Annotated in this window: 51 protein-coding genes (1 of these 51 running past the window's edge); 21 read left to right on the forward strand and 30 right to left on the reverse strand. The window is 59.2% G+C overall.

Translation table 11 applies throughout. The annotated features are described in order from the left end of the window. Positions 1–153: 153 nt before the first annotated feature. From AC3WK5_RS06695 to AC3WK5_RS06715, 5 genes are all read right to left on the reverse strand, one after another. Positions 154–525, reverse strand: a complete 372-nt coding sequence (locus tag AC3WK5_RS06695) for a DUF6124 family protein (protein ID WP_103315426.1) — start codon at positions 523–525, stop codon at positions 154–156. A 516-nt stretch (positions 526–1,041) separates the two neighbouring features. Continuing rightward, entirely contained in the window at positions 1,042–3,036 is a 1,995-nt protein-coding gene (locus AC3WK5_RS06700; RefSeq protein WP_103315427.1) for a multinuclear nonheme iron-dependent oxidase, read from the reverse strand. A gap of 16 nt (positions 3,037–3,052) precedes the next feature. Next, complete coding sequence (locus AC3WK5_RS06705; RefSeq protein WP_103315428.1) at positions 3,053–4,213, reverse strand: aKG-HExxH-type peptide beta-hydroxylase; 1,161 nt, start codon at positions 4,211–4,213, stop codon at positions 3,053–3,055. Positions 4,214–4,227: 14 nt separating this feature from the next. Continuing rightward, positions 4,228–4,704: a GNAT family N-acetyltransferase gene (locus tag AC3WK5_RS06710; RefSeq protein WP_103315429.1), complete on the reverse strand. Its 477-nt coding sequence runs from the start codon at positions 4,702–4,704 to the stop codon at positions 4,228–4,230. A 113-nt stretch (positions 4,705–4,817) separates the two neighbouring features. Then, a complete protein-coding gene (locus AC3WK5_RS06715) occupies positions 4,818–5,075 on the reverse strand; it encodes an Os1348 family RiPP precursor (RefSeq protein ID WP_054596042.1) in 258 nt (85 codons plus the stop codon). 618 nt (positions 5,076–5,693) lie between these two features. Between AC3WK5_RS06715 and AC3WK5_RS06720 the strand changes: the two genes are divergently transcribed. Next, positions 5,694–6,956, forward strand: coding sequence for an OprD family porin (locus AC3WK5_RS06720; protein WP_103315430.1), 1,263 nt, complete (start codon positions 5,694–5,696; stop codon positions 6,954–6,956). Between the two features lie 149 nt (positions 6,957–7,105). Beyond that, positions 7,106–8,005 carry a polysaccharide deacetylase family protein gene (locus AC3WK5_RS06725; protein WP_103315431.1) on the forward strand — a complete coding sequence of 300 codons (900 nt, stop codon included), beginning with the start codon at positions 7,106–7,108 and terminating at the stop codon, positions 8,003–8,005. Positions 8,006–8,043: 38 nt separating this feature from the next. On the opposite strand, the gene pcaC is transcribed toward AC3WK5_RS06725, so the two are convergent. The 11 genes from pcaC to pcaR all read right to left on the reverse strand — a co-directional run bounded on the left by pcaC (position 8,044) and on the right by pcaR (position 19,060). Continuing rightward, positions 8,044–8,436 (reverse strand): 4-carboxymuconolactone decarboxylase, encoded by a 393-nt coding sequence (gene pcaC, locus AC3WK5_RS06730; RefSeq protein WP_054596039.1) that lies wholly within the window; start codon positions 8,434–8,436, stop codon positions 8,044–8,046. A 10-nt stretch (positions 8,437–8,446) separates the two neighbouring features. After that, positions 8,447–9,247, reverse strand: coding sequence for a 3-oxoadipate enol-lactonase (gene pcaD / locus AC3WK5_RS06735; protein WP_103315432.1), 801 nt, complete (start codon positions 9,245–9,247; stop codon positions 8,447–8,449). 12 nt (positions 9,248–9,259) lie between these two features. Next, the gene (locus AC3WK5_RS06740) at positions 9,260–10,621 is read right to left on the reverse strand and encodes a 3-carboxy-cis,cis-muconate cycloisomerase (protein ID WP_103315433.1); all 1,362 of its coding nucleotides are present in this window, start codon (positions 10,619–10,621) and stop codon (positions 9,260–9,262) included. A gap of 49 nt (positions 10,622–10,670) precedes the next feature. Further along, entirely contained in the window at positions 10,671–11,966 is a 1,296-nt protein-coding gene (locus AC3WK5_RS06745; protein ID WP_103315434.1) for an MFS family transporter, read from the reverse strand. 270 nt (positions 11,967–12,236) lie between these two features. Further along, positions 12,237–12,803 carry a protocatechuate 3,4-dioxygenase subunit alpha gene (gene pcaG / locus AC3WK5_RS06750; protein ID WP_103315435.1) on the reverse strand — a complete coding sequence of 189 codons (567 nt, stop codon included), beginning with the start codon at positions 12,801–12,803 and terminating at the stop codon, positions 12,237–12,239. 1 nt (position 12,804) lies between these two features. After that, on the reverse strand, positions 12,805–13,509 hold the full coding sequence (gene pcaH, locus AC3WK5_RS06755) for a protocatechuate 3,4-dioxygenase subunit beta (RefSeq protein WP_103315436.1): 705 nt from the start codon (positions 13,507–13,509) through the stop codon (positions 12,805–12,807). Positions 13,510–13,548: 39 nt separating this feature from the next. Then, positions 13,549–14,754, reverse strand: a complete 1,206-nt coding sequence (pcaF, locus tag AC3WK5_RS06760) for a 3-oxoadipyl-CoA thiolase (protein WP_177474780.1) — start codon at positions 14,752–14,754, stop codon at positions 13,549–13,551. Then, positions 14,751–15,533, reverse strand: a complete 783-nt coding sequence (locus AC3WK5_RS06765) for a CoA-transferase subunit beta (protein ID WP_177474782.1) — start codon at positions 15,531–15,533, stop codon at positions 14,751–14,753. Before AC3WK5_RS06765 ends, pcaF begins: the two co-directional genes overlap by 4 nt. Further along, entirely contained in the window at positions 15,530–16,387 is an 858-nt protein-coding gene (locus AC3WK5_RS06770) for a CoA transferase subunit A (protein ID WP_054596031.1), read from the reverse strand. Before AC3WK5_RS06770 ends, AC3WK5_RS06765 begins: the two co-directional genes overlap by 4 nt. Before the next feature lie 297 nt (positions 16,388–16,684). Beyond that, positions 16,685–18,031, reverse strand: coding sequence for a 4-hydroxybenzoate transporter PcaK (gene pcaK, locus AC3WK5_RS06775; protein WP_103315439.1), 1,347 nt, complete (start codon positions 18,029–18,031; stop codon positions 16,685–16,687). Between the two features lie 186 nt (positions 18,032–18,217). Beyond that, a complete protein-coding gene (pcaR, locus tag AC3WK5_RS06780) occupies positions 18,218–19,060 on the reverse strand; it encodes a pca regulon transcriptional regulator PcaR (protein WP_103315440.1) in 843 nt (280 codons plus the stop codon). Positions 19,061–19,772: 712 nt separating this feature from the next. Between pcaR and AC3WK5_RS06785 the strand changes: the two genes are divergently transcribed. Together AC3WK5_RS06785 and AC3WK5_RS06790 are read left to right on the forward strand one after the other, a co-directional pair. Beyond that, on the forward strand, positions 19,773–19,973 hold the full coding sequence (locus AC3WK5_RS06785) for a hypothetical protein (RefSeq protein ID WP_019692194.1): 201 nt from the start codon (positions 19,773–19,775) through the stop codon (positions 19,971–19,973). A 376-nt stretch (positions 19,974–20,349) separates the two neighbouring features. Beyond that, positions 20,350–21,825, forward strand: a complete 1,476-nt coding sequence (locus tag AC3WK5_RS06790; RefSeq protein WP_054596027.1) for an inorganic phosphate transporter — start codon at positions 20,350–20,352, stop codon at positions 21,823–21,825. Between the two features lie 589 nt (positions 21,826–22,414). On the opposite strand, the gene ccoM is transcribed toward AC3WK5_RS06790, so the two are convergent. The 3 genes from ccoM to AC3WK5_RS06805 all read right to left on the reverse strand — a co-directional run bounded on the left by ccoM (position 22,415) and on the right by AC3WK5_RS06805 (position 23,327). After that, entirely contained in the window at positions 22,415–22,531 is a 117-nt protein-coding gene (gene ccoM, locus AC3WK5_RS06795) for a cytochrome c oxidase subunit CcoM (protein ID WP_007926603.1), read from the reverse strand. 145 nt (positions 22,532–22,676) lie between these two features. Beyond that, positions 22,677–22,838: a hypothetical protein gene (locus AC3WK5_RS06800; protein WP_007906621.1), complete on the reverse strand. Its 162-nt coding sequence runs from the start codon at positions 22,836–22,838 to the stop codon at positions 22,677–22,679. A gap of 147 nt (positions 22,839–22,985) precedes the next feature. After that, positions 22,986–23,327 (reverse strand): aspartate-semialdehyde dehydrogenase, encoded by a 342-nt coding sequence (locus tag AC3WK5_RS06805; RefSeq protein ID WP_103315441.1) that lies wholly within the window; start codon positions 23,325–23,327, stop codon positions 22,986–22,988. Between the two features lie 179 nt (positions 23,328–23,506). Between AC3WK5_RS06805 and rapA the strand changes: the two genes are divergently transcribed. Further along, complete coding sequence (gene rapA, locus AC3WK5_RS06810) at positions 23,507–26,353, forward strand: RNA polymerase-associated protein RapA (RefSeq protein ID WP_054596025.1); 2,847 nt, start codon at positions 23,507–23,509, stop codon at positions 26,351–26,353. A gap of 76 nt (positions 26,354–26,429) precedes the next feature. Here the strand turns inward: rapA and AC3WK5_RS06815 are convergent, their stop codons facing one another. Beyond that, positions 26,430–27,779: a spinster family MFS transporter gene (locus AC3WK5_RS06815; protein WP_103315442.1), complete on the reverse strand. Its 1,350-nt coding sequence runs from the start codon at positions 27,777–27,779 to the stop codon at positions 26,430–26,432. A 295-nt stretch (positions 27,780–28,074) separates the two neighbouring features. On the opposite strand from AC3WK5_RS06815, the gene AC3WK5_RS06820 reads away from it, so the two are divergent. Continuing rightward, complete coding sequence (locus AC3WK5_RS06820; protein ID WP_103315443.1) at positions 28,075–30,360, forward strand: putative bifunctional diguanylate cyclase/phosphodiesterase; 2,286 nt, start codon at positions 28,075–28,077, stop codon at positions 30,358–30,360. Here the strand turns inward: AC3WK5_RS06820 and AC3WK5_RS06825 are convergent. After that, a complete protein-coding gene (locus tag AC3WK5_RS06825) occupies positions 30,251–31,147 on the reverse strand; it encodes an NAD(P)-dependent oxidoreductase (RefSeq protein WP_103315444.1) in 897 nt (298 codons plus the stop codon). The two genes, AC3WK5_RS06820 and AC3WK5_RS06825, sit on opposite strands and share 110 nt — an antisense overlap. Before the next feature lie 195 nt (positions 31,148–31,342). On the opposite strand from AC3WK5_RS06825, the gene AC3WK5_RS06830 reads away from it, so the two are divergent. Beyond that, the gene (locus AC3WK5_RS06830) at positions 31,343–33,520 is read left to right on the forward strand and encodes a hypothetical protein (RefSeq protein WP_054596021.1); all 2,178 of its coding nucleotides are present in this window, start codon (positions 31,343–31,345) and stop codon (positions 33,518–33,520) included. A gap of 320 nt (positions 33,521–33,840) precedes the next feature. On the opposite strand, the gene AC3WK5_RS06835 is transcribed toward AC3WK5_RS06830, so the two are convergent. Beyond that, positions 33,841–34,146, reverse strand: coding sequence for a DUF2288 domain-containing protein (locus AC3WK5_RS06835; protein WP_103315445.1), 306 nt, complete (start codon positions 34,144–34,146; stop codon positions 33,841–33,843). 347 nt (positions 34,147–34,493) lie between these two features. On the opposite strand from AC3WK5_RS06835, the gene AC3WK5_RS06840 reads away from it, so the two are divergent. The 9 genes from AC3WK5_RS06840 to AC3WK5_RS06880 all read left to right on the forward strand — a co-directional run bounded on the left by AC3WK5_RS06840 (position 34,494) and on the right by AC3WK5_RS06880 (position 42,219). Beyond that, positions 34,494–35,621: a branched-chain amino acid ABC transporter substrate-binding protein gene (locus AC3WK5_RS06840; protein WP_054596019.1), complete on the forward strand. Its 1,128-nt coding sequence runs from the start codon at positions 34,494–34,496 to the stop codon at positions 35,619–35,621. A 231-nt stretch (positions 35,622–35,852) separates the two neighbouring features. After that, positions 35,853–36,776, forward strand: coding sequence for a high-affinity branched-chain amino acid ABC transporter permease LivH (gene livH, locus AC3WK5_RS06845; RefSeq protein WP_019692183.1), 924 nt, complete (start codon positions 35,853–35,855; stop codon positions 36,774–36,776). Then, on the forward strand, positions 36,773–38,029 hold the full coding sequence (locus AC3WK5_RS06850) for a high-affinity branched-chain amino acid ABC transporter permease LivM (RefSeq protein ID WP_054596018.1): 1,257 nt from the start codon (positions 36,773–36,775) through the stop codon (positions 38,027–38,029). The genes livH and AC3WK5_RS06850 overlap by 4 nt, the downstream gene beginning before the upstream one ends. Beyond that, positions 38,026–38,793: a high-affinity branched-chain amino acid ABC transporter ATP-binding protein LivG gene (livG, locus tag AC3WK5_RS06855; RefSeq protein WP_054596017.1), complete on the forward strand. Its 768-nt coding sequence runs from the start codon at positions 38,026–38,028 to the stop codon at positions 38,791–38,793. Before AC3WK5_RS06850 ends, livG begins: the two co-directional genes overlap by 4 nt. After that, entirely contained in the window at positions 38,794–39,495 is a 702-nt protein-coding gene (locus tag AC3WK5_RS06860) for an ABC transporter ATP-binding protein (RefSeq protein ID WP_054596016.1), read from the forward strand. 235 nt (positions 39,496–39,730) lie between these two features. Continuing rightward, positions 39,731–40,039 carry a BufA1 family periplasmic bufferin-type metallophore gene (locus AC3WK5_RS06865; protein WP_054596015.1) on the forward strand — a complete coding sequence of 103 codons (309 nt, stop codon included), beginning with the start codon at positions 39,731–39,733 and terminating at the stop codon, positions 40,037–40,039. A 22-nt stretch (positions 40,040–40,061) separates the two neighbouring features. After that, the gene (bufB, locus tag AC3WK5_RS06870; protein ID WP_371919119.1) at positions 40,062–40,955 is read left to right on the forward strand and encodes an MNIO family bufferin maturase; all 894 of its coding nucleotides are present in this window, start codon (positions 40,062–40,064) and stop codon (positions 40,953–40,955) included. Next, positions 40,952–41,725 carry an HvfC/BufC N-terminal domain-containing protein gene (locus tag AC3WK5_RS06875; RefSeq protein ID WP_103315446.1) on the forward strand — a complete coding sequence of 258 codons (774 nt, stop codon included), beginning with the start codon at positions 40,952–40,954 and terminating at the stop codon, positions 41,723–41,725. Before bufB ends, AC3WK5_RS06875 begins: the two co-directional genes overlap by 4 nt. Beyond that, positions 41,722–42,219, forward strand: a complete 498-nt coding sequence (locus AC3WK5_RS06880) for a DoxX family protein (protein ID WP_103315447.1) — start codon at positions 41,722–41,724, stop codon at positions 42,217–42,219. The genes AC3WK5_RS06875 and AC3WK5_RS06880 overlap by 4 nt, the downstream gene beginning before the upstream one ends. Before the next feature lie 139 nt (positions 42,220–42,358). Here the strand turns inward: AC3WK5_RS06880 and AC3WK5_RS06885 are convergent, their stop codons facing one another. Next, the gene (locus AC3WK5_RS06885) at positions 42,359–43,267 is read right to left on the reverse strand and encodes a LysR family transcriptional regulator (RefSeq protein WP_054596011.1); all 909 of its coding nucleotides are present in this window, start codon (positions 43,265–43,267) and stop codon (positions 42,359–42,361) included. 104 nt (positions 43,268–43,371) lie between these two features. Between AC3WK5_RS06885 and AC3WK5_RS06890 the strand changes: the two genes are divergently transcribed. From AC3WK5_RS06890 to AC3WK5_RS06900, 3 genes are all read left to right on the forward strand, one after another. Further along, positions 43,372–43,971 (forward strand): short chain dehydrogenase, encoded by a 600-nt coding sequence (locus AC3WK5_RS06890; protein WP_054596010.1) that lies wholly within the window; start codon positions 43,372–43,374, stop codon positions 43,969–43,971. A 94-nt stretch (positions 43,972–44,065) separates the two neighbouring features. After that, positions 44,066–44,740, forward strand: a complete 675-nt coding sequence (locus tag AC3WK5_RS06895) for a COG3650 family protein (protein WP_103315448.1) — start codon at positions 44,066–44,068, stop codon at positions 44,738–44,740. Between the two features lie 111 nt (positions 44,741–44,851). Then, the gene (locus AC3WK5_RS06900) at positions 44,852–46,465 is read left to right on the forward strand and encodes an NAD(P)/FAD-dependent oxidoreductase (RefSeq protein WP_103315449.1); all 1,614 of its coding nucleotides are present in this window, start codon (positions 44,852–44,854) and stop codon (positions 46,463–46,465) included. Positions 46,466–46,580: 115 nt separating this feature from the next. Here the strand turns inward: AC3WK5_RS06900 and AC3WK5_RS06905 are convergent, their stop codons facing one another. Beyond that, positions 46,581–47,675, reverse strand: a complete 1,095-nt coding sequence (locus AC3WK5_RS06905; RefSeq protein ID WP_103315450.1) for a PLP-dependent cysteine synthase family protein — start codon at positions 47,673–47,675, stop codon at positions 46,581–46,583. A gap of 283 nt (positions 47,676–47,958) precedes the next feature. On the opposite strand from AC3WK5_RS06905, the gene nhaA reads away from it, so the two are divergent. Continuing rightward, positions 47,959–49,146 (forward strand): Na+/H+ antiporter NhaA, encoded by a 1,188-nt coding sequence (gene nhaA, locus AC3WK5_RS06910; RefSeq protein ID WP_054596006.1) that lies wholly within the window; start codon positions 47,959–47,961, stop codon positions 49,144–49,146. A 126-nt stretch (positions 49,147–49,272) separates the two neighbouring features. Here the strand turns inward: nhaA and AC3WK5_RS06915 are convergent, their stop codons facing one another. Beyond that, positions 49,273–49,737: an outer membrane lipoprotein gene (locus AC3WK5_RS06915; protein WP_054596005.1), complete on the reverse strand. Its 465-nt coding sequence runs from the start codon at positions 49,735–49,737 to the stop codon at positions 49,273–49,275. Positions 49,738–49,905: 168 nt separating this feature from the next. Between AC3WK5_RS06915 and AC3WK5_RS06920 the strand changes: the two genes are divergently transcribed. Continuing rightward, positions 49,906–50,142 carry a hypothetical protein gene (locus tag AC3WK5_RS06920; protein ID WP_054596004.1) on the forward strand — a complete coding sequence of 79 codons (237 nt, stop codon included), beginning with the start codon at positions 49,906–49,908 and terminating at the stop codon, positions 50,140–50,142. Between the two features lie 5 nt (positions 50,143–50,147). Here AC3WK5_RS06920 and pdxH read toward each other — a convergent pair whose 3' ends face one another. The 5 genes from pdxH to dinG all read right to left on the reverse strand — a co-directional run. Beyond that, positions 50,148–50,795, reverse strand: a complete 648-nt coding sequence (pdxH, locus tag AC3WK5_RS06925) for a pyridoxamine 5'-phosphate oxidase (RefSeq protein ID WP_054596003.1) — start codon at positions 50,793–50,795, stop codon at positions 50,148–50,150. Between the two features lie 39 nt (positions 50,796–50,834). Continuing rightward, on the reverse strand, positions 50,835–51,872 hold the full coding sequence (locus AC3WK5_RS06930; RefSeq protein ID WP_103315451.1) for an OmpA family protein: 1,038 nt from the start codon (positions 51,870–51,872) through the stop codon (positions 50,835–50,837). A gap of 143 nt (positions 51,873–52,015) precedes the next feature. Further along, positions 52,016–53,161, reverse strand: coding sequence for a serine hydrolase domain-containing protein (locus tag AC3WK5_RS06935; protein ID WP_103315549.1), 1,146 nt, complete (start codon positions 53,159–53,161; stop codon positions 52,016–52,018). A 103-nt stretch (positions 53,162–53,264) separates the two neighbouring features. Beyond that, complete coding sequence (locus AC3WK5_RS06940; RefSeq protein WP_103315452.1) at positions 53,265–55,652, reverse strand: beta-galactosidase; 2,388 nt, start codon at positions 55,650–55,652, stop codon at positions 53,265–53,267. Between the two features lie 95 nt (positions 55,653–55,747). Further along, positions 55,748–57,671: the 3' portion of an ATP-dependent DNA helicase DinG gene (dinG, locus tag AC3WK5_RS06945; protein WP_103315453.1), read on the reverse strand. 221 nt of this gene lie beyond the right edge of the window; the window shows 1,924 of its 2,145 coding nt (coding positions 222–2,145); its start codon lies off the right edge, out of view — the gene reads right to left on this strand; its stop codon occupies positions 55,748–55,750.

Raw genomic sequence — 57,671 nt, forward strand, 5'->3', positions numbered from 1 at the left:
GTAGCAGGCCCAATTCAGGGCCGCTTCGCGCCCCAGCGGGAGCAAGCTCCCTCGCCACAACTGCGGATATGCCTGAAACATCGGTTTAAGTGAACAGCATTGCACCATTTGGTGGGCTTTTTTGTGGGCTGTGTCCCGCGTAGGAGCCTGCGCCTACGTCGGTTCAGGTGGATCGAGGTGGTCCAGTGCGCGATTCACCGCCAGCTCGGCCAGCGAGATCATCTGTTGAATCGCCAGTGCGGTATTGCGTTTGGGGCCTTCGAGGTCGAACGCCAGATCGCTGGCCATGACATTGGCCGAGGCGAGGGTTTCGCAGGCGTGGGCCAGCAGGGTTTCGCTGTCGACGTCGGGGGCAATGACAAAAATGCAGCCGGGGCGTCGGTCGGTTAACAATGCCTTGGTCTCGGGCAGCACCAGGTAATGATCGAGCGCACGGTGCGCGGCGGCGTGGAGTTCTTTTGAGTCGAGGGAGGCGTAGGGAGAGGTGCTTTCGGTATCAGGGGGATTGGGAGTGGCTTTGAACATTGGCTTAGCTCTCTTTGAGTGAGGCTGCAACCTGTTCGCGACTAAACGAATGGGTGGCGGCTGTACGCAGGTTAGTCGACCGACGAGCTAAGAAATCGGCGCGCCCGAGGGCGCCCTGCGCACAGCCACCATCAAGTGCAGGGATGGGATACCTGACTGATTGGCACTGATGCGACTTAGCTACGACGGGCGACTAAACCCGATCACTGATGGGCAGTGACACGGAAACAATAGAGGCGACGACCAAGGCGCACAAGCCGGCGGATTCTGGCGCAGGTGTAGGCCGTGACGCAAGGCGCTGTAGCCTCTGATGGACACTGCGTGACCAAGCTTAAACACCCGTCGTAGCAGCTGCCGAGCCCGCGAGGCTGCGTTCGGCTGCGAAGCAGTCGTAAAATCATGCAACACGTTTTTTCAGACGTACCGCGTATACAGGATTTGCGAGGACTGCGTCCTCGAACGCAGCCTCGCGGGCTCGGCAGCTGCTACGGATGCGTTAGGCTGAATCACCGGTTTTTAGGGGGAGGCAATTTCAAATGCCCCCCCAACCCCATTGACCAGAAACACCGGCTCTTCCAGATAATTGAGTCCCAGCCGGTTTTCGAACAGTTCATCGCGTAACGCTGCCGTAGTGAAACAACCCAGCCCCAGGGCGGTGGCCACCAGTGAAAAGGTCTGACTCAGATGCCCGGCATCCATCAACGCCACTCGCAGTGCCCGGCTGAACTCGTACTTCCAGGCCATTCGCTCGACCCGCGCCGTGGACACAAACACTGCCGCTGCATCCTTGATCCACGGCTGTTCGCCACAGGCTTCGCTGATCCAGACTCGCGGGTCTTCCCGTGACAGCAGCTCGAGCCCGTGGCGGCGCACCGAATAGTGGTAAAGACCGCGTTCGAAGCCTTGCACATTCATCAGCACCGCATACACCTCGGTGCCCTGCAGCGAACCACCGGCCGGTGAGGTTTTCTTCAGGAAATAATCGCCCATGCGGTTCTGTTCCATGACCGTCGCGCCCCACGTGTAGTAGAGCAACAGGGACAATTGCTGCGCGCTCAGCGGCTGGTCGCTGAAGGTTCGCGACGTGCGGCGCTCGCACAGTGAATCGAGCAATGTCGATTGAGCGATCACGCTGGAAGGCGCCAGCAGCGGGTTTTCCAGGGCAACGAAAGGATGGGAGAAATAATCCTTGAACGCCGACGGCTGACGTCGCGCCGAGGCCTTTTGCTCAAGCTGCATTTCCAGATCGCTGACACTGATGTAGGGCGTGTGCGACCCAGTCCGAGTGCTCAGGTAAAACTCCAGCGCCGCGTCCCAATGGGCCCAAAGGCTGGCCGGGTGGCTACGTTCAACGCAAGCGCCAGTGTCGGATGGCGTCTCGACCGGCTGCAGGACACCCTGGCTGATCAGTTCCCGCAGGAACGCCAGGTTGTCGTCCTGCTCGGGGCTCTGCAAAACACCCGGCAGCAACAAGGCACTGCCCAGTGTCTGGGGAGTCAGGAAGTGGCGCAGCAACGGCAGAAACATCACAGCGAATTCCAGACTCAGGTCCCACTGCCGATCGCGGATAAAAAACGATGCCGAGCCGACGCTGAGCCAGGTGCTTTCCCTGAGTTTCAACAGGGTTTGCGCCCCCTGCTCGAGTTGCGTTTGCGGCTCTTGCCGGGCAAAACCCCGCCAGAACAGGGCTTTGGGCTGAAGGGACTTGATGGCCGTGATCAAGGTCAACAATTCCGCATCATCGGTTTTGCGGGAAATATCCCACTCAAGGGTGATCGCTTTCACCGGCGATGAATCAAACAAATGACGCAAGATGTCCCAATCCCGCCGTGGATGGCCGGTATGTATTTCAATCAGCCGGTCCAGCGGCAACGAACGCAAATAGTTGTTCAGGTCATAACCCAGGGTTCTGGCGGTCGCGATCGCGCTGTCGAGGTCCAGCAGAAAGCCCGAGTCACTGCGCTCCACCACCCGAGAGATGAACGCGCCTTCAGATTGCTCTTGTGTATCGTGCAACGAAAACAACCGCGGCGCGTTTTCCAGTACCAGCAGCGTTGCCGTGAGGTCACGCAATTCAATGGCGTTGGCCACCACCGTGTCAGCCACCTCTTGGGCCAGGGTCGGCAAAATGAAATGCTGAGTGTCGCCTCCGTGAAACCGCGACCAGGAAATATGCTCGGCCAACCAGGGCGAGCGGGTTTTCTCGCACAGCCGCCGAGTCATTTTCAGAAACTCGCGGTCCATCGCGATGCCCACACTGCCCAAGGACAAACTGGAAGAATGCAGCAAGCTCGGTACTTGCGCACCGAGCTCAAGCAGACGCGGTTCCAGAATGCAGTGCGTCGGCTGAAACTCGACGTAATCGAAATGCGGCAAGCCCTCGGCGAGAATCCGTTCGACGGTCGGGTCGAGCCCCTCCTCCGATAACTCATCCTGAGGCGTGTGCCGTGGCAAATGGTATTCCAGCCCGACGCCGGCCTCCGGAAATTGCGAAGCATCAAACATCGCCATGTCCGCCTCCCTGGCGTCAACCGGTCAGGCCCAGCATGCGTTTAGCCCCCGCCGCAGCGCCCGATATCGCCAACAACGCGGCGTGTTGAGTTTCCAGCGCCCTGACTTCTTTGATCAGGTTTTCCAGCAGTTGGCGGCCTTGAGGGGTGAAATCCGCGCACGCTTCGAAATCGGGCGACGCCTTGATCAAGCCTTGCAGGATGAACACCAGGCGTTTTTGTGCCCGCTGCAGTTCATGAGACGAGCGCGAACGAACCCGCTCCAGGTATTTGACCAACGCGACGTACACGAAAAACGCATGGAAATAGCCATAGAGGTCGCGCTTCTGCCCCGACCACGGCAAGGTGAACAATGCCTCCCGCGAGGTCTCATCCCTGACGACCGGGCACACTTCGACAATGTTGTAGAGCAACTGATGAGTGGCCTCATGCACCAGCGACTCTTCCAGGTCGAGAATCGAATCATCCCGGTTCGAGATGAGGATGATCCCGGTGAAGCGCGAAGCCGAGCAGCTTCGAAATGAACCATCGGGCAAATAACATATGGACTTGACCAGTTTTCTAAACTGCTCGCGACAGGCGGGCCACGAGTGTTCTATCCGCAACAGCGCAATATTCACCACATCGCAAAAGAAACTCACGGAATGACCATGACGCTCCAATTGCTTACGGGTCGCTTCATCTTCCGGAAATTCATAACTGGGAGGCGCTACTTTCGTCACCAACGGATCAACATTAAAACGATACACGGGCGGGCAGTAATCATTCATGTGAACACTGTCGTTCTGTTTCACCCGCGCCAGCATCAGTGGGAACTCGATCAACATGCGCTCTAACTCATCGGTATTCGCCGCCTTTTTCGTGATAACCAGGTTGGCATAATGAGCCGTCAATACACTCCACACTTGAAACACCGGATCATTAATAATCACGCGCTGCTCGCGGGTCGGCGGCACAATAAGATTGAATGCCTGCTCGAAAAACTCCGCCAACTGCGGAGCATTGGGAAACAGTTGAAAAAGTTCGGTGTACAGCGCCACAAAACTTGTGTAGCGATTTCGACTGACACGTTCCAGCAATACGTCAAATCGTGAAGGATCCGTGTCCGGCAGGAATGTCGTGCCCTGAAACAACTCGTCATCGGATAGCTCACGCAGACCACTGTTCCCGATTTCCATTTTTCAACCTTCCCTTAGGTAGGCGGCAACGGCTTCGCCATCGTCAGACTGGCGATGCCATACCCTGATTGTTCATAAAGACGACGCGCCGCATCGTTGCGACCAAAGACATGCAGTCGCACTTCTTCGCATCCCGCCTGGCGTGCCCATGACTCGAGGGCCAACAGTGATTGTTTCGCATAACCCTGGCGGCGCTCTCCAGGGTCAATGTAAATATCCAGGATGAAGGCACTCTTGCCGGCACCGGTGTGTCGCTCGGCGACCCACAACTCGCCAATACGACGCTCCTGATCCTTGAGCACCCAGAGTTGGTTTTTTTCAGTCAGTCGCCCTTGCGGCAACAACTGCTCGAAGACACTGCGTGCCCTTTGCGAGGCCTCCTCATGGGCCCACTCACCCGAGACGACCATACCGTCACCATATTCAGCAACGGCTCTTTCGGCGAACGTTGCAAAGTCCGCGTTATCCATTGGAGCCAAGGTGACAGGCATGAGTCATTCACTCCGCGCTCGACCGCTGTGCCTCATGACACTTCATAAAGCCATTCGGCGTACCTGCATGAAAGACCCACCTTTCGGGGTACGCCAAATGGCATCACCGGCCGTTAATCCATGCGCGCTTGCTGTTGCTGGGTATCAAATATGGCACGCGTCCCCAGATTACTTCGAATACCGGCAGAGGCAGCCGACAGTTTCGCAGCATCAATGCCTTTAACCGCTGCAATTTCATCAGCACTTAGATGCACACCAATATTTTTAGCTGCCGAGGCAGGATCATTGTGAAGTGCATCGGCAAACCCCGGATCCAGCACCGCACGTCCAACAACCGTGGCCAAGGTTTGCTGATTGACTTTATTGCTCATGGTACTTCTCCTTGTTATTTCGGCACGACGAAAAATGCACCCCTGACGAAGCATGTAACTTTCCCTCGCCCGTCCTGGGGACTTTGAATATAGCAAGACCACTGCTCTTTTCCAGCCATCCCCACGGCTCCCTTTAAACCGTTTCACGATAATCGATAACACCGTTTCTTAAGGTTAACTGGCGATTATCGATAGTCGTTTAATGACAACAAGAACTGTAGGAAAGCGCTTACAACCAAAGTAATAGGCCCTTCTATTTAATAGCCACTGGACAGCAATGCGTCATTAATAGAACACACAGGCAGACACCCATTATTGCCCCGAATAACTATGGGATTTAATTAACAATGCTTCATACCGCTGGTGATCCGACAGACGTCGATTTGTGTTCGATTATCGCCCAAAACCCGGTACGCCCGATTGAATCCCGCCCTTGATCCCCCGCACCATTCCCCACCTACAAGAACCAATAACAACAGGTCCGGCACCATGACTGCACACCCTACCCGCTCCGGCTGATCTCTCCCGTTCGTTGACCCGAATTCGAATTTTTGTCTGCAACCCCTTGGTTGCGGCTGCGTCCTGCTTCATCCCTAACAATTAGAGAGACCCGACCTCATGAAGCCTTCCACCTGTGCAAAACAGCTTTTGCCGACTCTATTGACCACCGCACTGGTCAGCGCAGCCCTCCCGGCGCTAGCCGAAGAGTCAGGCTTTCTAGACGGCGCCCAGGCCAACCTGAACCTGCGCAACTTCTACTTCAACCGCAACTTCACCAATCCGACCCATGCGCAGGGCACAGCGGCAGAATGGACGCAAAGCTTCATCCTCGATGCCAAATCCGGGTTCACCCAGGGCACTGTCGGTTTCGGCATGGACGTATTGGGCCTGTACTCGGTGAAACTCGATGGTGGACGCGGCACTGGCGGGACGCAGTTGCTGCCGCTGGACCACGATGGTCGCCCCGCCGATGATTTCGGACGTCTGGGCGTGGCGTTCAAGGCGAAGCTTTCCAAGACCGAGTTGAAAGTCGGTGAGTGGATGCCGGTGTTGCCGATCCTGCGTTCGGACGATGGGCGTTCGTTGCCGCAAACGTTTCGCGGTGGCCAGATCACCTCGAAGGAAATCGACGGCCTGACGCTCTACGGCGGTCAGATGCGCGCTAACAGCCCGCGTGACGACAGCAGCATGAGTGACATGTCGATGACCGGCAAACCCGCCTTCACCTCCGACCGTTTCAACTTTGAAGGCGCCGAATACAGCTTCAACGACAAGCGCACGCAAATCGCGGTGTGGAATGCCCAGCTCAAGGACATCTACAGCCAGCAATTTATCAACCTGGTCCACACCCAGCCACTGGGCGACTGGACGCTGGGCGCCAACCTTGGCTTCTTCTATGGCAAGGAAGATGGCAGCGCACGGGCCGGCGACCTCGATAACAAAACCTGGTCCGGGCTGTTCTCGGCCAAATATGGCGGCAACACCTTCTATGTCGGCTTGCAGAAACTCACCGGCGACAATGCCTGGATGCGGGTCAACGGCACCAGCGGCGGAACGTTGGCCAACGACAGTTACAACTCAAGCTATGACAACGCCCGGGAAAAATCCTGGCAACTGCGCCACGACTACAACTTCGCTGCCCTCGGCATTCCTGGTCTGACCCTGATGAACCGCTACATCAGCGGTTCTAATGTGCACACCGGGACCGTCACCGACGGCAAGGAATGGGGCCGCGAGAGCGAAGTCGGCTACACCGTGCAAAGCGGCAGCCTGAAAAACCTCAACGTCCGGTGGCGCAACTCGACCATGCGCCGGGACTACAGCAACAATGAGTTCGACGAAAACCGCCTGATCGTCAGCTATCCGATCAGCCTGCTCTGAAGCGATAAAAATACCGCGAGGACATGAACCGTTCAGCACCGTTATGCTCCTATGGAGACTTCCATGGGAGCGACGGTTGGCGGCGTGGTGAATAACCGCGCACCGACAGTCTGCATTCGTCCTGATCTGTCGTAGGCCAAAGCAAACACATGAAACTGATCGCTGCTGTCTTATCCGTCCTTGCCGTAACGGTCGGCCTCAGCGGCTGTATCGGCCCGCCGATCGAACTGACCCCGAAGACCGAGCAGATTCTGCGCTCGACCCCGCCGATCCGCTTTTTGCTGACCTTCGACGATGGTCCAAGCGCGTCCAGTTTTTTCAATCCGACCAGTGCCGTTCTCGACGTGCTTGCCAACAACCCGATTGAGCCGGGTATCAAGGCGGTGTTCTTCGTGCAGACACAAGCCCCCCGGGCCGGTGGCAGCGAACTGGGCAAAACAATCATGCGGCGTGAACATGCCGAGGGCCAGACCCTGGGCTTCCACACCGCCACGCAGTGGCATACCAATCACCGCTCGCTCTCCCCGGAAGAACTCGAACAGTCGCTCACCCAAGGCTCTGCGGACATTGCGGCGATCACCGGCAGCACGCCGGTGCTGTTGCGGCCGCCGTTCTGGAATTACGACAAACGCACCTTCGCCGCGTATCAACACCATGGCTTGCATGTATTGCTGACCGACCTGAGCGCCAATGACGGCAAGATATGGGGCTTCAATGGCAGCCCGCGCCGGCGCTCCAACATGCTCAGGCAAATGTCCGAGGTGCGCGAACGGATTGCGGCTGGTGAACTGCCGACAGTCGACGGTGTTATTCCAGTGGTGGTGACGTTTCACGACCTCAATCGCTACACGTCCTGGCATATGGGGGAGTATCTACAGATTCTGCTCGACAGCGCCCGCGAGACCGGTGTGACAACCGCCGCCAAACCGTTTTACGACGACCAGGCAGCCGTGCAACGGGCCGCCATGGCCCGCACCGTGCGCGATGCCAACCAACCGGTGCATTTGCCTGGCGTGTGGAGCTGGTTCTGGGACAGCAACTCTCATTGAGGCATTGCGGCCCTGACAGTCGTGTCAGGGCCTGATTACTACTCGCGCGATTCGACGCCCAACTCATCCCACACCGACTCGGCCAGGTGGAAGGTTGCATTGGCCGCCGGGATGCCGCAGTAGATCGCGCTCTGCATCAGCACTTCCTTGATCTCGGCGCGGGTGACGCCATTGTTCGCCGCGCTACGCAGGTGCAGTTTCAGCTCTTCGTTGCGGTTCATACCGATCAGCATGGCGATGGTGATCAGGCTGCGGGTGTGGCGTGGCAAGCCTGGGCGGGTCCAGATGTCACCCCAGGCGTGGCGGGTGATCATGTCCTGAAACTCCGAATTGAACTCGGTCAGGGTCGCCAGGCTGCGATCGACATGAGCATCGCCGAGCACCGCGCGACGCACTTGCATGCCGTCGGCGTAACGTTGTTTCTCGTCCACAAATCGCTCCTCAAATAGACTTTTCAGCCAACAAAAAACTCAGCACCCGGTCACTGAACGCGCAGCCGGCCTGAACGTTGGACAAATGGGCGGCGTAGAACTCAGCGTACTCGGCGCCTCTCACCCGCTCTTGAATAAAGTGCCCGCCGGAAGGTGGCGTGACCGCGTCTTCGGTGCCAGCGATGACCAGGGTCGGTACCGTGATCGATGCCAGTTGCTCGCGGAAATCGGCATCGCGTACCGCCGCGCAATTGGCGGCATAACCTTGCGGTGAAGTGGCAGCGAGCATGTCGGTGATCTGCTTCGCCACCGCCGGATTGGCTTGGGCAAAGTCCGGGGTAAACCAACGGGCAATCGATGCATCGCGCAGTGCGACCATCGCTGCCGGACCGTCGCGCAGCACGGTTTCGATCCGCGGGTTCCACACAGAAGGATCACCGATCTTTGCCGCGGTATTGCACACCACCAGTTTGTGCAGACGCTCGCCAGCGTTGATCCCCAACCACTGACCGATCAACCCGCCCATGGACAGACCGCAAAAATGAGCGCGCTCGATGTTCAGGGCATCCAACAATGCCAGCACGTCACGACCCAACTGCTCGATGCTGTAAGGCCCCGGCGTCACCAGCGAACGGCCATGACCGCGAGTATCGAAACGCAGCACCCGAAAGTGTTGGGTGAACGCCGGAATCTGCGCGTCCCACATGTGCAGGTCGGTGCCCAGCGAGTTGGACAGCACCAGCACCGGAGCGTGTTCCGGACCGTCGAGTTGGTAGTTCAGTTCGCCATCGGCGAGTTGTACGAATCCCACAGAAATTCTCCTTCAGGCAGTCAGGGCAACATGTTCGGCCAGCGCACGCTCAACCCAGGTTTGAGCCTGACCAAGGTAGTGCGCAGGGTTCATCAATTGATCGAGTTCAGCGCTCGAGAGCTCGGCAGTCACCTGTGGCTCATCACCGAGCACCGCACGTAAATGCCGCTGCTCGGCCACCGCGCGTTTGCAGCACAGCTCCAGCAGATGGTGGGCTTTGTCGCGACCGATCCGTTGGGCGAGGACGATGCTCACGGCTTCGGCCAGCACCAGGCCTTGGGTCAAATCGAGGTTCTGCGCCATGCGCTCGGCGTCGACCTCCAGCCCTTCTGTAATTAACAGCGCTTGCTGCAAGGCACCGGACACCAGGCAGCAGATTTCCGGCAGGGTTTCCCACTCGGCATGCCACAACCCCAAGCTGCGTTCGTGCTCTTGCGGCATGGCGCTGAACAGTGTCGACAGTAATCCGGGAACACGCGTCGCAGCACCAATCAGCACCGCCGCGCCCACCGGGTTGCGTTTGTGCGGCATGGTCGAGGAGCCGCCCTTGCCTGGTGCCGAAGGTTCGAAGACTTCCGCCGCTTCGGTCTGCATCAGCAGGCTGATGTCGCGGCCCAGCTTGCCGAGGCTGCCGGCGATCAGGCCCAGCGCTGCGCCGAACTCCACCAGCCGGTCGCGTTGGGTGTGCCAGGGTTGTTCCGGCAACGTGAGGTGCAGCTCCTGCGCCAGCGCTTCGGCAATCGGCATGGCCTGCTCGCCGAGGGCTGCGAGGGTTCCGCTGGCACCACCAAATTGCAGCACCAGCAGGCGCGGCTTGAGTGCGTGCAGACGCTGCCGACTGCGCGTCACCGCCCCCAGCCAACCGGCGATTTTCATCCCCAGCGTGACCGGCGTCGCATGTTGCAACCAAGTACGTCCGGCCAGTGGCGTGACCACATGCCGTCGGGCCTGGATCGCCAATGCTTCGCCGAGTCGCGCCAGATCGCTGTCGATCAAGTGCAGCGCCTGGCGCAATTGCAGCACCAGCCCGGTGTCCATCACATCCTGACTGGTTGCGCCCAAATGCACGTAACGTTCGGCGTCCTGATCATATGCGGCGATCTGCTTGCCCAACGCCTTGACCAACGGAATCGCCGAGTTACCGGCAATCGCAATCGCCTCGCCAAGGGCCGTAAAGTCGTAGTGCTCGGCCCGGCAAGCCGCCTCGATCGGGGCAACGGCAGATGCCGGAATCAGCCCGACTCGCGCCTCGGCCCGAGCCAATGCGGCTTCAAAATCGAGCATGGCCTGAACCCGGCCCTGATCGCTGAACACCTCGCGCATATTTCGAGCGGTGAAATAGGCATCGAACAATTGATTGCCCGGTCGTTGCATAGGGAATTCCTTACGCGGCGCACACCTGCTTCAGGCGCGCGCCGACAAGTCAAAGATCGTGTTCCAGATACGCTGCCTCTCTCGGCAAACGCAGGCTGAAGAGGAAAGCGACCGCCATCATCGCCGTCACGTACCAGTAGAAGGAGTTTTCGATACCCACCGATTTCAGGCTCAAGGCCACGTACTCGGCCGAACCGCCGAAGATCGCATTGGCCACCGCGTAGGCCAGGCCCACCCCCAGCGCACGGACTTGCGGCGGAAACATTTCGGCTTTCACCAGACCGCTGATCGAGGTGTAGAAACTGACGATGGCCAGTGCCACGGTGATCAGCCCAAACGCCAGGAACGGGTTGGTCACCGACTTCAAGGTCAACAGAATCGGCACGGTGAACAGTGTTCCCAGGGCACCGAACCAAAGCATCGAGTTACGCCGGCCGATCTTGTCGGCGAGCGTGCCGAACAACGGCTGCATGCACATATAAAGGAACAGTGCGCCGGTCATGATGTAACTGGCGGTCTTGGCGGGCATCCCGGCGGTGTTCACCAGGTACTTCTGCATATAGGTGGTGAAGGTGTAGAAAATCAGCGAACCGCCGGCGGTGAAGCCGAGCACGGTAATAAAGGCAGCGGTGTTGTTCCTGAACAACGCGGCCATGCTGCCGGCATCCTTGTCTTCGCGCATTTCCTTGCTGGTGGTTTCTTTCAGCGAACGACGCAGGAACAACGAAATCAATGCCGCTGCCGCACCGACCACGAACGGAATCCGCCAGCCCCAGGCACGCAGGTCGTCCTCAGTCAGGAACTGTTGCAGGATCACCACCAACGACACGGCCAACAGTTGGCCGCCGATCAAGGTCACGTACTGGAACGAGGCGAAGAAACCGCGCTGGCCCTTGAGCGCGACTTCACTCATGTAGGTCGCGGTGGTGCCATATTCACCGCCCACCGACACGCCCTGGATCAGGCGAGCCACCAACAGCAGGAGCGGTGCCCAGACACCGATGTCCTTGTAGGTCGGCAGGCAGGCGATCAGCAATGAGCCGGCGCACATCATCAGCACCGAAATCATCATGGAGTTCTTGCGCCCGTGCTTGTCGGCCACCCGGCCAAACAGCCAGCCGCCGATGGGACGCATCAAAAACCCTGCGGCGAACACTCCGGCGGTATTAACCAGTTGCACCGTGGGGTTGTCGGAGGGGAAAAACGCCGGGGCAAAATAGATCGCGCAGAAGGCGTAAACATAGAAGTCGAACCACTCGACCAGGTTGCCGGAAGACGCCCCGACAATTGCAAAGATCCTTTTGCCACGCTCTTCAGCGGTGTAGAGACTGGTTATTGTTGTCATGGTTTTTCACTCGATGGGGACAGAGAGAGTCTAGACATACTTTGCAACAGCCCCGCTCCACAGAACAAACCCCGAAGGATCAACAATCACCGTGGCGAGGGGGCTTGCCCCCGCTGGCTTGCGAAGCGAGCCCAAATCCTGCGAACGAGATCTGTCGGATAGAACGCGTTCGCAGGTTTTACGACTGCTTCGCAGCCGAACGGGGCGGTACGGCGTTCCGACAAGCCCCCTCGCCACAGCAAGCTCCCTCGCCACAAAAGTGCGGTGAACTCAATAATCGAAAAACACCGTCTCGGCATCGGTGCCCTGCAGGATCACGTTCCACTGCAACGCGCCCGTACCATTGGCTTTCGCCATCAAGGTCGTGCGACGCTCTTCTGGCACGCAGGCCAGCAGCGGGTCGCTGGCGTTGGCCGGCTCACCCTCGAAGTAGATCCGCGTCAGCAAGTGCTTGACCAGGCCACGGGCAAACACCAGCACCACCAGGTGCGGCGCCTGCGTGCTGCCCTTAAGGCCCTGCACGGTCCCCGGTTTGATGGTGGTGAAACGGAATCGCCCTTCTGCGTCCACCGGCACTCGGCCAAACCCTTCGAAATTCGGGTCCAGCGGTTTGTCTTGCTCGTCTTCTGGATGGTCATACTTGCCGGCGGCATTGGCCTGCCAGACTTCCAGCATCGCGTCGTTGACGAAATCGCCGTTGCCATCGACCACTTGCCCGGTGATCGTCACACGCTCGCCGAGGGTTTGTTCAACGGTCAGGTTTTCACGGTTCAACCAGGTCAGACCGATGTGGTAATACGGCCCGACCGTGTGGGACGTCGTCGCGTTCAGCGTCATCTTATTTCTCCATCGGCGTGGCATCGCGGCCGCGCAAAACGATATCCCAGCGATAACCGAGGGCGTAGGACGGGATGGTTTTTTCCAGATCGAAACTGGCGATCAAGCGCTCTTTGGCGCTGGTATCAGGTACACAGTTGTAGATCGGGTCGTAGGCCAGCAACGGATCACCGGGGAAATACATCTGCGTAACCAGACGGGTCAGAATGCTCGGCCCGAACAGCGAGAAATGGATATGCGCGGGGCGCCAGGCATTGTGGTGGTTGCCCCACGGGTAAGCACCAGGCTTGATGGTCTGGAACTGGTACCAGCCATCGGCGTCGGTCACGGTGCGGCCGGTGCCGGTGAAATTCGGGTCCAGCGGCGCATCATGCAGGTCGCGGTCATGGTTGTAGCGGCCAGCGGCGTTGGCCTGCCAGATCTCCACTAAAATCCCCGGCACCGGCAGGCCGTTCTCATCCAGCACACGGCCGTGAATGATAATCCGCTCACCCAATGACGCGCCCTGATGCTGGGCGGTCAGGTCATTATCCCGTTCTTGCAGAGACTCGGCGCCAATGGTCGGGCCGGTGATTTCCGACAATGAGTGAGGCAAAAACACCAACGGCTTGGACGGCGAACGGCGATTGGTCGATTGATAGGCCGGATGCAAATATTCCGGCTGGGTGCCCGCTTGCGGGCGACGGTAACCAGGCTTGTCAGTCATGAAACCTCCTCTTTTCTTGTTCGATAGCGCGGCGGCGCATCAGACCCGTTCGATGGCCAGTGCCAGCCCTTGGCCAACGCCAACGCACATGGTCGCCAGCGCTTTCTTGCCGCCGGTTTTTTCCAACTGATGCAGCGCCGTCAGTACCAGCCGCGCACCACTCATGCCCAACGGATGCCCCAACGCAATGGCGCCACCGTTCGGGTTGACCTGCGTTGCGTCGTCGGCCAGACCGAGTTCACGCAACACCGCCAGGCCCTGGCTGGCAAAGGCTTCATTGAGTTCGATCACATCGAAATCGCTGACCGCCACGCCCAGCCGTTCGGTCAACTTGCGCACCGCCGGCACCGGGCCGATGCCCATCACTCGCGGCGCAACACCAGCGCTGGCCATGCCCAATACCCGAGCGCGGGCGGTCAGACCGTGTTTTTTCACCGCTTCGGCAGACGCGAGAATCAGCGCCGCGGCACCGTCGTTCACGCCTGAGGCGTTGCCAGCGGTGACGGTTTTGTCCGGGCCGTTGACCGGTTTGAGTTTGCTCAGGGTTTCCAGAGTGGTGTCAGCGCGCGGATGTTCGTCCTGCTCGACCACGCTTTCGCCCTTCTTGTGGGCAATGCGCACCGGGACGATTTCTTCGGCGAAATAGCCGGCAGCTTGCGCGGCCGCTGTACGTTGCTGACTGCGCAGTGCGAAAGCGTCCTGATCGGCGCGGGAAACCGCGTAATCGTCGGCCACGTTATCGGCCGTCTGCGGCATCGCGTCGACGCCGTATTGAGCCTTCATCAACGGGTTGATGAAGCGCCAGCCGATGGTGGTGTCTTCCAGTTTCATGTTGCGCGAGAACGCCGCATCGGCCTTGCCCATCACGAACGGTGCGCGGGACATCGACTCGACACCGCCGGCAATCGCCAGCTCCATCTCACCGCTGGCAATTGCCCGGAACGCCGTGCCGATGGCGTCCATGCCCGAAGCGCACAGGCGATTGAGGGTCACGCCGGGAATGCTGTCCGGCAACCCGGCCAACAGCAATGCCATGCGCGCCACGTTGCGGTTGTCTTCGCCGGCCTGGTTGGCACAACCGAGGAACACTTCGTCCACGGCGCTCCAATCGACACTCGGGTTGCGCTCCATTAGTGCCTTGATCGGCACGGCAGCCAGATCGTCAGCGCGGACCGTCGACAAACCACCGCCAAAACGGCCGATCGGTGTGCGAATCGCATCGCAGATATAAACCTCGCGCATCAGGCTTCTCCCGGTGCTTGGCCGTGGGCGGCAGCGGTACGCGCTTCAAGATCACGCAGTGCGGCCAACTCGATGGCGGTCGGTTCGGCGGTGTGCTCCACCTGATCGGCAAAGCGGACAGCCCAACCGGTGGCGGCGATCACTTGCTCGCGGGTCACGCCCGGGTGCAGTGCGGTGACCACGAATTCATTGCTGCCGGCTTCCGGTTCCATGATGCACAGGTCAGTAATGATCCCCACGGGACCGGCGCCCGGCAGGCCGAGACGCTTGCGCGAGTCACCGCCTTCGCCATGGCCGACGGAGGTAATAAAGTCGAGTTTGTCGACAAACGAACGAGCCGACTGTTTAAGGATGATCAACACGCTTTTCGCCGAGCCGGCAATCTCCGGCGCACCGCCGGCACCCGGCAGGCGGACTTTCGGCTGATGGTAATCGCCAACCACGGTGGTGTTGATGTTGCCAAAGCGGTCGACCTGAGCAGCACCGAGAAAACCGACGTCAATGCGCCCGCCTTGCAACCAGTAGCGAAAAATCTCACCGGTCGGGACGACGGTGTCGGCGGTTTCCGCCAGCTCGCCGTCACCGATCGACAGCGGCAATACTGTCGGCTTGGCACCGATCGGACCCGATTCATAGATCAGGACTACATCTGGAGAGGAAGTCAGACGCGCCAGGTTGGCCGCTTTCGACGGCAGGCCGATGCCGACGAAGCACACCGAGCCATTTTTCAGGCGGCGAGCGGCGGCGACGGTCATCATTTCGTTGGTGGAGTAAGCCATTATTGAGCCTCCGACGCTTTAGCCAGCTTGGCCTGGAATTCACTGAAGTCAGCACTGCCGTGGATGTATTCGTTGATCCACGCGGTGAAGGTTTCACGGTCGCGGGCAATCGGGTCCCAGGCCTGATAGAAGCGGTTGTCGCGTTCGGTGTAACCATGGGCGTAGGACGGATGCGCGCCACCGGGCACATGGCAAACCGCGCTCAAGGCCCAGGTCGGCAGGACACAGGCGTTCATCGGCGCCTTCAGGTCGTCGACGATTTCTTCAACCGTGACGATGCAGCGCTTGGCCGCCAATGCGGCCTCCTTCTGCACCCCAAGAATGCCCCAGAGCAAAACGTTACCCTTGCGATCAGCCTTCTGCGCGTGGATCACCGTAACGTCCGGGCGCACCGACGGCACCGCCGCCAGCACTTCACCGGTGAACGGGCAGGTCACGCTTTTGATCAACGGGTTGACCTTTGGCAAGTCGGAACCGGCGTAGGCCCGCAACACTGCGAACGGCAGGCCAGAGGCGCCTGCAACGTAGGCATTGGCCAGGTCGGCGTGGCTGTGCTCTTCGATTTCCAGCGCGTGCGGCCACTGTTTCTCGACGGCATCGCGCAGACGGTGCAGGGAGCCTACACCCGGGTTACCGCCCCAGGAGAAAATCAGCTTGCGAGCGCAACCGGCACCGATCAATTGGTCGTAGACCAGATCAGGAGTCATGCGCACCAGCGTCAGGTCTTTCTTGCCCTGACGAATGATTTCATGACCCGCTGCGGTCGGAATCAAGTGCGTGAAGCCTTCAAGCGCGACGGTATCGCCGTCGTTGACGAATTGCTTCACCGCGTCGTGCAGCGAAAGGATTTCAGCCATGGGGTTGGACTCCCGATTATCAGTAAACCGATGTGGAGGACAAAGCGCGATAAGCAGCGCCGGAATGACTGAAGATTAAGCCGCCGAAAAACCCCAAACAATCCGATAATCGACTAAGTGTTCGTTTATCGAACAGATTGTTGTCTTCCTATCGTTCCCGTTGCGCTACCGAAAAGCATCGCGGGCAAGCCTTGCTCCTACGACGGGATGTTGATCACGCCATTTGTAAACGACTGAAATCCCGTAGGAGCAAGGCTTGCCCGCGAAGAGGCCCGCACATTCAACAAAAAACTCTGCTCAAGTCGCATCCGCATGGCTGACCATGCCTTTGATCACCACCGCCGTGGTGGCCAACGCCGCCGGAATCACCAATGCCGTCAGCACCTGTTCGAAATTCCAGCCCAGGCCCAACAACGTCGCCCCCATCCAGGCGCCGAGAATCGCACCGAAACGGCCAATCCCGAGCATCCACGACACGCCCGTAGCCCGACCTTGAGTCGGATAGAAGCGCGCCGCCAGCGATGGCATCGCCGATTGCGCGCCGTTGACGCACATCCCGGCAACCAGCACCAACGTTGCCAGCAGCGTGATGTTGCCCAGGCTCTGCCCTACCGCGTAGGCAAACACCCCGGCCAACAAGTAGAACGTGCCGATCACCTTGTGCGGATTGAACCGGTCCATCGCCCAGCCCACTGCCACTGCACTCAGCACGCCGCCAAACTGGAACAGCGCACCAATGAAGGCCGCCTGCTCCATGCTCGCGCCGCTGTCACGCATCAGGGTCGGCAGCCAACTGGTCAACAGGTAGACGATGACCAGCCCCATGAAATAGGTCAGCCACAGCAATAACGTGCCGGTGCTGTAAGTGCCGGAGAAAATCACCGCGAACACATTGCGGGCCTTCACGGTTTTTTGTTCGGGTACGCTGAAACTCGACGCCTGGGCGATAGTCGCCGGATCAATCGGCGCCAGCGCCTTGCGCACTTTGTCGGTGCCGCGATTGCGCACTACCAGGTAACGCGCTGACTCCGGCAGCCACAGCAACAGCACCACGCCGAGAATCAGCGGCAGAACCCCGCCAATCAGCAACAGGCTGTGCCAGCCAAACGCCGGGATCAGCTTGGCCGAGATGAAACCGCCACCGGCCATGCCCAGGTTGAAGCCGCAGAACATGCTGGTCACCAGCAGGGATTTTTTGCGCTCCGGGGTGTACTCCGACAGCAGCGTGGTGGCATTCGGCATGCCGGCGCCCAGGCCAAGCCCGGTCAGGAAGCGCAGCACCAGCAGTTGCTCGACATTCGTGCTGTAAGCCGAGGCCAGGCTGAAGGCGCCGAACAACAGCACTGCGCCGACCAGTACGATTTTTCGTCCAAAACGGTCAGCCAGCGGTCCTGAGCCCAGCGCGCCGAAGACCATGCCGATCAGCGCGGCACTCATCACCGGGCCGAGGCTGGCGCGGTCGATCCCCCAATCCTGGGACAGCGCCGGTGCGATAAAACCCATGGCCGCGGTGTCCAGGCCATCGAGAAAGACAATCAGGAAACACAGGATCACCACCCGCCATTGATAGCGCGACAGCGGTTGGGCATTGATAAAGGACTGCACATCGAGGCAGTTCCCGACAGCGGATTGAGGCTGGTTCATTATTTTTATCCCAGGCAAGAAGCGCAGGCGAATACGCGCAGGCAATCGCCTCTTCATTATTATTCGGTCGTCTTCCGGTGCCAGGAGCAGTGGCCAACAGCAGCGGATGACGCTGCCGCGACATTAATGAGGCAAGGGAAACAGCGTCAATTCGCCAAACGCGACTCTGTGCGTTTACCGAACAGCTTACGCAAACAGCTGGGCACTCAACTCACGGCTGGCACTCAACAACCCGGGCAAAAAACGCTGCTCCAGTTCGTTGCGGCTGACCCGTCCGGCGTGGGTGCTGACATTCAGCGCAGCCAGCACCTGACCGGAAGCGTCGTACACCGGAACGGCAATCGAGCGCAGGCCTTGCTCGAGTTCCTGATCGACAATGCACCAGCCTTGCTGCCGAACTTCCTGAAGACATTCGAGCAACGACTCGCGTGTATGCAGGGTGCGGCTGGTCTTGGCCTGCAATTCGGCATGTTCGAGGTAATCGTGCAACGATGCATCGTCCAGCGCGGCCAGAAGAATCCGCCCCATGGAGGTGCAATAAGCCGGCAACCGCCCGCCCACCGACAGATCGACGGAAATCAAACGCTGGGTCGTGGCCGAACGGGCGATGTACAAGATGTCATCCCCCTCCAGCGTGGCCATGTTGCACGCCTCGTGCAGTTGTTCGCTCATGCGGTCCAGATAAGGCTGGGCCGATACCGCCAGCGGCGTCGAGGACAGATAGGCATGGCCAAGGGTCAGGACTTTGGGCAGCAGCGAATAGGTTCGACCGTCAGTGGTCGCGTAGCCGAGCTTGATCAGCGTATGCAGGCAACGGCGTACGGCGGCGCGGGGAATTTCCGTACGATGGCTGATTTGCGCGATGGTCAGATGCCGCTTGCGCTCTTGGAATGCCTGGACCACCGCCAAGCCACGGGCCAGGGAAGTCATGAAGTCCGGATCGCCAGTGAATGCCTGAATACGCTTGGCCGGCGAAGCAACGATCGGCGGCGCCGCTGAAGCAAAGGAATTGCGCAATTGATCGTTCATTTCAGGTCATTCCCCAGAGTTCGATAGCTATTACAAGCTGCTCCGGAGCTTGTGTACAAGCATCGGCAGCCAAGGTTGGGCGATTATCGAACCATTAATCGATAATCGCAATCAACCGGCGCACGACCATATGGCCTGAGGCCTGCGGTACTCTTTCCGATAAGACCGGGAACCGTTCATTACAGATTTTGACACTTTAGCTGACACTGAATAACAACCACGTTCCAATCCACTCAACTTGTACGACTTAATGGCGCCAGGAAATGGGCTTGTTAAAGACGTTGCCCCAAAGTGCACTGCACACACGACTTGCGGGTAACAACACAAATTCACAGAACGAAGCACTTTTAAGTTATTCGAGATAGTGTTCTGCCAATCGGCCGCTATAATGCAACTCAGTGATGACCGTGCTTGTTGGCAACTACGGGATCCAATCACTCAGGCAGCGCGAGGTTTCAACCCTGCTTCCTGCTGGCAAACGCCTGACGCTCATTTCGAATGCCCGACCCATGCGTTTGCAAAAAAACAAAGAAACTGATGCTACGTCAGTGGTTCTACTCTGGTGCCGTGGCCGCCTGCACGAAGGAAGCTGTCAAGCACAACGCTTTCGCAATGGGTGTCTTCCCGGACACTCTGCTCGAGAGGCGTGTGACCGACACAACGAATGCAGTGCGTATCACCAGAATTTATCTCAACTCAATTAGGTAACACTGTGACGAAAGAAGAACTGCGCGCGGAACTTGAGCGCCAGGAACAACGTTACAAGGAAGTTTACGGCGGGGAAGTCACCACCTACGCCGCTCAGCCCGACCCGGAACGCAAACCTTGGCGTAAACGCGCCAGCATCCTCGATCAGGCCTTTACCCAGGAACTGCAGAAGATGGAAAAGGAACTCAAAGCCGAAGAGCCATAATCGCGAAGGTTTGAGTTTTCAGGGCCTGCGTCACCTTCAGCTACACGCTGAATGAATTGGCGTCCCATATCGCGCCTGCTAAAAGCCGGCGATTGCCACCTCACTCCTACCGGATGAGGTTATTGGCGCTTGGCTGGCCCTCCTTACAGATATTTCACACACCCCGTTCGGCCTCCCATCGAAGTCGCTGAAATGCTGGCGTGCGCCACAACACCCAATGAAATCAAAGGCTTGAAAAACCTACGGCAACGCTGGGACTTAGGGCCTTGTTACACACTAATTCGTTGAAGAATGTAACCGATGAGCAGCAAGTGCATTGATTAGCAGGGTTTTCTGGCATAATCGCGCCCCCTTATGACCGGGTCAGAAAACCTTCATGATCGATTTATTCAGCGGACTGGATGCTTGGGTGCTTGTGAGCCTCTTGCTCGCCCTGGCCTTTGTCCTCGCCTTCGAGTTCATCAACGGCTTTCATGACACCGCTAACGCGGTTGCCACTGTTATCTACACCAAAGCCATGCCGCCTCATCTGGCAGTGTTCTTTTCCGGTGTGTTCAATTTCCTCGGCGTATTGCTGGGCGGCGTTGGCGTGGCGTATGCCATCGTCCACCTGTTGCCGGTGGAGCTGCTGATCAATGTGAATACCGGCCACGGGCTGGCGATGGTGTTCTCGTTGCTCGCTGCGGCCATCACCTGGAACCTGGGGACCTGGTACTTCGGTATCCCGGCCTCAAGCTCCCATACCTTGATCGGTTCGATCCTCGGTGTGGGTCTGGCGAACGCCCTGATCAACGACATTCCATTGGCTGACGGTGTCAACTGGCAGAAAGCGATCGATATCGGCGCCTCGCTGGTGTTCTCGCCATTAGCCGGTTTCCTGGTAGCCGCTCTGGTGCTGGTTGGCCTGAAATGGTGGCGTCCCCTGTCCAAGATGCACAAGACACCGGACCAACGCCGCAAGCTTGACGACAAGAAACACCCGCCGTTCTGGAACCGCCTGGTTCTGGTGATCTCGGCCATGGCGGTCAGCTTTGTCCACGGCTCCAACGATGGCCAGAAAGGCATCGGCCTGATCATGCTGGTATTGATCGGTATCGTACCGGCCCAGTTCGTACTCGACCTGAGCAGCACCACCTACCAGATCGAACGGACTCGCGATGCGACCCTGCACCTGAGCCAGTTCTATAAGCGTAATGCCGATACCCTGGGCGAGTTCCTGGCCTTGGGCAAAAGCCTGGATGGCGATTTGCCGGAAAAATTCCGCTGCAACCCGCAACAGACCGAACCGACCATCACCGCCCTGCTCGGCACCCTCAAGGGTGTAGCGGACTACCACTCGCTGTCGCAAGAAAGCCGCATTGAAGTGCGTCGCTACCTGCTCTGCCTGGACGATACGGCGAAAAAGGTCGGCAAGTTGCCTGGCCTCGATGCCCGCGAAAAGGCTGACCTGGACAAACTGCGCAAAGACCTGACCACCACCACCGAATATGCCCCGTTCTGGGTGATTCTGGCGGTCGCCCTGGCACTCGGCCTGGGCACCATGGTTGGCTGGAAACGCGTGGTACTGACCATCGGCGAGAAAATCGGCAAGCAAGGCATGACTTACGCTCAAGGCATGTCGGCACAAATCACCACGGCGGGCATGATCGGCCTGGCGAACATCTTCAGCCTGCCGGTATCGACCACCCACGTGCTGTCTTCGGGTGTGGCCGGGACCATGATCGCCAACAAAAGCGGCCTGCAAGGCGGCACCGTGAAAACCATCCTGCTGGCCTGGGTCCTGACCCTGCCAGCAACGGTGGCCCTGTCGGCCGGCCTGTTCTGGCTGGCATCGAAGGCACTCGGCAGCTGATCTACCGCCGTACAAAAAAGCGCGCCCTCCTGGAGGTCGCGCTTTTTTTATGCCTGCAGGATTTGCAAGAATTTGATGATCGTTTCCATGTCCGTGAAGGGACGCGGAGCGTCCCGGGCGGCATTCCTTTGCTGCGCGTGGGAACGAGATCTAAGCCGTACGCGCTCTTACCACTCAGGCCGGCCGGCAGGCCGCCGTGCTGTTGCTGTTGATCTTGATCCACCCGCCCCTATCGGGAGGCCGAGTGGAGGTGTTCATCAGGGGGTGGGCGCGCAGCGCCGTACGGCGCAGCCGGACACATCGAGAGGAGGTCGTCGCGAAGCAGACCGTAGGCGATGCCCCCTGATGGACACCGGAGCGAGGGAACGCCGAGCCTAGGCGAGGTGCCGTACGCTTGGGGCGAAGACTTTTGGTTACTTTGGGGCGTTTGCCAAAGTGACACGCTGTAAGAGCGGAACCGTAAGCGGCCGTTACCGCAGGAATGGATATGTACACCTGCAAGCGCTGACTCCACAAAAAACCGCAGGCAAAAAAAAAGGGCGACCGAAGTCGCCCAAAATGCCTTGCGTGCTCGTGCTTCCAGAAAGACCTAAGGCTTTTTACGCTTATGTGCGTCTTTCCAGATAAAAAATCCAAACCCGGCAAAAAACAGAACCATGAGGCCGACTGTCAGCACTCCGGCAATCACCACATTATCGAAAAACATGACTGGCCTCCTGCACTTGCCCTGTTGCGATGGGGCTAAGTTACCCAATCGGGCGCAGAAGAAAATTGACCGGGATCAATGCCGCCCAAGACCGGGCGTAAAAGGAAGGGAAATAACTGACCTGCATCAATGGAAACAGGGAGGATCAACGCTTTTTCGGTTTGTTTTTCGGCTTTTTCTTCGCTTTACCCAAAGGCATGGCCTGCTCGAAAGCCTGGCGCACTTCGTTCAGGCGCTTTTCATTAAGGTCATGCACGCGCTTGGCACGCTCGGTGTTGAGGTCGATCAGCTTGTCGTCTTGGCTCATGGCGTGGCTTACATCTTCAAGGTCAATACAGGCGTAGCAAAGTGACTACTGTCACCCTGCCCGCTCAGGGTTTGCCAATAATGCGGCCAATAGGCGGCGCTGACCAGTCGCCAGCAACATCTCAGCGCAACAAAAAGTGAGTAAGCGTCAGACCTCGATATCGACCCACAATCCCTGGCGCGGCTGACCGTCTATCAGCGGGACAACGGGCACCGTGTTGTCGGCGTTCAACTCGTCACCCGGCACAGCCAAGTGCTCTTCAGGGTCCTCTTCGGCTTCGCGGCGACGCTTGTCGCGCGCTTGCTGGCGCCGCTGCTCTTCACGCAACAACTGCGCCGACTCTTCGGCATGGCGCTTGTGCAGGTCAATCGTACTTTCGCTGGAGCTCGCCTCCACCGGCACCACCGGCGGAATATCCGGCCGCTGGCGTATCGGATCCTGTTGGGAAGTAATCGGCACGGCACTCAAGGGGAGCATCGGTGGCAGCATGGTTATTAGTCTCCTGACAGCAGGCTGTCGGCTGCTGAGTCGGCGACTTGAGCCAACGGTCGCAAACTTGCGAGCCAACGCGGCCCGAACCTTCGGCCGCTCCTACGCGAGTAACCCTTTGGCCTCGGGACCCGCATCCGTTAATATAGTCGGCTTTTTCAAGGCGGGAGTCAGGCAGCATGGCGCAGCAGTATCAACCGGGGCAACGCTGGATTAGTGACAGCGAAGCCGAGCTAGGTCTAGGCACCGTTCTGGCACAGGACGGTCGCTTGCTGACCGTGCTCTATCCGGCCACTGGCGACACTCGCCAGTACGCGCTACGGAATGCGCCCCTCACTCGCGTGAGGTTTTCGCCGGGTGACATGATCACTCACTTCGAAGGCTGGAAAATGACCGTGCGCGAAGTCGACGACGTCGACGGCCTGCTGGTCTATCACGGGCTCAACGCACAGAACGAAGTCGTCACGCTGCCTGAGACCCAACTGTCGAACTTCATCCAGTTCCGTCTGGCCAGCGACCGTTTGTTCGCCGGGCAGATCGACCCACTGGCCTGGTTCTCCCTGCGTTACCACACCCTGGAACATACCAGCCGCCAGTTGCAATCCTCGCTCTGGGGCCTGGGTGGCGTGCGTGCGCAGCCGATCGCTCACCAATTGCACATCGCCCGTGAAGTTGCTGACCGTATTGCGCCGCGGGTTTTGTTGGCGGACGAAGTAGGTCTGGGTAAAACCATCGAAGCCGGTCTGGTGATCCATCGCCAACTGCTCTCGGGCCGCGCCAACCGCGTGCTGATCCTGGTACCGGAAAACCTCCAGCACCAATGGCTGGTGGAGATGCGCCGTCGTTTCAACCTGCAAGTCGCGCTGTTCGACGAAGAACGCTTCATCGAAAGCGATGCCGGCAACCCGTTTGAAGACACCCAGCTCGCACTGGTCGCTCTGGAATGGCTAGTGGACGACGAAAAGGCCCAGGACGCGTTGTTCGCTGCCGGCTGGGACCTGCTGGTGGTCGACGAAGCGCACCACCTGGTGTGGCACGAAGATCAGGTCAGCCCTGAGTATTCGCTGGTCGAGCAACTCGCGGAAACCATTCCCGGTGTGCTGCTGCTGACGGCGACCCCGGAGCAACTGGGTCAGGACAGCCACTTCGCGCGCCTGCGCCTGCTCGATCCAAACCGTTTCCATGACCTGAAAGCCTTCCGCGCCGAGAGCGAAAACTATCGCCCGGTGGCCGAGGCCGTTCAGGAGCTGATGGACCAGGGGCGCTTGTCCCCGGCCGCACACAAAACCATCCAGGGTTTCCTCGGTGACGAAGGCGAAGCGCTGCTGACTGCCGTCAACGCTGGCGACGCCGAGGCCAGCGCCCGTCTGGTCCGCGAATTGCTGGACCGCCACGGCACTGGCCGCGTGCTGTTCCGTAACACCCGCGCCGCGGTGCAAGGCTTCCCGGAACGCAAACTGCACCCGTATCCGCTGCCGTGCCCGGACGAATACCTCGAACTGCCGCTGGGCGAACACGCCGAGCTGTATCCGGAAGTCAGCTTCCAGGCGCAACCGGATATAGATGAAGAACAACGCTGGTGGCGCTTCGATCCACGGGTCGAATGGCTGATCGACCAGCTGAAAATGCTCAAGCGCACCAAAGTGCTGGTGATCTGTGCCCACGCCGAAACCGCGATGGACCTGGAAGACGCCCTGCGCGTACGTTCCGGCATCCCGGCCACGGTGTTCCACGAAGGCATGAACATCCTCGAACGTGACCGCGCGGCAGCTTACTTCGCTGACGAAGAATTCGGTGCCCAGGTGCTGATCTGTTCGGAAATCGGCAGTGAAGGTCGCAACTTCCAGTTCTCCCACCACTTGGTGCTGTTCGACCTGCCATCGCACCCGGACCTGCTGGAACAGCGGATCGGGCGTCTCGACCGGATCGGTCAAAAGCACGTCATCGAGCTGCACGTGCCGTACCTGGAAACCAGCCCGCAAGAGCGCCTGTTCCAGTGGTATCACGAAGCGCTGAACGCGTTCCTCAATACCTGCCCGACCGGCAACGCCTTGCAGCATCAGTTCGGCCCGCGCCTGCTGCCGCTGCTGGAAAACGCCGATGACGGCGAGTGGCAAGCGCTGATCGACGAAGCCCGTACCACCCGTGAAAACCTCGAAGCCGAGTTGCACAGCGGTCGTGACCGCCTGCTGGAACTCAACTCCGGTGGCGCTGGCGAAGGTGATGCGCTGGTTGAGGCGATTCTTGAGCAAGACGATCAGTTCGCCCTGCCGATCTACATGGAAACCCTGTTCGACGCATTCGGCATCGACAGCGAAGACCATTCGGAAAACGCGCTGATCCTCAAGCCGAGCGAAAAAATGCTCGACGCCAGCTTCCCGCTGGGTGACGACGAAGGCGTGACCATCACCTACGACCGCAACCAGGCGCTGTCTCGCGAAGACATGCAATTCATCACCTGGGAGCACCCGATGGTTCAGGGCGGCATGGACCTGGTGCTGTCCGGCTCGATGGGCAACACCGCCGTGGCACTGATCAAGAACAAGGCACTCAAGCCTGGCACCGTGTTGCTGGAACTGCTCTATGTCAGCGAAGTGGTTGCCCCGCGCTCGCTGCAACTGGGCCGTTACCTGCCGCCGGCGGCGCTGCGCTGCCTGCTCGATGCCAACGGCAACGACCTGTCAGGCCGCGTCTCGTTCGAAACCCTCAACGACCAGCTCGAAAGCGTGCCTCGCGCCAGCGCCAACAAGTTCGTCCAGGCCCAGCGTGATCAACTGACACCGCGCATCAATGCCGGTGAAGAGAAGATCACTCCGCGCCACGCCGAACGTGTAGCCGAAGCGCAACGCCGCCTGGCCGCCGACACCGAAGAAGAACTGGCGCGCCTGACCGCCCTGCAAGCGGTCAACCCGACCGTGCGCGACAGCGAACTGGTTGCCCTGCGCCAGCAGCGCGAGCAAGGCCTGGCCATGCTCGATAAAGCGGCACTGCGACTGGAAGCGATCCGGGTGCTGGTGGCGGGGTAATCCCTCCTCTCCCCCGGTAAAAACAAAAGGCCCGCAGCGATGCGGGCCTTTTTGTTTTCTGAAGACCTGCAAGATCTTAAGCTGTTGCCACCGCAATCCCCGGCTCAACCACCGCCATCAACCCTTCCTTCATCCGCTTGGCATCCCGTACAAAACACCGCGAAGCCAGGAACAGAAACACCATGGTCGAAAACAACGCCACCGGAATCAGGTACATCGCGTCATGCAGCCCTGCCGCCTTGAAGGCCTCGCTCATTTGCTCGGCGCCGGCCGCCAGCATTGCGCTATGGGCAAAGTGATCGGACAAAGCGCCGACCACCACCGGCCCCAAGCCACCACCCAACAGGTAGAGTCCGGCAAAAAACAACGCCATCGCCGTGGCGCGCAAACGCGGTTCGACCACATCCTGAATGGCTGTGTAAACGCAGGTATAGAAGTTGTAGGCAAACAACCAGCCGACGCTGAACACGGCGACGAACACACCGATTTCAATCCGTCCTGCATGCAGTGCCCAGGCGGTGCACAGGGTCGAGATGATCAGGCTGAACGCAGCAAACAATAGCCGACCGTTGGCCACCCGCTGGTGAATCTTGTCAGCCACCCAGCCGCCCAGCGTCAGGCCGAACAAGCCGGTCACACCGACGATCACCCCGGTCGCCACCGCCGCTTGCTGCAATGGCATCTGAAAGTAGCGCTGCAACATCGGCACCAGAAACGAGTTACAGGCATAGGTGGCGAAGTTGAAACACAGCCCCGCCATCACCAGCCAGAGGAACGTTGGAATCGCCAGCACCCGGCGAATCGGCCGATCCACCCGCTCCTGGGACACGCGCACGGTTTCCGCCGCGCCGCGCTGGGGCTCCTTGATGAAGAACATGAAGATCGCCAGGATCAAACCCGGGATCGCCGCGATAAAGAATGGTGCACGCCAGCTGTCGAACGCCTTGACCATCGCGCCGATGGTGAAGAACGCCAGCAACAGGCCCAGCGGCAAACCGAGCATGAAGATCCCCATGGCCCGCGCCCGACGGTGGGCCGGGAACAAATCACCGATCAGCGAATTGGCGGCCGGCGCATAGCTGGCTTCACCGATGCCGATCCCCATGCGCACGATCAGGAAACTCCAGAAACTCCCCACCAGGCCGTTGACTGCGGTCAACCCGCTCCAGACCGCCAACCCCCAGCCCATCAGCTTGCTGCGCGAACCGGTGTCAGCCAGCCGCCCTAACGGCAGACCGGCAATGGCATAAACGATCGTGAATGCAGTACCGATGATCCCCAGTTGAAAGTCGCTGAGGTGCCACTCCATGCGGATTGGCTCGATGATGATCGCCGGGATCGTGCGATCGAAGAAGTTGAACAGATTGGCCAGAAACAGCAGGAACAGAATGCGCCAGGCATTCGCCGCTTGGGTCGAGTTCTGCATGGGTCCGTCTCTTTTATTGTTATGAGGGCTTCACTGCCGACAACACTCCAGCCCGGTACCCGCAATCTAGTCAGCGCCATGGATGCTGTCTGTCATTATTCGTCAGACTGATACCCGCTCATGACAGCCAAAGCCGCGCGCGTGACAATTTATGTCTAAGCGCTCCCCGGCTTATTGCAAAATCATTAGTGCCAATGTGCCACTATTTCTTGTGCTCTGTGCACGGCCTCTATACTCCAGACATTCGCCAGCGTTCATGGCGCCGGCAGAGAATGACTCAAAGACGGGGCATGCTATGGAGTGGCCTGGTTTGCATTTCATTACCGAGCTGCCAGAGAGCAGCGGGCAAGTCGTCCTCAATTGCACTCATAACCCCTTTCTGGTGCTACTGGCCTATCTGGTTGCCTGTGCAGCCAGCTTCGCCACGCTGGACATGGCCGAACGCGTCGGTCATGCCGAAAATCCTGCCTCTCAACGGCTCTGGCGCTGGGTCGGTGCCTGCTGCCTGTCGGGCGGTATCTGGGCCATGCACTTCATCAGCATGCTGGCGTTCCAGGCCCCTATCGACATCCATTACGACTTGCCGGCCACCCTGCTTTCCCTGTTGATCGCCTTTATTGCAGCCTTTGTAGCGATGAACACCCTGAGCAATGCTCAACTGAACGTACGGCAATACGTGCAAACCTCGATTTGCATCGGACTGGGCATTGCCACCATGCATTACGTGGGCATGACGGCGATGCGTTCGAACGCCGTGGCCCACTACCAGCCAATCATGTTCGGCCTGTCGGTCCTGATTGCCATCGGTGCCAGCGCCATTGCCTTGCTGCTGTCGCATGGTCTGCGCAACGGCGGCGGCATCGCTCATCAAGTACTCAAATACACCGCCAGCCTGGTACTCGGCGCCGGCATCGTGAGTATGCACTTCACCGGCATGCAGTCCATGAGCCTGGTGTTGCCGGCCGGCGTCCCCTTGCAACTGTCGGTCGACGACGACCACCTGCAACTGGCGCTGACGATTGCGCTGATCGCGCTGGTGGTCATCGGCAGCAGCATCAGCGCCGCCCTCGCCGACAAAAAACTGCAGCACAAGGACCATGACCTGCGCCGGGTCAACGCGCTGCTCAGTCAACTGGATCAGGCGCGCATGTCGCTGCAACAAGTGGCGCACTACGACCCCCTGACCAACCTGATCAACCGCCGCGGTTTCAATCAGATCTTCGCCGAAAAGCTCATCGAGAAAAGCACCCATGGCGGCATGCTGGCGGTGATGTTTCTGGACATCGATCACTTCAAGCGGATCAACGACAGCCTCGGTCATGACGCCGGTGACGAACTGTTGAAAGTGCTCGCCAACCACATCAAAAGCTCGACCCGCAGCCACGATGATGTGGTCGCGCGGTTTGGCGGCGATGAGTTCTGCATTCTGATCAACCTGCGTGAGCGCGACGAAGCACGGCACATGGCCCAGCGCATCATGCAAAAGATGAAGGAACCGATCGAGTTGGCTGGCAGGCGCATGGTCATGACCACCAGCATCGGTATCAGCGTGTTCCCTGACGACGGCAAAAACTGCGAGGAACTGCTGAAACACGCCGACCTGGCGCTGTACCAATCCAAGGGCAACGGCCGAAACGGCCTGCACTTCTTCAGCTCCAACCTGAAAACCAAGGCGACGATGGCGCTGCAACTCGAAGAAGAACTGCGCAATGCCTTACGCGACGAAGACGGGTTGATGCTTTATTACCAGCCGATCTATGACCTCAAAAGCGGCCAGGTCACCAAACTGGAAGCACTGATTCGCTGGCAGCACCCGATACACGGCTTGCTCGCACCTGATCGTTTCATCGCGATTGCCGAAGCCAATGGCTTGATCGCCGAACTCGACAACTGGGTGCTGCGCAAAGCCTGCGAAGACCTGAGCGAGCTGTCCAGGCACGGCTGCGAGTCGTTGAAAATCGCCGTGAACTGCTCACCTCTCAATCTCGCTCGCGAAGAGCTCGCCGAGGAAGTCGAAAGTGCGCTGCGAGCAGCCGGCGTCTCACCGCAGAGACTGGAGCTGGAGGTCACGGAAAACGCACTGATGGGCAATATTGCCAATACGCTGGTGCTACTGCGCAAGATTCGGGCGCTCGGTGTTTCGTTGTCGATCGACGACTTCGGCACCGGTTATTCGTCGCTGGCCTACCTCAAGCGTCTGCCGCTGAACACCCTGAAAATCGACCGTTCGTTTATCCAGGACATCCCCAAGGCCACTCAGGACATGGAGATCGTCCAGGCCATTATCGTCATGGCCCACACCCTGCATTTGCAAGTGGTCACCGAAGGGGTCGAAACCCTGGAGCAGTACCGGTTTCTCGAACGTTTCGGTTGCGACTTTGTTCAGGGTTACTTGTTGAGCCGCCCGGTGCCGCTGGCTGAATTACGTCCGGTACTGAACGAGATCAACCAGCGCAAGCACGCACACGCCATCAATCCTTTGAATCTGGCTCGCGGTATAGATGGATTAGTGTCGCGGGATCTTTTTCCAGATAGCCCTGACCAGCATGCAGACGCATCAATTGCGCGGCCAGTCCACTGATCGGCGTCGCGGAGCCTTGCTCGCGGGAAAACTTCACTGCGCCATCCAGGTCCTTGAGCAGCGTTCGAACATGCCACTTTATGGGTTCGAAACGGCTCTCGGCCATTTGCGGCGCAAGTATCTGCAAGGGTTTAGAGTCGGCAAACCCGCCGCTCAATGCTTCGGCCAACAGGCTCGCATCCACGCCTGAACGTTCAGCCAACGCCACCACTTCAGCGATCACCAACGCATTGCAGGCAACGATCATCTGATTGCAGGCCTTGGTCACTTGCCCTGCGCCGACCGCGCCCATGTGCGTGACCCGTTGGCCAAGATTCGACAACACCGGGCGTACGCGTTCGACATCGGCTGACTCACCCCCCACCATGATCGCCAGGCTTGCGGCCTCGGCCCCCGCCACACCACCAGACACCGGCGCATCCACCCAGCCCATGCCCGTACGACTGACCAGTTCGGCAGCCATTTCCCGCGTCGCCGTGGGCTCCAGGCTGGAAAAATCCACCAGCAACTGGCCGGCTTTCGCACCGGATGCCACACCTGCCGCACCGAACACGACCTCGCGTACCACCTCGGTATCGGCCAGGCACAGCATCACCAGATCGGCGCGCTGACACAGCTCGGCAGGCGTGGCCACTTGCCGCGCTCCGGCCTCGACCAAGGGCGCGCACTTGTCGGGGTTGCGGTTCCAGACGGTCAGTGGATAGCCCGCAGCCAACAAGCGCCGGCACATCGGTAAACCCATCAAGCCAATACCGGCAAACGCCAAAGAGGGTAACGCTGCCATCAAATTGCCTCCGTTCGATTAAAGATCGCCAAATTTTGGCCGATTCATCATGACTCAGGAAAGGATTCCCCCTAGCGACGCTCAGGTAAAGCCCTATCGCTGGGGACAATATCGCGCTGTAAAGTCGCGAGTTCTTTATTCGTGATGGCTTGATGACATCTCGCCACCGAACCAACCAGTCCAGGCACATGGCGCACAATGACTTCTAAAAATAATCCTGCCCCAGCGGTATCCGAACTGACGCTCACCGCCGCCACGGATAAACCCTCAGTCCCGAAGCCATTGACCAGCTCGCGCCCGCTTGCGACCCAGCAGTACCTGTACTTTACCGAGACCAACACCGATCGCATCCTCGACAACCTCGATGGCCTGCGCGATCTGGTGTTCCCCAAGCCGCCGCACCTGGAGGACGCCCACGAACTGCATCAGCAGGAATTCCCCTCGGTGTGCCTGATCGGTCTGGGTCGCTGCGGTTCGAACATTGCGCTGGACGTTGCGGAGCTGGTGTACAACGCCCGCAAGTTCTACCTCAACGAGTTCAACAACGAAGACAAGCCCTATGCTGAAAAGGGCTACAGCCCTGCGCAATGGATTCGTAACAACCTCAAACTGGGTGTCGGCAAGGCCACCAAACCGGTGTTCCTGGTCGAACCATTGGTGATGCTCGGCGACCTCGACAAAGACATCGCCGGCCGTATCCGTTTCTCGCGCAAGGGCGAAAAAAGCGGCTTCCTGCGCGACTACAGCAAAATGAAGATCATGGACCTCTCGGAAGTCCACGCCGGTGGCGCCGGTAACGCGCCGATCCTCGGCCAGTACCTGGCGAAGATCATCCTGAACAAGGACACCCAGCGTTTCTCCAGCCCCGACTGGAAGATGATCCACTCGTACCTGATCGACAGCTGCGGCATCAAGGCCAACCAGTCGCGCCTGTACTTCTCGATCTTCAGCGCCGGCGGCGGTACCGGTTCGGGCATGGCCTCGGAGTTCGGGCTGGCCCAGCAACACTCGTACATGAACAAGACGTTCGACACCAAACCGGTGGACGAACACGACAGCAAGAGCGGCCACTCCTTCGTTTTCGAGCCGATCTTCACCAGCGGCATTTGCGTACTACCGAACATTTCCGATCACCGCAGTGAAATGTCTGAAGCGCTGCACATCAACGCCGGTCGCCTGTTGTGCAAGTACCTGTCGGAAGAATGGGATTTCTCGTACAACTTCGCCAACGAAGACAGCAGCGAAGCCAGCGTCATGGGCCGCATCCGCCCATGGAACGCGATGATGCTGATCTCCAACGACATCATGCGTTACGCCGAAGAGAACGATGACGGCAATATCCAGAACATTGATGTCAATGCCATGGAAAAGCACGCCAACCAGTACATCTCGCAGCAGATCTTCAACATTCTGACGGCCCAGGCAGTCACCACCGACTACGATCAGAACTATTTCCGCCGGGCTGGCATCGACATCGGCGAAACCATTCGCCTGGACGCCAACGACCTGTTCATGAGTCTGGCCGGGCCAGTGGCGATTGCCTACGCCGAGTCGGTGGTGCCAGAGCAACCGGCACCGAGCAGCGACAAGTTCAAGGTGTTCGACAAAGAGCCACAGCGCCTGAACATCGACGACCTGTTCTTCCGCTCCATCGACCTGCCGCACTTCAACAAAGTGACCCAGGCCATCGAAGGCATCAGCCTGTTGCCGATCGAGTCCAAGCGTTATCGCGCGTCGCTGGAGCAATACAAGAACTCGGGTTACGACGCTGCCGCGCTGCATGACCTGCACTTCTTCAAGAATTGCTCGTCGGTGGTGTCGATCGTGTCGCTGCCCAAGGATTACAAGCTGTCCTACATGGACCTGAACCGGTTGAAGACCCACCTCAACAGCCTGTTCCCCAACACCACGCTCAAGCGTTATGCCCTGGTGATCGGCGCCTCGGCCAACCTTTCGCTGACCACCCTGATCGCCAAGAGCCCGTGCCTGTCAGACGATTTCCTGACCTTGATCGTGGCGTTCATCAAGCGCTGCTTCGCACGCAATCCGTACCGTTTCGACGAAACACTGGACAATTCGATCCTCGACTTCATCATTCATGAAGACTTCGACGAGGCCAAAATCGACGAGCTGCTCAACGAGTTCGAAAACCCGGCGAAGATCCTCGACACCAACTGGTACGCGATCAAGCCGATGTACGAGAAGAAGTACCGCGAGCTGATCAACGACAAAGACAAATTCGTCTCGATCAACGACATCCGCCTGTCGCGCGATTGCGTGAAAAAGGCCATCAAGTACCTGCGCGAGATCTACCGTCACCGCATTGGCAAGACCAAGGTCATTTCGCTGAATAACCATACGGGTAAAACCGCTTAATAAGCGGCGCCCCCTTCGCGAGCAAGCCCGCTCCCACATTTGACCGCATTCTTCCAAAGAGAACTCGGTCAAATGTGGGAAGGGCCGGGCGACGTTCGCTTGCTCGCGAAAGCGCCCTGATATTCACCACATCAGCTTCAGACTTACCAACATCCAGAAACAATTAAGCAGCCATTCAGCCGCTTATTAAACTGTTCCCGTTACGTTTACGTAACCTTCCCCCCGCCTGCCTGTGGCATTTCTCTACGGCAACCTGCCATCACGCTACTCGGCTACACACTTTTACCTGAACGCCACCAGCACCAAATCGGTGCGCAACTTCAGGCCTGCGCCCTTTCCTGGATCAGAATCCACGGCGAAACGACCACTGCCCACAACTCCGGATCACGCTCGAAAAGATCCAGCGCCCGCGTTTCAGAGAGCTTGGCGAGTTTGTCGGCGGCCAGCCAGGCAGCCACTTTCTCGCCTTCGTCCTGGGCAACTGCCTCGGCGGCAGCGATCAAATCCAGGTCGGGATCGACCCACAATAGGGCACCCTTGGCGAAGAACGGTTCGAGTTCCTTCCAGGTAATAGATGCGGTTTCACCAAGCAGCTTGGCATAGAGGGTGCTAGGTTCTTGAGTCATGGGCCCTGTCCGGAATAGAAATCGGCGCAATCATAACGTCGGCGCTCTGGCAGAAAAACCCGGATGCAATAGAGTCATTGATCGAGAACTGCAGGAAAGCAAGGATAGCCGCTGAATCGGGTTACTACGCAGCCAAAATCCCGCCGCAATTCTGTCTTTTTCTTTCAAAAATGCGACACCCCCAGAAATTGCCCCTGAGCGCCAGCTTTCCAAGCGAACAACCGGCGCTCTACACTGTACCGGTACAGTTGCCGGGGGCATTTCCGGGGGATATCCAAGATATCGATCCGGTTCTGTGGCTCAGGCTGCCAGGACTATAAAAACTACAACAGTAAGAGTGGAGCACTATGAATAAGGCTACTAAGCAGATTTCCAAACTGTTTGCCGCTATGGTTCTGGCCGGGGTTGCCAGCCATTCGTTCGCAGCTGACACCATCAAGATCGGCATCGCCGGCCCTAAAACCGGTCCAGTGACCCAGTACGGTGACATGCAGTTCATCGGCGCTAAAATGGCCATCGAGCAGATCAACGCCAAAGGCGGTGTTGACGGCAAGATGCTCGAAGCCAAGGAATACGATGACGCCTGCGACCCTAAACAGGCCGTTGCCGTTGCCAACAAAGTGGTCAACGATGGCGTCAAGTTCGTGGTCGGCCACCTCTGCTCCAGCTCCACTCAACCGGCTTCGGACATCTACGAAGACGAAGGCGTGATCATGATCACCCCGGCCGCCACCAGCCCGGACATCACTAACCGTGGCTACAAAATGGTGTTCCGCACCATCGGCCTGGACAGCGCCCAAGGCCCTGCCGCCGGTAACTACATCGCCGATCACGTAAAGCCGAAAATCGTTGCCGTTCTGCACGACAAACAGCAATACGGTGAAGGCATCGCCACCGCCGTGAAGAAAACCCTCGAAGGCAAAGGCGTCAAGGTTGCCGTGTTCGAAGGCCTGAACGCCGGCGACAAGGACTTCTCCTCGATCATCCAGAAACTCAAGCAAGCCAACGTCGACTTCGTCTACTACGGCGGCTACCACCCGGAACTGGGCCTGATCCTGCGTCAAGCCAAGGAAAAAGGCCTGAACGCCAAGTTCATGGGGCCAGAAGGCGTCGGCAACGAATCCATCTCGCAGATCGCCCAGGACGCTTCCGAAGGCCTGCTGGTGACCCTGCCGAAGTCTTTCGACCAGGATCCGGCCAACAAGGCACTGGTTGACGCATTCGCCGCCAAGAAACAGGACCCGACCGGCCCGTTCGTGTTCCCGGCCTACTCGGCAGTCGAAGTCATCGCTGAAGGCATCAAGGCAGCGAAGAGCGAAGACACCGCCAAAGTGGCCGCAGCCATTCACGCTGGCACCTTCAAGACTCCGACTGGCGACCTGAGCTACGACGCCAAGGGCGACCTGAAGAACTTCAAGTTCGTGGTTTACCAGTGGCACTTTGGCAAACCTAAAACCGAAGTTTCGCCTCAGTAAGGCGTTGCCTGACTGACTGCCAATAAAGCCCACGGCGTGCCGTGGGCTTTGTTTTACGAGGTAATGGGCCGTGCCTCCGTGATCCGGAAGCCTCCCCACCTGAAAATCTCAAAACCGTCATCAGCGGTTCGCTGGCAAACCTCATGTTCGAAGTGGATGCAGATCCACGGGGCCTGAGCGGGAAAATGACTCCACCAGTGAAATGCGTATCAGGTTTTTAGGAGCGCAGTAATGCCTGAGATCTATCACTTTTTCCAACAGCTGGTTAATGGTCTGACCATTGGCAGCACGTATGCCCTGATCGCCATCGGCTATACGATGGTTTACGGCATCATTGGAATGATCAACTTCGCCCACGGCGAGGTCTACATGATCGGTTCCTACGTGGCCTTCATCGTCCTTGCCGGACTGGCCATGCTGGGTATCCATTCTCTACCGTTGTTGATGACCGCCGCATTCCTGGCGACCATCGTTGTCACCAGTGCCTACGGCTACAGCATCGAACGGATCGCCTACCGCCCTCTACGGGGCAGTAACCGCCTGATCCCGCTGATCTCGGCCATCGGCATGTCGATCTTCCTGCAAAACACCGTACTGCTCTCGCAGGACTCCAAGGATAAATCGATCCCCAACCTGATTCCGGGCAGCTTCAGCTTTGGTCCAGGCGGGGCACAGGAAGTACTGATCTCCTACATGCAGATCCTGGTATTCGTAGTGACCCTGGTGGTGATGCTCTGCCTGACCACGTTCATTTCGCGTTCACGTCTGGGACGTGCCTGCCGGGCCTGTGCCGAAGACATCAGGATGGCCAACCTGCTGGGCATCAACACCAACAACATCATCGCCCTGACCTTCGTCATCGGTGCTGCCCTGGCAGCCGTGGCGGCTGTACTGCTGAGCATGCAGTACGGCGTGATCAACCCGAACGCCGGATTCCTGGTGGGCCTCAAGGCCTTTACCGCGGCGGTTCTGGGCGGCATCGGGAGCATTCCGGGCGCCATGCTCGGTGGTCTGGTGCTGGGGGTGGCCGAAGCATTCGGCGCCGATATATTCGGTGACCAGTACAAGGACGTGGTGGCTTTCGGCCTTCTGGTTCTGGTGTTGTTATTCCGGCCAACCGGCCTGTTGGGCCGTCCGGAGGTTGAGAAAGTATGATCAGGAATCTTAGACAGGCGCTTTTCAGCGCGCTATTGGTTTGGGCTGTGGCGTACCCGGTACTCGGCCTGAAACTGTCCATCGCCGGCATCAACCTCGAAGTACAGGGTGCCACGACCTCCACGCTGCTGATCATCGCCGCCTGCTCGGTGTTGATGTTCCTGCGCGTGCTGTTCGACCGCGAATACACGGCGGCCATGCGCTCCGTGCCCAAAGGTAAATTGATCCCGGCCAGTGCGAGCAATTTCCTGACCCTGCCCAGCACCCAGCGCTGGGTCATCATGGGGTTGATCGTCATCGCTCTGGTCTGGCCGTTCTTCGGCTCGCGCGGTGCGGTGGATATCGCCACACTGATTCTGATCTATGTGCTGCTCGGTCTGGGCCTGAACATCGTGGTCGGTCTGGCAGGTCTACTCGACCTGGGCTACGTCGGTTTCTACGCCGTGGGCGCCTACAGCTATGCGCTGCTGTCGCACTACTACGGCCTGAGCTTCTGGATCTGCCTGCCCATCGCCGGCTTGATGGCGGCAACCTTCGGCTTCTTGCTGGGCTTCCCGGTGCTGCGTTTGCGCGGTGACTATCTGGCAATCGTGACCCTGGGCTTCGGTGAGATCATCCGTCTGTTCCTGCGTAACCTGACGGGCCTCACGGGCGGACCGAACGGCATCAGCAACATTCCCAAACCGTCGCTGTTCGGCCTGAGCTTCGAGAGAACGGCCGCCGAAGGCATGCAGACCTTCCACGAGTTCTTCGGCCTGACGTACAACCCGGTCAGCAAGGTGGTTTTCCTCTACCTGGTCGCGCTGCTGCTGGCGCTGTTCGCGCTGTTCGTGATCAACCGTCTGCTGCGCATGCCGATCGGCCGTGCCTGGGAAGCGTTGCGTGAAGACGAAATCGCCTGCCGGGCCCTGGGCCTGAACCCGACCGTGATCAAGCTGTCGGCCTTCACCCTGGGTGCCTGCTTCGCCGGTTTTGCCGGTAGCTTCTTCGCCGCACGTCAAGGACTGGTAACTCCAGAGTCGTTCACCTTCATCGAGTCGGCCACCATCCTCGCCATCGTGGTGCTGGGCGGCATGGGCTCGCAACTGGGCGTGGTCCTCGCGGCCGTCGTGATGATCCTGTTGCCCGAGCTGATGCGTGACTTCAGCGAATACCGCATGTTGATGTTCGGCGCCTTGATGGTGCTGATGATGATCTGGCGTCCTCAAGGTCTGCTGCCCATGCAACGTCCTCACATGGAGCTGCGTAAATGAGCAGAGAGATCCTGAAAGTAGAAGGCCTGAGCATGCGCTTTGGCGGCTTGCTGGCGGTCAATAGCGTTGCCCTGAGCGTGAAAGAGAAACAGGTGGTATCGATGATCGGCCCTAACGGTGCCGGCAAGACCACTGTGTTCAACTGCCTGACCGGTTTCTACAAGCCCACTGCTGGCACTATCCAGCTCAACGGTGAAGCGATCGAAGGCCTGCCCGGCCACAAGATCGCCGGTAAAGGCGTGGTGCGGACGTTCCAGAACGTGCGGTTGTTCAAGGAAATGACCGCCGTGGAAAACCTGCTGATCGCTCAGCACCGGCACCTGAACACCAACTTCCTGGCGGGTCTGTTCAAGACCCCGGCGTTTCGCCGCAGCGAACGCGAGGCCATGGAATACGCCGAGTTCTGGCTCGACAAGGTCAACCTCAAGGAGTTTGCCAACCGTCCGGCCGGTACCCTGGCCTACGGTCAGCAGCGCCGCCTGGAAATCGCCCGTTGCATGATGACCCGTCCAAGCATCCTGATGCTCGACGAACCAGCCGCCGGCCTCAACCCGCGGGAAACCGACGACCTCAAGGCGCTGATCGGCACCCTGCGTGAAGAGCATAACGTCACCGTGCTATTGATCGAACACGACATGAAACTGGTCATGAGCATCTCCGACCACATTTTCGTGATCAACCAGGGCACGCCTCTGGCCAACGGCACGCCGGAACAGATCCGCGACAATCCTGAAGTGATCAAAGCCTACCTGGGGGAAGCGTAAATGCTGCAGTTCGAAAACGTTTCCACCTTCTACGGCAAGATCCAGGCCCTGCACGGCGTCAACGTCGAAGTCCGTCAGGGCGAGATCGTCACGCTGATCGGGGCCAACGGCGCCGGCAAATCCACCCTGCTGATGACCCTGTGCGGTTCGCCGCAAGCCCATAGCGGCAGCATTCGCTACATGGGCGAAGAACTGGTCGGCCAGGACTCCGCGCGAATCATGCGTAAAAGCATCGCCGTGGTCCCGGAAGGTCGTCGGGTGTTTGCCCGTCTGACCGTGGAAGAAAACCTCGCCATGGGCGGTTTCTTCACCGAGAAGGGCGATTACCAGGAGCAAATGGACAAGGTCCTGGGGCTGTTCCCGCGGCTCAAGGAACGCTTCAACCAGCGCGGCGGCACCATGTCGGGTGGCGAGCAGCAGATGCTTGCCATCGGCCGGGCGCTGATGAGCAAACCCAAGCTGCTGCTGCTCGACGAGCCGTCGCTGGGGTTGGCGCCGATCATCATCCAGCAGATCTTCGACATCATCGAACAGCTGCGCAAGGATGGTGTGACGGTGTTCCTGGTTGAACAGAATGCTAACCAGGCGTTGAAGGTTGCCGACCGTGCCTATGTGCTGGAAAACGGCCGGGTAGTGATGCAAGGCACCGGTGCAGCCCTGCTGAGCGACCCTAAAGTGCGCGACGCCTACCTGGGCGGCTAAGCACTGCTGCAACAAAAAACGGCCTGCGGGCCGTTTTTTTTTGCCTTGTAGGAGCACGGCTTACCGGCGATGGCGTTCTCCCGGGCACCATCGCCGGCAAGCCGTGCTCCTACAGGATTGTGTCGTGTACAAAAGTTTTTTCACACGCGCTGTAACGAACTCGAATGACCTTTCTCTAGAGGGGTAAGCAAGCACCAACGCTTACTTGAACCCACCCCTCGTTTGGAGAAACACCATGACTGCTACCACTCGCACCCTGTCCGCCGCCGCCCTCGCCCTGGCCTTGGGTTCCGCCCTGAGCATCGCGGCTCTGCCGACCACTGCCCACGCCGCCGCCACTGACATGGAAAAATGCTTTGGCGTCGCCATGAAAGGCAAGAACGATTGCGCCGCAGGTGCAGGCACTACCTGCGCGGGCACCTCGAAAATCGACTTCGAGAGCAACCACTTCAAACTGGTGCCAAAAGGCACTTGCGAGAAGACCGCCAGCCCGACCTCACCGACCGGCTTCGGTCAAATGGCCGCCTACAAAGCCAAGTCGTAATCCCTCCTCTGCCTGAGTGTTGATGATGACCACTTCAGCGCTGCACAACGTACATCCTCACACTCAGGCATTGGCATCCGAGCTCCCGCCCCGCGCGGGGCTGGGGCTCAAGACCGAGCACTTCGGCGCAGTACTCGATACTCGCCCGGACATCGGTTTCTTCGAAGTCCACGCCGAAAACTATATGGTGGCCGGCGGCCCGTTTCATCATTACCTGGGTTTGATCCGCGAGCAGTATCCGCTGTCGCTGCATGGCGTCGGTCTATCGATCGGCGGCGAAGGCCCGCTGAACTCCGAGCACCTTGCCCGGCTCGCCAAACTGATCGAACGCTATCAACCCCAATCCTTTTCCGAACACCTGGCCTGGTCGAGCCACGGCCCGGTGTTTCTCAATGACCTGCTTCCATTGGCCTATAACGAGTCGACACTGCAGCGTGTCTGCGAGCATATCGACCAGGTCCAGCAGCATCTGAAACGCCCCATGCTGCTGGAAAACCCGGCGACTTACTTACAGTTCCAGCACTCCGGCATGGAAGAAGCCTGCTTCATCACTGACGTCATTCGCCGCACCGGCTGCGGCTTGCTGCTGGATGTGAACAACGTCTACGTCTCTTGCATCAATCATCAGCGCGATCCGCTGGAGTACATCGACGCACTACCGTTGCATGCCGTGGGCGAGATCCATCTGGCCGGATTTGCCGAAGACACTGACAGCCTCGGCGATCGCCTGCTGATCGACGATCACGGTGCCCCCATCGATAACGCTGTGTGGACGCTGTATACGCAAGTTCTTGAGCGCGTCGGGCCGGTGGCCACGCTGATTGAGCGCGACAATCAGGTGCCGGCATTTTCCGTGCTGCTCGCCGAGGCCCGTCAAGCCGATGAATTGCTGGGTTACACCGGGATTCGCCGATGAGCACTCAAGCCGATTTCGCCGCTGCCCTGCTTGATCCTCGACGGCCCTGCCCTGACGGTTTGTTCTGCGCCAACGGCGCAGACCCGGAGAGCCGCTTCGCGGTGTACCGCAACAACGTGCAGAGCTCGTTGATCAACGCCTTGGCCGACAGCTATCCGGTGGTTTCGCAGTTGGTCGGTGATGAGTTCTTCCGGGCCATGGCCCGGTTTTATGTGCGGGACTTCCCACCGACCAGTGTGCTGATCAACGACTACGGTTGCGACTTCGCCAGTTTCATCGAGCACTTTGCGCCGGCCGCTTCAGTGCCGTATCTCGCAGATGTTGCGCGGTTGGAACGCTTACGGGTGATGGCCTATCACGCGGCAGATGCCAACGCCGTCGAGCCTGCCAGGATTGCTGCGGCGTTGGCGGTTCCCGAAGCGCTCGCACAACTGCACATTCATCTGCATCCCTCAACGTTCACGCTGAATTCGCCGTACGCCACCGTTGCGCTATGGGCCGCCCATCAGACTGACACACCGCCCGGGAACCTTGAGCCGTATCACCCGCAAAGTTCGCTGGTGCTGCGCAACGGCCTGGAGGTTGAGGTCTTTGCGATTGACGTCGGCACTGCAACCTTCATCCACAGCCTGCAGAACAACCGCCCTTTGGGGCAAGCGGTAGCCGACGCCCTGGACGCCGCCCCGGCGTTTGACCTGAGTCAGTGCCTGGCGCTGCTGATCGGCCACAACGCCATCATCCACTTGCAACACGACAAGGTATCGCCATGAACACCCGCACCGAACACCCGAACGCCATCACCCACTTGATCGAACGGATCATCGAACTATTCGAGAAAATCCCCCACAGCCTGATCGCCTTCGTTGCACGTTTCTCCATTGCCGCGGTGTTCTGGAAGTCCGGGCAAACCAAGGTCGAGGGCCTGGCCATCGACCTGCTCGACGGCACCTTCCAGCTCGGTATTCCGCGCCTCGCGGACTCGACCATTCCGTTGTTCCAAAGCGAATACCATGTGCCGCTACTGTCCCCGGAACTGGCGGCGCACATGGCGGCCTTCGCCGAGCATTTCTTCCCGATGCTGATCCTCGTCGGCTTCGCCACACGTTTTTCGGCCCTGGCGCTACTGGGGATGACGCTGACCATTCAGACCTTTGTCTACCCGGACGCCTACCCGACTCACGGCACCTGGGCGGCCGTTCTGCTGTACCTGATGGCCAGAGGTCCGGGCATGCTGTCGATCGATCATCTGATCGCCAAACGCTAAGCCCTTGTAACAGCTGCCGAAGGCTGCGTTCGAGTGCGAAGCGCTCGTACATCAGGCGACATGTTCCTTCAAATAAACTGCATATTCAGGATTTGCGAGGACTTCGTCCTCGGACGCAGCCTCGCTGGCTCGGCAGCTGCTACAGCCGATCCAGCGCTTCGCCGCTGCGCTTGAACCACCTCATCAGGTAGTCGGCCAATACTTGCGTGCGCTTGGGCAAGCCGCCCTGATACGGATGCACCAGATACATCGGCATGCTGCGGGTCTGATAGTCGCGTAGCAGCCAGCGCAAACGGCCATCGGCCAGTTCAGCCTGGAGCAAGTAAGAAGGCAGGCGCGCAATCCCCGCATGGGCAAGCGCAGCCTTCTTCAGCAGGTTGTAGTGGTTGCTGGCGAACGGTCCCGAGACCCGCACCCGCAACAGTTCATGTTGCTGGTGATACAACCACTCTTCCCGGCCGCTGTAATGGCTGTTGAGCAGGCAACGATGATCGGCCAGGTCCGCCGGCGTCTGCGGCTCACCAAACTGCTCAAGATAAGCCGGGCTGGCGCAGGTCATCTCGTGCCAGGCCAACAGCGGTTTGGCGACCATTCGCTCGTCGTTGGCCACCTCCGAACGAATCGCCAGATCGAACCCGTCCCGCGACAAGTCGCGGTAACTGTTGTTCAGCTCAAGCTCGATCTGCACGTCGGGGTACTCTCGGGAAAACTCCAGCAGCAACCCATCGAAAAAAGTCTCCCCCAGCGACACCGGGACCGTCATCCGAATCGGCCCTGCCATGTCGTCCTTCAAGCGTGCCAGGGCCTGTCGCGCCCGCTCTACCTGAATCACCAGCGCCTGCGCTTGCGGCAACAACGCTGCACCAGCGGCTGTCAGGCTCAAACGCCGTGTGGTTCGCTGCAACAGCACTACGCTGAAGCGTGTTTCCAGCTGACTGATGCGCTTGGACAACTGCCCCTTGCTACACCCCAGTTGCTGCGCTGCCAGCGTGAAACTGCCGGCCTCAATCAACACTGCAAACGCCGCCAGATCATCCATTTCGCTCATGGATTGTTTCCATTTGAAAACCAAAGGTTGCCCATTAGCACGCTTATCAATAAAAAAAACCACACTAAACTGAAACCACATTCACCCACTTGAGGATTCGCACGATGAAAATTCTTTTGATTGGAGCCTCCGGCACTGTCGGCTCGGCCATTGACCGGGAACTGTCCCAGCGCCACAAAATCATTCGTATCGGTCGCAAGAGTGGTGACTTCCAGGTCGATATCAGTGACAGCGCCTCGATCCACAAGCTGTTCGAACAGACCGGCAAATTCGATGCACTGATCTGCGCCGCCGGCAGCGTCAACTTCGTACCGCTGGCGAACATGACTGAAAAAGACTTCGAACTGGGCTTGCGAGACAAGCTGATGGGCCAGGTCAATCTGCTGTTGATCGGCCGGGATTTCGCCAACGACGGTGCGTCGTTCACCTTCACCACCGGCATTCTCAGCCACGATCCGATTCGTACCGGCAGCTCGGCGTCGATGGTCAACGGCGCCCTGGACAGTTTCGTCCGTGCGGCAGCGATAGAGTTGCCACGCGGTCTGCGGATCAACTCGGTCAGCCCTAACGTACTGGTTGAAGCCATGGGCAGCTACGCACCGTACTTCCGCGGATTCAAACCGGTCCCAGCCGCCGATGTGGCGCTGGCCTACGCGAAAAGTGTGGAAGGCCTGCAGACTGGCCAGATCTACAACGTCGGCTGAGAGCAAGGCGTTTTACAGGAGGGCAGGTGCACTGCAGGGTTGTGATGAGCGGTCAGCCTGAGTAACGTGGCGGCACTTGTCTGGAGACCCAACGATGCGTGCTGCCCGTTCCCTGATGTTTGTCGCCCTGCTTCCTGTATTCGCCGGTTGCCAGTTGCTGCAGAGCCAGCCTGAGAAACCGTCCATGGCGGGCCTGTCCCGCATGCAGGGCGAACTCAGCATGGCCAACGGCAAGCTGATGTTTCAGCCGTGCCAGGAAAACAAGCTATATGTCGTCAATGACACCGGCAGCACCAGCATCCTGCAGGAAGCTGCAACGCTGGCGGGCGCGCAGCACAAGATTTTCGCTGACGTGCGCGGCCGGGTTGCCACTGGCAAATCAGCTGATGCGGGTGCCCAGTTCGACGTGCAGCAGCTATACCGCGTCGAACGCTCGAGCGCGGCCTGTGAAGACCCCAACTTCCAGCGGCTGATCCTGCGTGCCAGCGGCACTACGCCCGACTGGAACGTCAAGGTCAACACCAAGGGCATGGTGATCGAGCGCGCCGGCCAGCCAGCGTTGGCCTTGCCGTTTCTGGAAGAACAACTCGGTGACGGGCGTTTCAGCCTCAGTAGCGAAGCCAATGACCAACACGTTGAACTCTGGATCGCACCACAACGCTGCGTCGACAGCACCCGTGGCAGCGTTCAATTCATGAGCGCCGAGTTGCGGGTCAACGGCCAGGTACAACGTGGCTGCGCGTATTTCGGCGGCTCGCGTAACGACTGATTCGACAGGATGCTGTTTTAGCCTCACCGGAACGGGCGGTTGAGGCTTATAATCACCGGTTTGTGAAACGCCTTTGGCGCAGTTGTGCGCCCCCGCGAACCGGACCCTGTCATGTTACGAATCACCGAACTCAAGCTGCCGATCGACCATCCCGAAGAAGACCTGCGGCCAGCCATCGTGCAGCGCCTGGGCATCGCCAGTGATGACCTGCTCGATTTCACCTTGTTCAAGCGCAGCTACGACGCGCGCAAAAAATCTTCCGAACTGTGCTTCATCTACACCATCGACCTTAGCGTGCGCGATGAGGCGAAGTTGCTGCACAAATTCGCCGATGACCGTAACGTCAATGCGGCACCGGATGTCAGCTACAAGGTCGTTGGCCAGGCTCCGCAGGATCTGAGCCAACGGCCGATCGTGGTCGGTTTCGGCCCGTGCGGGATTTTCGCCGGGCTGCTGCTGGCGCAGATGGGCTTCAAGCCGATCATTCTTGAGCGCGGCACAGAAGTGCGTCAGCGCACCAAGGACACCTGGGGCCTGTGGCGCAAAAGCGTGCTGAATCCCGAGTCCAACGTGCAATTCGGTGAAGGTGGCGCGGGGACATTCTCTGACGGCAAGCTGTACAGCCAGATCAAGGATCCCAAGCACCACGGCCGCAAAGTCCTGCACGAGTTCGTCAAGGCCGGCGCGCCGGAAGAGATCCTCTACGTCAGCAAACCGCACATCGGTACGTTCCGTCTGACGGGCGTCGTCGAAAACATGCGTGAGCAGATTCGTGCGCTGGGCGGTGAAGTACGCTTCCAGCAAAAAGTCACTGACGTGCTGATTGAAGACGGCCAGTTGACCGGTATCGAGCTCGCCAGCGGCGAACAGATCCACTCGAAACACGTGATTCTTGCCCTCGGCCACAGCGCCCGTGACACCTTCCGCATGCTCCACGGTCGTGGCGTGTTCATGGAAGCCAAGCCGTTTTCGGTAGGTTTCCGTATCGAACACCCGCAATCGCTGATCGACAGCGCGCGCCTGGGCAAATACGCCGGTCACCCGAAACTCGGTGCCGCCGACTACAAACTCGTGCACCACGCCAAGAACGGTCGTTCGGTCTACAGCTTCTGCATGTGCCCGGGCGGCACCGTGGTGGCGGCGACTTCCGAGCCGAATCGCGTGGTGACCAACGGCATGAGCCAGTATTCGCGTAACGAACGTAACGCGAACTCCGGGATTGTTGTGGGCATCACCCCGGAAGTCGACTATCCGGGCGGCCCATTGGCCGGGATCGAGTTGCAGGAGCGTCTGGAGTCCCACGCCTTTGTGCTGGGTGGCAGCAACTACGAAGCACCGGCGCAACTGGTCGGCGATTTCATCGCAGGCAAGCCGTCGACAGCGCTGGGCAGCGTCGAACCCTCCTACAAACCCGGGGTTGCACTGGGCGATCTGGCGCTGGCGTTGCCGGCGTTTGCCATCGACGCCATTCGTGAAGCCTTACCGGCCTTCGAGAAGCAGATTCGCGGCTACTCGCTGCACGACGCGGTGCTGACCGGGATTGAAACCCGCACCTCTTCGCCGCTGCGGATCACCCGTAACGAGTCGATGCAGAGCCTGAACGTCAAAGGCCTGTTCCCGGCCGGTGAAGGCGCCGGTTATGCCGGTGGGATCCTGTCGGCGGGTGTCGATGGTATTCGCATTGCCGAAGCGGTGGCGCGGGATATTCTCGGCATCGAGGCCTGACCGAAACCCCGTAGGAGCAAGGCTTGCCCGCGATGAAGTTGACGCGGTCTTCCCGAAAGACCGCATTATCGTTCATCGCAGGCAAGCCTTGCTCCTACGGGGACAGTGCCTGGTTTTAGATACCGGCGCGCAACACGCTGGTCGGCAGCGGCTCACCGCGCTCGGCACTGCCCACAACGGCCGCGATCAGGCCACTCAACTCATAACCCTGAGCCTTCAGCCAGTCCTGATCGTAATAGGTGGTCGCGTAACGTTCGCCGCCATCACACAGAATCGCCACGATCGAGCCACTCTCCCCCGCTGCCACCATCTGCTGCGCCGCCATCAATGCGCCGATCAGGTTGGTCCCGCTCGAGCCTCCCACATGCCGGCCCAGACGCTGCGCCAAATAATGCATGGCCGCCAGCGACAACGCATCCGGCACCTTGACCATCGCATCGATGACCTTAGGCAAGAACGACGCCTCAACCCGTGGCCGGCCAATGCCTTCGATCCGCGAACCGCAATCCAGACGCAAGCTCGCGTCGCCGGTCTGGTAGTACTCGAAGAACACCGAACGCTCGGCATCGGCACACAACACGCGGGTGCAATGCTGGCGATAACGCACGTAGCGCCCCAGAGTGGCCGTCGTACCGCCGGTGCCAGGGCTGGAAATCAGCCAGCTCGGTTCAGGATGACGTTCGAAACGCATCTGCTGAAAAATCGACTCGGCAATGTTGTTGTTGGCTCGCCAGTCAGTGGCACGCTCGGCATAGGTGAACTGGTCGATGAAATGGCCGTCGTGTTCCCGGGCCAAGCGCTCGGACTCGGCGTAGATCTGTGTCGGATCCTGCACCAGATGGCTTTTGCCACCGTAGAACTCGATTTGCGCAATTTTTTCCCGGGAGGTCGTGGCCGGCATCACGGCAATGAACGGCAAACCGAGCAAGCGCGCGAAATACGCCTCGGAGATCGCCGTCGAACCGCTGGACGCCTCGATCACCGGTGCTCCCGGCTTGAGCCAGCCGTTACACAGCGCATAAAGGAACAGTGAGCGCGCCAACCGATGCTTGAGGCTACCGGTGGGGTGACTGGACTCATCCTTGAAATACAACTCGATGCCCGGCAATCCCGGCAGTGGCAAAGGGATCAGGTGCGTATCGGCGCTACGCTGGAAGTCGGCTTCGATGATCCGGATGGCTTCGCGAGCCCACTGACGGTTGTCGCTCATGGTCTTTTTCTCATTGAATCGAATAGGCGTAAGGAAACCTGGCGGTGACAACAGGCAATGGATTGACCTTGTCGGAAGGCTCAATCAACAAGCTTAGGAAAAAACCCACATAACGCACAGGTACAGCTGAGGCCCAATACGCCAACCAACTGCTAGGCTCAGGCCGGGCCCGGGAGACATCGTTGTAACGGCATATAACAAAAAAGAATATAACTTTTGTTTTAACAACTAACCGTACGGGTTAGGGTGGTCCACCTTTTGAATCGATAGATGGAGAGCGACCTTGCCTCTGCGTAGCACTTTCACGCGTTTCTTTCAGTTGGAAGCTGCCAGCGGTCTGTTATTGATTGCCGCTGCAGCTCTTGCCCTGATCATCAACAACTCACCGCTGTCCTGGCTCTACAACGGCCTGCTGGACACTCCCGTGGTCGCCCAGATCGGCGCCCTGAAAATCGCCAAGCCACTGTTGTTATGGATCAACGACGGCCTGATGGCGATGTTCTTCCTGTTGATCGGCCTTGAGGTCAAACGCGAAATCCTTGAAGGCCATCTGTCCAAACCGTCGCAGATCGTCCTGCCGGGCGCAGCGGCCATCGGCGGCATGGTCGTGCCGGCGCTGATCTACTGGTTCCTCAACAAAGACAACCCGTCAGCCCTGGGTGGTTGGGCGATCCCGATGGCCACTGATATCGCCTTCGCCCTCGGCGTGCTCGCCTTGCTGGGCAAGCGTGTGCCGGTCTCGCTGAAACTGTTTTTGATGACCCTGGCGATCATTGATGACCTGGGTGCAATCATCGTCATCGCGATCTTCTACTCCGGCGCATTGTCGACGCTGTCGTTGATGCTGGCCGCAGCCTGTCTGGTGGCGCTGGTGGCGATGAATCGGCTAGGCGTGGTCAAGCTCGGCCCCTACATGATCATTGGCCTGATTCTATGGGTGTGTGTACTCAAGAGCGGTGTCCACGCCACGCTGGCCGGTGTGACCCTGGCGTTCTGCATTCCGCTACGCACCAAAAACGCTGAACCGTCACCGTTGCTGAGCCTGGAGCACGCGCTGCACCCTTGGGTGGCCTTCGGTATCCTGCCGTTGTTCGCTTTCGCCAATGCTGGTGTTTCACTGGCTGGCGTTAACCTTGAGAGCTTCACCCACCACGTACCGATGGGCATTGCTGCCGGTTTGCTGCTGGGCAAGACCGTTGGCGTCTTCGGCCTGACCTGGCTCGCCGTGAAGATAGGCATAGCAGCCCTCCCCGCTGGCGCCAATTGGGGCCAGGTACTCGGCGTGGCAATCCTCTGCGGTATCGGTTTCACCATGAGTCTGTTTGTCGGTTCCCTGGCCTTTGTGCCGGGCAGCAGCGAATACGCCGGCATGGACCGCATGGGCATTCTCACTGGGTCGATCCTCGCCGCATTGATCGGTTATGCGGTAACCGCAGCAGCCAGTCGCAAGAGCATCAATAGAGCGCCCTGAATAGCCGGATTTATTACTGAGTTCACACAGCCGAGGTGTGCTGTAGTGGTCTAACAAAACAATCAGCCAAAAACACAAAACCCCGACCAGTTACCTGATCGGGGTTTTGTTTTAACCGCGTAAAACTTAGTGCGAAACGCGGCTGGTGCCACCGACGGTGGAGATACGCACGCGTTCGCCAACGCGGAATACTTCGTTTGGCTGAACTTCCTGAACGTAGGCGCGCATGCTGCCGTCGTCTTCGCGAACGGTGATTTCCACGCCTTGGGTACGGGTCGCGCCTTCTTCGATGGCAGAACCCGCCAGACCGCCAGCCACAGCACCGATCACCGCAGCGACGATGCTGCCTTTGCCACCACCCACGGAGCTGCCGGCAACGCCGCCAACGGCCGCACCGGCTACGCTGCCGATCGGGGTTTTAGTGCCTTCGATTTTCACCGGACGCAGGGACTCGATGGTACCCATACGGATCGTCTGCACCCGACGTGCTTCGTCACGGGAGTAGGAGTCACCGGTCAGGCTCGATTGGCAACCGGTGAGCAGCATCGCCATCGTAGAAAAAGAAGCAACCAGCAAAACAGACTTACGCATAGCATCAACTCCAAAGGACAGGTATTCATTAAACTCCGCAGCTTGACGCCTGTCACGGCACTGCCCGGATAAAATTGGTTTCATTCAGGTGCAGTACAGTCGCACTTGAGAACTCATCACACAGTAGCGCCAAATTCCAGAATCTGCGCCATTGCACCAAGGATTTCCATGGATTACTTCATCATTGTCGCCACCACCGTTGCCGGACTGTACTTCCATTGGTGGCTGTACGTGCGGATCAAACGCTGGATGGACCGTGATCTGGCGCTGGCACTTGCCGGCAATGACGAGCGGAAAAAGGCGTTCATGCTGCAACAATTGGCTATTGCCCGGCAGCAGAATATCAAACGTCGGGACCTGCCACAGTGGCTGGAGGCGGCGGCTGCCACCTACCCCACTGTGTAGCCGGTTTACGGTGCCAGGCGCTCGCGACTCCAGTCCGCGCCTTGCAGACGATAGTTCAGACGGTCATGCAAACGACTCGCCCGACCTTGCCAGAACTCGATGCGTTCTGGCAACAAACGATAGCCGCCCCAATGTTCCGGGCAATGCGGCTGGCTATCGCTGAAGCGCTGTTCAGTGACTTTGAGCAGCCCTTCCAGCTCGGCACGATCGGCAATCACCTGACTCTGCGGAGACGCCCAGGCCCCCAGGCGACTGCCCAGCGGTCGTACCTGGAAATAGGCATCGGACTCCTGCGGCGTGACCTTCACCACTCGACCCTCGATACGCACCTGGCGCTCCAGGGTCGGCCAGAAGAAGGTCATGGCAGCAAACGGATTGCCCGCCAGCTGCTGACCCTTGGCACTGTCGTAGTTGGTGAAGAAGGTAAACCCCTGATCATCAAGCCCCTTGAGCAACAGGATCCGGCAATGCGGGCGACCGTCCTGATCAACCGTGGCCAGGGTCATGGCATTCGCCTCGACCGGAGGTTGTTCGGTATTTACCGCCTCGGCAAACCACTGATGAAACAGCGCGAATGGCTCGGCCGGGGCCTGAGCCTCGGTCAAACCATCGCGGGTGTAGTCACGACGCATATCAGCCAAAGTCCGGGGCATAGCGTTTTCCTTGTGCTTGATCAGTCAGTTGCTGGCCGATTACTGGCCGCTGGTGCTTTTTGCCGCTGTATCCGCTTTGGCTGCAGCTGCTGGCTTCTTGGCCGGCTGTTTTTTGGCCGGAGCTTTCTTCGCCGGAGCCTTTTTCGAGACAGCGCCTTTCTTCTTCGACGTTGCTTTTTTCGTGGCCACGGCTGGTGCTGCGGGCTTGACGGGCTGCGCTGCAACCATCTCCACCGGTGGTGGGGTCGGCTGGCTGTATTTGTTCAGCAATGCCAGCATGGTGGTGCGCTGGGTCAGCATGATTTCCACGCGACGGTTCAAGGCACGGCCCTGGGCGCTGTCATTGGCGGCGCGCGGCATCAAGCTGCCCATGCCACGCAACATCAGACGATCACGCTTCAAGCCACTGAGGCTGAAGATCGACGCAACGGAAGTCGCACGGTCCTTGCTCAGTTGTTGAGCGTCGGAAGTTGTGCCCACAGCGTCGCCGTGGCCAAGTACCAGGACGGCAGCCTGGGTATCGGGCTCAACCAGCTTGGCGATCTTGGTGAACTGCCCCAGGGACGACGGCAGCAGCATGGCTGGACGTTTCGGGTTGAAAGAGTCATCCACTGGCACTACGACCACCAGCACGTTCTCACGACGCTCAACCTGCATGTGGCCGTCCTGGACCGCAGACCGCAAGCGTGGCTCGTAGCTGTCCAGCCAGGCCTGGGTGATTTTCGGATCAGGCATCGGCACATCTTTGATGTCGGCCTTGGTGATGGCTTTTGGCTGGTCGCCGAACGGCCACCACCATTTGCTTTCGCTATCGGCTTTGGCTGCTGCGGCAGCTGAAGAGCCTGGAACTGTCGCCGGGGTGGTTGGCGCAGCAGCACTTGCGGTCGATTTGGCCTTCGCGGCTGCCGCGTCTTCAGCGGCCTTCGCGTCCGGTTTGGCTGCGTCTTTGTTCGCAACCTTGTCCGAACCGGAACCGAATGACCACCAGTGGCCCCCGTCTGCACCATTTTGTGGGGTTTGCGCGCAACCGGTAATGCTGAGACACAGTGCCAAGGCTAGAGATTTGTTCGGTGACATGGGGATATCCACAAAATGAGATAAGAAGCTGTGGGTCACTACGACCCGTATAAAACAGACGCTTTGAAACTATAGAAGCCACAGGGTTCCGTCCTGCGACCATTGGGCAAGTTTTTTTCAAAAAAATGCCTTGAAGCTCCCCTTTACAGACAGGCGGCCAAAACCCGCACAAGCTTCTGCGCACGCGGGTCCATCAAGACGTATGGCCCAAGGGTATTGGTCACAAAACCGAAGGCCACATCATGTTCCGGGTCAGCGAAACCGATCGAGCCACCAGCACCCGGATGACCAAACGCTCGAGGGCCGAGGCCGAAGGTCGCGTTGGGTACATCCGGTTGATCGAGCATACAACCCAGACCGAAACGGGTCCGGGTCAGTAAAGTCTTGTCTTCGCCCAGGCTGTGCTCGCGAGTCAGTTCCTGGAGCATCTCGCTTTCCAGCAGGCTGCCATCGAGCAGACCGCTATAGAACCCGGCCAGGCTGCGGGCATTGCCGTGGCCATTCGCTGCCGGTTGTTGCATACGACGCCATTCCGGCTTGTTGGTACTGGTCATGATCGATGGCGGGTTGGTAAACGCCAGAGTGGTCATGGCCTTCGGCTCACGCATCGTCACTTGCAGCAAACGCTGCGCCACCGCATCGCCGACATTGCCCTTTCCACGCGCGATGTGCGCCACGCGATGGAACTCTTCATCCGCCAGGCCGACATGGAAATCCAGCCCCAGCGGTCGCGCAACACGTGCCACGATCGACTCGCCCGGACCACGGCCATCGGCGCGTCGCAGCAGTTCCCCGACCAGCCAGCCATAAGTGATCGCCGCATAACCATGGCCTTCACCGGGCGTCCACCAAGGGGCTTCGGCGGCCAGCGCGTCGACCATGGTTTGCCAGTTATAGAGCGCTTCAGGGGGTAGCAACTCGCGCAAGGCCGGCAGACCGGCCTGATGGCAGAGCAACTGACGCAAGGTGATCGCTTCCTTGCCGGCAGCGGCGAATTCCGGCCAATACCTGGCGACCGGAGCATCGAGCTGCAACTTGCCTTCGGCGACCAGTTGCAGGGCAGTCACTGCAGCAAAGGTTTTGGTGCAGGAGAACAGGTTGGCAATGGTGTCGCTGTGCCAAGCCTCGTGACCATCCTTGTCGGCAGTACCGGCCCAAAGGTCGACGACGGTTTCACCGCCAATTTGTATGCACAGTGCCGCGCCGCGTTCCTGGGGATCGTCGAAGAGTGCCGCGAAAGCTTCACGCACCGCTTCAAATTTAAGCTCGTAATGACCCTGAATCAGCACCCGTAACTCTCCGAAAAAACGTTTCGACACAATGACCTGCATTGTTCCAGCCCTTGAGGGATTTGGGAACAGGGGCGGGCCGCGAACCTCGCAATCTCAGGCTTTAATGACCATTGGCGGAATGCCCACCTGCATGGCCAGCGCCCTGCCCTGCACCCTTGCTGTCGCGGCCTTTTTTCCCAGCTGCGTCTTCATGACCGGCACTGTCGGCTTTATCGGCCGCAGCCTTGGCCTTCTCGGCTTCTTTGCCGAGCTGATCGACGGCCTGCAAGTTGGCCTTGCGCACACTTTCGACAAAGCCCTGGAACGGCAGATCGGTGATCCCGACCAGACCGAAATGGCCGTTTTCACCGTCCAGCAGACGACCGCTCACCGGTTGATCGAGGTACTGGAACCAATGCACACCGACAATCGACGGTTCACTCACCGCTTGCTTGACGAAATTGGCGTAGGCCGGCCCACGGTCTTCTTCCTTCGCCAGCTCCGTTACTCCGCCCCAGAACGGACCGCGATCACGCGAGCCGAAGTTGAACTCGGTGATCAGCACCGGTTTGTCCAACGCCTGTAGCTTGGCGAAGTCATAACCGTCCTGAGGTTTAAGCGTGTACATGTTGAAGCTCAGGACGTCGCAGTACTGCGCGCAAGACTCGACAGCCTCAGGTGTGCTGGTGGCAAACCGACCACCGAGCAGCAGGTGGTTGGGTGCGTGCCATTTCAGCGAATCGGCAATGGTCTTGAAGTAGGTATCGGCGAAGACTTTCTGGAAATACTTGAAGTCGGCTTCGATTTCCGGGTGTTCCGCACTTGGCAGCGGCGGCACGAACCCCGGGTCTTCCATCAACTCCCAGGCTGGCAGATCAATACCCCAGGCTTTCGACAGGCCCGCCTGGTTACGGTATTTATCCCGCAGTTGCTTGAGGAACGCCCGTTTGGCCGGCACGTCGGTGGTCATTTTCAAAGTACCGTACGCCAAGGCATAACGGGCCTTCGGGTCATCGCCGGGACCGGCCCAGGCCAGTTCGTTATCGGCGAAGTAACCGATCAGCCATGGGTCGTCGCGGTGATCGCGGGCAGCAATGGCCACGGCACGTTCGGTGGCCATGGCGAAACGCGGGTCGAACGGGTCGGGCATACCGCCCCACCAGTCGGTACCGGTGCTGATACTGGCGTAATCGCCGACGATAGACAGCGGCAAGGTGTACGGCACACGGTCATTCAAGCCCAGCGCCGGAGCGCTCCAGTCGCCGATGGTGTTGAATCCCCAGGCTTGCAGGCGGTCAAGCGTATGGTGGGTCCAGCGCTTTTCGTCGAACGTGTGAGAGGTGCACGGGGTTGTGGCGGTTTCGGCCTTGGCCTCATCAGCCTTGGTTTCAGTCACAACCGCACACGGTTGACCATAAGTGCGCTGCAGGTTGGCACCGTAGAAGTCATACCAGCGACCGGCATTGAACCCACGTCCCTGATCGGCACCATTGCCATTGCGGTTGTCGCCTTCACCGTAATGGCTGGCCAATGGCTCGTCGTTAGCGGGCAACGACTCGAACATGGCTTCGCGCCCGGCGACGTAGGTCTGGCTGGTATCGGCGGTGACTGTATTGACTCCCAGGGAATAGAACGGGTGACCTTCCGGGGTCACCAGATACCAGCGACCGTCACGCTTTTCAGTGCGGAAGAAGCCACTGGCCTTGAACGCCGGGCCTTTGCTCCAGCCACCGAACGTGTCCAGGGACGAGCGTTTACGCTCGGCCAGCCAGGTTTTCAGTTGCTGTTGTTCTTTGTTTGCCGCCGCTTTGAGTTGCTCGTCACTGGTGACTTTTTCCGGCCATTTCGCTCGCGTGGACTGACCATAAGCGTCCACTAACGAACCGTAGGCGGCCTTGACCACCGCCTCGCCGTCCTGCACGCCAAAGCGCTCAAGCATGATGCTCTGGGCGACTTTTGGCTGATCCATCGACAGTGTCACCGACACCACCTGGCTGCGATCCAGTTCACCCGTGCTGCTGGCCAGCAATACGCGCTGGCCTTCGACAGTGATCGGCATCGGCGGCCCGGCTTTCAGGCCCTGGCTCAACGGCGAACTTGGTGTCAGCGGCACCAACAGGGTTTGCGCCGGCCCGGCCGGCAGATCGATGCGGCTGACCAGGGTCTTGCCGTCGTTACTCTGGATTTTCACGTAGAGCGTTACAGGCCAGTTCATTGCACTCTGGATACGCAAGCTCATGACGCCAGACTGTGACCAGTCCCAGGCGCCGCTTTGCGGAGTCAGGCGCAGGTTCGGTTGCGCCGCCGGATTGAAAGTCACCCGACGCAGCACTTCACCTTCGGCCGTTTGCTCCGCATTGGACTGCGGCAGGCTGGCGTCCTGGGTCGCCACCTGGACCACATCGGCGGGCCGGACAAAGTTGAACAGCGTCTGTTGTCCGGCCGGAGCCGCCAGCAGTGGCGCAGCGAACATCAAGGCAAAAACAGCGGGTAACGAACGGCGAATCATATGAACCAGGTTCTCCCTAACGACCAGTGAACGGCCTGTGTGGAATCGGTAACGGGGGGATAGACAACGAAGTGGGCGATTTCGCCCACCGTGTCTCAAGATATTTCGCGGCGAAACGGCGGCAGCGCGTTGAGGATAGCTTTGCCGTAGCGTTGCGTGACCAGACGCCGGTCAAGCAAGGTGATGGTGCCGCGGTCTTCTTCGGTACGCAGCAGGCGCCCGCAAGCCTGAACCAGCTTGAGCGAGGCGTCGGGCACCGAGATTTCCATGAACGGATTACCACCTCGGGCTTCAATCCATTCGGCCAGCGCGGCCTCGACCGGATCGTCCGGGACCGAGAACGGGATTTTGGCGATCACCACGTGCTCGCAGTAAGCACCCGGCAAGTCGACACCCTCGGCGAAACTCGCCAGACCGAACAGCACACTGGAGTCACCGCCATCGACCCGCGCCTTATGCTTGTTCAGGGTTTCCTGCTTCGACAGGTTGCCTTGAATGAACACTTGCTTGCGCCAGTCGCGGTCCAGGCCATCGAACACGTCCTGCATCTGTTTGCGCGAAGAGAACAGCACCAGCGTGCCGCGCGAGCCTTCGACCAGTTCCGGCAGGTCACGAATGATCGCCGCGGTGTGCGCGGCCGCGTCCCTTGGGTCGGCGCGCAGGTCCGGCACCCGCAGCACGCCTGCGTCAGCGTGATGGAACGGGCTCGGCACCACCGCCGTCACGGCCTTTTTCGGCAGACCGGCGCGCATGCGGAAACGGTCGAAGGTGCCCAGTGCGGTCAAGGTGGCCGAGGTCACCAGCGCACCGTAAGCCACATTCCACAGGTTGCGTCGGAGCATTTCCGCCGCCAGGATCGGGCTGGCGTTGACCTCGATATCGAACAGCGAACCGCTTTCCGCCAGGGTCAGCCAGCGCGCCATCGGCGGGTTGTCTTCCGGGTCTTCGGCGGTGAATGCGGTCCACAGCTCCCAGTTGCCCTGGGAACGGGACAGCAGGCTGCCAAACAGCGGATACCATTCTTCGGCCTGATTGCTGGCGATGCCGATATTGACCTCGCCATCCATGCCTTCCTTGAGCAGCTCGGTGAGCCGGGTAAAGACATCGGTCAGGCGTGCGAAGCCTTTCTTCAGCTCGACGCCCATCTCGCGCATATGCTCGGGAATCACCCCGCCGACGAAACGATGACGTGGCCGTTCGCGGCCCTCGACGTCTTCGCCGGGCTTGAATTCGGCAATCTGTTCGCAGGCGGTGAACATGAACTGCTGCTGGGTCTTGATCTCTCGCGCCAGCTCCGGCACTTGTTCGATCAGCTTGCCCAGATCACCCGGCAACGGGTGCTGGGCCAGCAATTTGGTGAGGTTCTTGGCGGTCGTTTCCAGCCAGTCGGCGGTGGAACGCAAACGCGTGTAATGGGCGAAGTGGCCGATCGCCTTGTCCGGCAGGTGATGGCCTTCGTCGAACACGTAGATGGTGTCGCGAGGGTCGGGCAGGACGGCTCCGCCGCCCAAGGCCAGGTCAGCGAGGACCATGTCGTGGTTGGTGACGATCACGTCCACCTTGCCCATGCCTTCGCGGGCCTTGTAGAAGGCGCACTGACCGAAGTTGGGGCAATGACGGTTGGTGCACTGGCTGTGATCGGTGGTCAGGCGCGCCCAATCCGCATCTTCAAGGGCGGTGGACCAACTGTCGCGGTCGCCGTCCCATTTATTGCCGGCAAGTTTTTCGATCATGCTGGTGAACAGCTTCTGACTGGCTTCATCGACCTCGATCTTGAAGCCTTCTTCTTCGAACAGCTGCGCGGTAGCGGTTTGCGCGTGGCCTTCCTGCAACAACATGTCGAGCTTGGACAGGCACATGTAGCGGCCGCGGCCCTTGGCCAGCGCAAAGCTGAAGTTCAGCCCGCTGTTGCGCATCAGGTCCGGCAGGTCCTTGTAGACGATCTGTTCTTGCAGGGCGACGGTCGCCGTAGCGATCACCAGGCGTTTGCCGGCAGCCTTGGCAGTCGGAATCGCCGCC

This window comes from Pseudomonas sp. FW306-02-D09B (assembly GCF_058782685.1).

What these genes read in the sequence shown, in the direction of transcription:
- AC3WK5_RS06695 (WP_103315426.1), bottom strand. Translation starts at nt 525, where the DNA reads ATGTTCAAAGCCACTCCCAATCCCCCTGATACCGAAAGCACCTCTCCC.
- AC3WK5_RS06700 (WP_103315427.1), bottom strand. Translation starts at nt 3,036, where the DNA reads ATGGCGATGTTTGATGCTTCGCAATTTCCGGAGGCCGGCGTCGGGCTG.
- AC3WK5_RS06705 (WP_103315428.1), bottom strand. Translation starts at nt 4,213, where the DNA reads ATGGAAATCGGGAACAGTGGTCTGCGTGAGCTATCCGATGACGAGTTG.
- AC3WK5_RS06710 (WP_103315429.1), bottom strand. Translation starts at nt 4,704, where the DNA reads ATGCCTGTCACCTTGGCTCCAATGGATAACGCGGACTTTGCAACGTTC.
- AC3WK5_RS06715 (WP_054596042.1), bottom strand. Translation starts at nt 5,075, where the DNA reads ATGAGCAATAAAGTCAATCAGCAAACCTTGGCCACGGTTGTTGGACGT.
- AC3WK5_RS06720 (WP_103315430.1), top strand. Translation starts at nt 5,694, where the DNA reads ATGAAGCCTTCCACCTGTGCAAAACAGCTTTTGCCGACTCTATTGACC.
- AC3WK5_RS06725 (WP_103315431.1), top strand. Translation starts at nt 7,106, where the DNA reads ATGAAACTGATCGCTGCTGTCTTATCCGTCCTTGCCGTAACGGTCGGC.
- AC3WK5_RS06740 (WP_103315433.1), bottom strand. Translation starts at nt 10,621, where the DNA reads ATGCAACGACCGGGCAATCAATTGTTCGATGCCTATTTCACCGCTCGA.
- AC3WK5_RS06745 (WP_103315434.1), bottom strand. Translation starts at nt 11,966, where the DNA reads ATGACAACAATAACCAGTCTCTACACCGCTGAAGAGCGTGGCAAAAGG.
- pcaG (WP_103315435.1), bottom strand. Translation starts at nt 12,803, where the DNA reads ATGACGCTGAACGCGACGACGTCCCACACGGTCGGGCCGTATTACCAC.
- pcaH (WP_103315436.1), bottom strand. Translation starts at nt 13,509, where the DNA reads ATGACTGACAAGCCTGGTTACCGTCGCCCGCAAGCGGGCACCCAGCCG.
- AC3WK5_RS06770 (WP_054596031.1), bottom strand. Translation starts at nt 16,387, where the DNA reads ATGGCTGAAATCCTTTCGCTGCACGACGCGGTGAAGCAATTCGTCAAC.
- pcaK (WP_103315439.1), bottom strand. Translation starts at nt 18,031, where the DNA reads ATGAACCAGCCTCAATCCGCTGTCGGGAACTGCCTCGATGTGCAGTCC.
- pcaR (WP_103315440.1), bottom strand. Translation starts at nt 19,060, where the DNA reads ATGAACGATCAATTGCGCAATTCCTTTGCTTCAGCGGCGCCGCCGATC.
- AC3WK5_RS06790 (WP_054596027.1), top strand. Translation starts at nt 20,350, where the DNA reads ATGATCGATTTATTCAGCGGACTGGATGCTTGGGTGCTTGTGAGCCTC.
- ccoM (WP_007926603.1), bottom strand. Translation starts at nt 22,531, where the DNA reads ATGTTTTTCGATAATGTGGTGATTGCCGGAGTGCTGACAGTCGGCCTC.
- AC3WK5_RS06800 (WP_007906621.1), bottom strand. Translation starts at nt 22,838, where the DNA reads ATGAGCCAAGACGACAAGCTGATCGACCTCAACACCGAGCGTGCCAAG.
- AC3WK5_RS06805 (WP_103315441.1), bottom strand. Translation starts at nt 23,327, where the DNA reads ATGCTGCCACCGATGCTCCCCTTGAGTGCCGTGCCGATTACTTCCCAA.
- rapA (WP_054596025.1), top strand. Translation starts at nt 23,507, where the DNA reads ATGGCGCAGCAGTATCAACCGGGGCAACGCTGGATTAGTGACAGCGAA.
- AC3WK5_RS06815 (WP_103315442.1), bottom strand. Translation starts at nt 27,779, where the DNA reads ATGCAGAACTCGACCCAAGCGGCGAATGCCTGGCGCATTCTGTTCCTG.
- AC3WK5_RS06820 (WP_103315443.1), top strand. Translation starts at nt 28,075, where the DNA reads ATGGAGTGGCCTGGTTTGCATTTCATTACCGAGCTGCCAGAGAGCAGC.
- AC3WK5_RS06830 (WP_054596021.1), top strand. Translation starts at nt 31,343, where the DNA reads ATGACTTCTAAAAATAATCCTGCCCCAGCGGTATCCGAACTGACGCTC.
- AC3WK5_RS06835 (WP_103315445.1), bottom strand. Translation starts at nt 34,146, where the DNA reads ATGACTCAAGAACCTAGCACCCTCTATGCCAAGCTGCTTGGTGAAACC.
- AC3WK5_RS06840 (WP_054596019.1), top strand. Translation starts at nt 34,494, where the DNA reads ATGAATAAGGCTACTAAGCAGATTTCCAAACTGTTTGCCGCTATGGTT.
- livH (WP_019692183.1), top strand. Translation starts at nt 35,853, where the DNA reads ATGCCTGAGATCTATCACTTTTTCCAACAGCTGGTTAATGGTCTGACC.
- AC3WK5_RS06850 (WP_054596018.1), top strand. Translation starts at nt 36,773, where the DNA reads ATGATCAGGAATCTTAGACAGGCGCTTTTCAGCGCGCTATTGGTTTGG.
- livG (WP_054596017.1), top strand. Translation starts at nt 38,026, where the DNA reads ATGAGCAGAGAGATCCTGAAAGTAGAAGGCCTGAGCATGCGCTTTGGC.
- AC3WK5_RS06860 (WP_054596016.1), top strand. Translation starts at nt 38,794, where the DNA reads ATGCTGCAGTTCGAAAACGTTTCCACCTTCTACGGCAAGATCCAGGCC.
- AC3WK5_RS06865 (WP_054596015.1), top strand. Translation starts at nt 39,731, where the DNA reads ATGACTGCTACCACTCGCACCCTGTCCGCCGCCGCCCTCGCCCTGGCC.
- bufB (WP_371919119.1), top strand. Translation starts at nt 40,062, where the DNA reads ATGATGACCACTTCAGCGCTGCACAACGTACATCCTCACACTCAGGCA.
- AC3WK5_RS06875 (WP_103315446.1), top strand. Translation starts at nt 40,952, where the DNA reads ATGAGCACTCAAGCCGATTTCGCCGCTGCCCTGCTTGATCCTCGACGG.
- AC3WK5_RS06880 (WP_103315447.1), top strand. Translation starts at nt 41,722, where the DNA reads ATGAACACCCGCACCGAACACCCGAACGCCATCACCCACTTGATCGAA.
- AC3WK5_RS06885 (WP_054596011.1), bottom strand. Translation starts at nt 43,267, where the DNA reads ATGAGCGAAATGGATGATCTGGCGGCGTTTGCAGTGTTGATTGAGGCC.
- AC3WK5_RS06890 (WP_054596010.1), top strand. Translation starts at nt 43,372, where the DNA reads ATGAAAATTCTTTTGATTGGAGCCTCCGGCACTGTCGGCTCGGCCATT.
- AC3WK5_RS06895 (WP_103315448.1), top strand. Translation starts at nt 44,066, where the DNA reads ATGCGTGCTGCCCGTTCCCTGATGTTTGTCGCCCTGCTTCCTGTATTC.
- AC3WK5_RS06900 (WP_103315449.1), top strand. Translation starts at nt 44,852, where the DNA reads ATGTTACGAATCACCGAACTCAAGCTGCCGATCGACCATCCCGAAGAA.
- AC3WK5_RS06905 (WP_103315450.1), bottom strand. Translation starts at nt 47,675, where the DNA reads ATGAGCGACAACCGTCAGTGGGCTCGCGAAGCCATCCGGATCATCGAA.
- AC3WK5_RS06915 (WP_054596005.1), bottom strand. Translation starts at nt 49,737, where the DNA reads ATGCGTAAGTCTGTTTTGCTGGTTGCTTCTTTTTCTACGATGGCGATG.
- AC3WK5_RS06920 (WP_054596004.1), top strand. Translation starts at nt 49,906, where the DNA reads ATGGATTACTTCATCATTGTCGCCACCACCGTTGCCGGACTGTACTTC.
- pdxH (WP_054596003.1), bottom strand. Translation starts at nt 50,795, where the DNA reads ATGCCCCGGACTTTGGCTGATATGCGTCGTGACTACACCCGCGATGGT.
- AC3WK5_RS06930 (WP_103315451.1), bottom strand. Translation starts at nt 51,872, where the DNA reads ATGTCACCGAACAAATCTCTAGCCTTGGCACTGTGTCTCAGCATTACC.
- AC3WK5_RS06940 (WP_103315452.1), bottom strand. Translation starts at nt 55,652, where the DNA reads ATGATTCGCCGTTCGTTACCCGCTGTTTTTGCCTTGATGTTCGCTGCG.